General features: G+C 38.3%; 65 protein-coding genes and 1 pseudogene (1 of these 66 only partly in view). 14 read left to right on the top strand and 52 right to left on the bottom strand.

Annotation, left to right across the window (positions count from 1 at the left end; all coding sequences use genetic code 11):
• The 5 genes from SCI76_RS23260 to SCI76_RS23240 all read right to left on the bottom strand — a co-directional run.
• A protein-coding gene (locus SCI76_RS23260; RefSeq protein WP_048019484.1) for an FtsW/RodA/SpoVE family cell cycle protein crosses the window boundary here: on the bottom strand, positions 1–471 show its 5' end (the start). It extends 810 nt beyond the left edge of the window; 471 of the gene's 1281 nt are visible here — the first part of the coding sequence; its start codon is at positions 469–471; its stop codon lies off the left edge, out of view.
• A gap of 8 nt (positions 472–479) precedes the next feature.
• On the bottom strand, positions 480–887 hold the full coding sequence (locus SCI76_RS23255) for a PadR family transcriptional regulator (protein ID WP_048019483.1): 408 nt from the start codon (positions 885–887) through the stop codon (positions 480–482).
• A 3-nt stretch (positions 888–890) separates the two neighbouring features.
• Positions 891–1424 carry a sigma-70 family RNA polymerase sigma factor gene (locus SCI76_RS23250; RefSeq protein WP_048019482.1) on the bottom strand — a complete coding sequence of 178 codons (534 nt, stop codon included), beginning with the start codon at positions 1422–1424 and terminating at the stop codon, positions 891–893.
• 142 nt (positions 1425–1566) lie between these two features.
• A complete protein-coding gene (locus SCI76_RS23245; RefSeq protein WP_048019481.1) occupies positions 1567–1824 on the bottom strand; it encodes a hypothetical protein in 258 nt (85 codons plus the stop codon).
• Positions 1825–1880: 56 nt separating this feature from the next.
• On the bottom strand, positions 1881–2288 hold the full coding sequence (locus SCI76_RS23240) for a DUF1878 family protein (RefSeq protein WP_048019480.1): 408 nt from the start codon (positions 2286–2288) through the stop codon (positions 1881–1883).
• 168 nt (positions 2289–2456) lie between these two features.
• Here SCI76_RS23240 and SCI76_RS23235 point away from each other — a divergent pair, with 168 nt between their 5' ends.
• Positions 2457–2657 carry a hypothetical protein gene (locus SCI76_RS23235; protein ID WP_048019479.1) on the top strand — a complete coding sequence of 67 codons (201 nt, stop codon included), beginning with the start codon at positions 2457–2459 and terminating at the stop codon, positions 2655–2657.
• Positions 2658–2719: 62 nt separating this feature from the next.
• Here the strand turns inward: SCI76_RS23235 and SCI76_RS23230 are convergent, their stop codons facing one another.
• Positions 2720–3217: a hypothetical protein gene (locus SCI76_RS23230; RefSeq protein ID WP_048019478.1), complete on the bottom strand. Its 498-nt coding sequence runs from the start codon at positions 3215–3217 to the stop codon at positions 2720–2722.
• A gap of 114 nt (positions 3218–3331) precedes the next feature.
• Here SCI76_RS23230 and SCI76_RS23225 point away from each other — a divergent pair, with 114 nt between their 5' ends.
• Both SCI76_RS23225 and SCI76_RS23220 read left to right on the top strand, forming a co-directional pair.
• Complete coding sequence (locus SCI76_RS23225) at positions 3332–3502, top strand: hypothetical protein (RefSeq protein WP_176544808.1); 171 nt, start codon at positions 3332–3334, stop codon at positions 3500–3502.
• Between the two features lie 14 nt (positions 3503–3516).
• Positions 3517–4290, top strand: a complete 774-nt coding sequence (locus SCI76_RS23220; RefSeq protein ID WP_048019477.1) for a Cof-type HAD-IIB family hydrolase — start codon at positions 3517–3519, stop codon at positions 4288–4290.
• Positions 4291–4317: 27 nt separating this feature from the next.
• Here SCI76_RS23220 and SCI76_RS23215 read toward each other — a convergent pair whose 3' ends face one another.
• Entirely contained in the window at positions 4318–4683 is a 366-nt protein-coding gene (locus SCI76_RS23215) for a cupin domain-containing protein (protein ID WP_048019476.1), read from the bottom strand.
• A gap of 45 nt (positions 4684–4728) precedes the next feature.
• The gene (locus SCI76_RS23210; RefSeq protein ID WP_275210966.1) at positions 4729–5787 is read right to left on the bottom strand and encodes a beta-carotene 15,15'-monooxygenase; all 1059 of its coding nucleotides are present in this window, start codon (positions 5785–5787) and stop codon (positions 4729–4731) included.
• Between the two features lie 249 nt (positions 5788–6036).
• Between SCI76_RS23210 and SCI76_RS23205 the strand changes: the two genes are divergently transcribed.
• Positions 6037–6339, top strand: coding sequence for a hypothetical protein (locus SCI76_RS23205; RefSeq protein WP_028414656.1), 303 nt, complete (start codon positions 6037–6039; stop codon positions 6337–6339).
• Between the two features lie 420 nt (positions 6340–6759).
• Here the strand turns inward: SCI76_RS23205 and SCI76_RS23200 are convergent, their stop codons facing one another.
• A complete protein-coding gene (locus tag SCI76_RS23200; RefSeq protein WP_048019474.1) occupies positions 6760–7086 on the bottom strand; it encodes an antibiotic biosynthesis monooxygenase in 327 nt (108 codons plus the stop codon).
• A gap of 232 nt (positions 7087–7318) precedes the next feature.
• On the opposite strand from SCI76_RS23200, the gene SCI76_RS23195 reads away from it, so the two are divergent.
• The gene (locus tag SCI76_RS23195) at positions 7319–8143 is read left to right on the top strand and encodes a hypothetical protein (protein ID WP_394553924.1); all 825 of its coding nucleotides are present in this window, start codon (positions 7319–7321) and stop codon (positions 8141–8143) included.
• 92 nt (positions 8144–8235) lie between these two features.
• Here SCI76_RS23195 and SCI76_RS23190 read toward each other — a convergent pair whose 3' ends face one another.
• Positions 8236–9693 carry a S8 family serine peptidase gene (locus SCI76_RS23190; RefSeq protein WP_048019472.1) on the bottom strand — a complete coding sequence of 486 codons (1458 nt, stop codon included), beginning with the start codon at positions 9691–9693 and terminating at the stop codon, positions 8236–8238.
• 257 nt (positions 9694–9950) lie between these two features.
• Between SCI76_RS23190 and SCI76_RS23185 the strand changes: the two genes are divergently transcribed.
• On the top strand, positions 9951–10817 hold the full coding sequence (locus SCI76_RS23185) for an alpha/beta fold hydrolase (protein ID WP_407544472.1): 867 nt from the start codon (positions 9951–9953) through the stop codon (positions 10815–10817).
• A 233-nt stretch (positions 10818–11050) separates the two neighbouring features.
• On the opposite strand, the gene SCI76_RS23180 is transcribed toward SCI76_RS23185, so the two are convergent.
• The 13 genes from SCI76_RS23180 to SCI76_RS23120 form a co-directional block, all read right to left on the bottom strand.
• Positions 11051–12514, bottom strand: a complete 1464-nt coding sequence (locus tag SCI76_RS23180) for a HAMP domain-containing sensor histidine kinase (protein WP_221832394.1) — start codon at positions 12512–12514, stop codon at positions 11051–11053.
• Positions 12502–13179, bottom strand: a complete 678-nt coding sequence (locus tag SCI76_RS23175; protein ID WP_063247461.1) for a response regulator transcription factor — start codon at positions 13177–13179, stop codon at positions 12502–12504. Before SCI76_RS23175 ends, SCI76_RS23180 begins: the two co-directional genes overlap by 13 nt.
• A 7-nt stretch (positions 13180–13186) precedes the next feature.
• On the bottom strand, positions 13187–13960 hold the full coding sequence (locus tag SCI76_RS23170) for an ABC transporter permease (RefSeq protein ID WP_048019469.1): 774 nt from the start codon (positions 13958–13960) through the stop codon (positions 13187–13189).
• 13 nt (positions 13961–13973) lie between these two features.
• Complete coding sequence (locus SCI76_RS23165; protein ID WP_048019468.1) at positions 13974–14801, bottom strand: ABC transporter permease; 828 nt, start codon at positions 14799–14801, stop codon at positions 13974–13976.
• Entirely contained in the window at positions 14798–15523 is a 726-nt protein-coding gene (locus SCI76_RS23160; protein WP_407544469.1) for an ABC transporter ATP-binding protein, read from the bottom strand. The genes SCI76_RS23165 and SCI76_RS23160 overlap by 4 nt, the downstream gene beginning before the upstream one ends.
• A 63-nt stretch (positions 15524–15586) precedes the next feature.
• Positions 15587–15850 (bottom strand): YesK family protein, encoded by a 264-nt coding sequence (locus SCI76_RS23155; RefSeq protein ID WP_063247463.1) that lies wholly within the window; start codon positions 15848–15850, stop codon positions 15587–15589.
• A 53-nt stretch (positions 15851–15903) separates the two neighbouring features.
• The gene (locus SCI76_RS23150; protein ID WP_048019465.1) at positions 15904–16215 is read right to left on the bottom strand and encodes a hypothetical protein; all 312 of its coding nucleotides are present in this window, start codon (positions 16213–16215) and stop codon (positions 15904–15906) included.
• A 122-nt stretch (positions 16216–16337) separates the two neighbouring features.
• Positions 16338–16544: a helix-turn-helix transcriptional regulator gene (locus SCI76_RS23145; protein WP_048019464.1), complete on the bottom strand. Its 207-nt coding sequence runs from the start codon at positions 16542–16544 to the stop codon at positions 16338–16340.
• Between the two features lie 10 nt (positions 16545–16554).
• Entirely contained in the window at positions 16555–17112 is a 558-nt protein-coding gene (locus SCI76_RS23140; protein ID WP_048019463.1) for a DUF2975 domain-containing protein, read from the bottom strand.
• Between the two features lie 200 nt (positions 17113–17312).
• A complete protein-coding gene (locus SCI76_RS23135) occupies positions 17313–17732 on the bottom strand; it encodes a GNAT family N-acetyltransferase (RefSeq protein ID WP_048019462.1) in 420 nt (139 codons plus the stop codon).
• A 245-nt stretch (positions 17733–17977) separates the two neighbouring features.
• Positions 17978–18589, bottom strand: coding sequence for a DUF421 domain-containing protein (locus SCI76_RS23130; protein ID WP_048019461.1), 612 nt, complete (start codon positions 18587–18589; stop codon positions 17978–17980).
• Between the two features lie 166 nt (positions 18590–18755).
• A complete protein-coding gene (locus tag SCI76_RS23125; protein WP_028409477.1) occupies positions 18756–19139 on the bottom strand; it encodes a DUF302 domain-containing protein in 384 nt (127 codons plus the stop codon).
• Positions 19140–19259: 120 nt separating this feature from the next.
• Complete coding sequence (locus SCI76_RS23120) at positions 19260–19976, bottom strand: DUF4396 domain-containing protein (RefSeq protein WP_048019460.1); 717 nt, start codon at positions 19974–19976, stop codon at positions 19260–19262.
• 182 nt (positions 19977–20158) lie between these two features.
• Here SCI76_RS23120 and SCI76_RS23115 point away from each other — a divergent pair, with 182 nt between their 5' ends.
• The gene (locus SCI76_RS23115; RefSeq protein ID WP_045290877.1) at positions 20159–20488 is read left to right on the top strand and encodes a four-helix bundle copper-binding protein; all 330 of its coding nucleotides are present in this window, start codon (positions 20159–20161) and stop codon (positions 20486–20488) included.
• Positions 20489–20571: 83 nt separating this feature from the next.
• Here SCI76_RS23115 and SCI76_RS23110 read toward each other — a convergent pair whose 3' ends face one another.
• Positions 20572–21414 (bottom strand): LysR family transcriptional regulator, encoded by an 843-nt coding sequence (locus SCI76_RS23110; protein WP_407544464.1) that lies wholly within the window; start codon positions 21412–21414, stop codon positions 20572–20574.
• A 117-nt stretch (positions 21415–21531) separates the two neighbouring features.
• Between SCI76_RS23110 and SCI76_RS23105 the strand changes: the two genes are divergently transcribed.
• Complete coding sequence (locus tag SCI76_RS23105; protein WP_407544462.1) at positions 21532–22275, top strand: SDR family NAD(P)-dependent oxidoreductase; 744 nt, start codon at positions 21532–21534, stop codon at positions 22273–22275.
• Between the two features lie 68 nt (positions 22276–22343).
• On the opposite strand, the gene SCI76_RS23100 is transcribed toward SCI76_RS23105, so the two are convergent.
• The 17 genes from SCI76_RS23100 to iolE form a co-directional block, all read right to left on the bottom strand.
• Complete coding sequence (locus SCI76_RS23100) at positions 22344–23075, bottom strand: nucleotidyltransferase domain-containing protein (RefSeq protein ID WP_407544460.1); 732 nt, start codon at positions 23073–23075, stop codon at positions 22344–22346.
• A 62-nt stretch (positions 23076–23137) separates the two neighbouring features.
• Complete coding sequence (locus SCI76_RS23095; RefSeq protein ID WP_048019456.1) at positions 23138–24079, bottom strand: sugar phosphate isomerase/epimerase; 942 nt, start codon at positions 24077–24079, stop codon at positions 23138–23140.
• 244 nt (positions 24080–24323) lie between these two features.
• A complete protein-coding gene (locus SCI76_RS23090; RefSeq protein ID WP_048019455.1) occupies positions 24324–25226 on the bottom strand; it encodes an AraC family transcriptional regulator in 903 nt (300 codons plus the stop codon).
• A gap of 119 nt (positions 25227–25345) precedes the next feature.
• Positions 25346–25651, bottom strand: coding sequence for a hypothetical protein (locus SCI76_RS23085; protein WP_043981198.1), 306 nt, complete (start codon positions 25649–25651; stop codon positions 25346–25348).
• 122 nt (positions 25652–25773) lie between these two features.
• On the bottom strand, positions 25774–26823 hold the full coding sequence (locus SCI76_RS23080) for a LacI family DNA-binding transcriptional regulator (RefSeq protein WP_048019454.1): 1050 nt from the start codon (positions 26821–26823) through the stop codon (positions 25774–25776).
• Positions 26824–27075: 252 nt separating this feature from the next.
• Positions 27076–27957, bottom strand: a complete 882-nt coding sequence (locus tag SCI76_RS23075) for a sugar phosphate isomerase/epimerase family protein (protein ID WP_043981194.1) — start codon at positions 27955–27957, stop codon at positions 27076–27078.
• Positions 27958–28046: 89 nt separating this feature from the next.
• Entirely contained in the window at positions 28047–29084 is a 1038-nt protein-coding gene (locus SCI76_RS23070; RefSeq protein ID WP_048019452.1) for a Gfo/Idh/MocA family protein, read from the bottom strand.
• Positions 29085–29146: 62 nt separating this feature from the next.
• Positions 29147–30334, bottom strand: a complete 1188-nt coding sequence (locus SCI76_RS23065) for an MFS transporter (RefSeq protein ID WP_407544456.1) — start codon at positions 30332–30334, stop codon at positions 29147–29149.
• Positions 30335–30447: 113 nt separating this feature from the next.
• The gene (locus SCI76_RS23060; protein ID WP_048019450.1) at positions 30448–31905 is read right to left on the bottom strand and encodes a CoA-acylating methylmalonate-semialdehyde dehydrogenase; all 1458 of its coding nucleotides are present in this window, start codon (positions 31903–31905) and stop codon (positions 30448–30450) included.
• A 24-nt stretch (positions 31906–31929) separates the two neighbouring features.
• Positions 31930–32937 (bottom strand): 5-dehydro-2-deoxygluconokinase, encoded by a 1008-nt coding sequence (gene iolC / locus SCI76_RS23055; protein ID WP_048019449.1) that lies wholly within the window; start codon positions 32935–32937, stop codon positions 31930–31932.
• Between the two features lie 15 nt (positions 32938–32952).
• A complete protein-coding gene (gene iolB, locus SCI76_RS23050) occupies positions 32953–33771 on the bottom strand; it encodes a 5-deoxy-glucuronate isomerase (protein ID WP_048019448.1) in 819 nt (272 codons plus the stop codon).
• A gap of 95 nt (positions 33772–33866) precedes the next feature.
• On the bottom strand, positions 33867–35789 hold the full coding sequence (gene iolD, locus SCI76_RS23045) for a 3D-(3,5/4)-trihydroxycyclohexane-1,2-dione acylhydrolase (decyclizing) (RefSeq protein WP_048019447.1): 1923 nt from the start codon (positions 35787–35789) through the stop codon (positions 33867–33869).
• Positions 35790–36385: 596 nt separating this feature from the next.
• The gene (locus SCI76_RS23040; RefSeq protein WP_048019446.1) at positions 36386–37141 is read right to left on the bottom strand and encodes a DeoR/GlpR family DNA-binding transcription regulator; all 756 of its coding nucleotides are present in this window, start codon (positions 37139–37141) and stop codon (positions 36386–36388) included.
• Between the two features lie 380 nt (positions 37142–37521).
• The gene (gene fba, locus SCI76_RS23035) at positions 37522–38361 is read right to left on the bottom strand and encodes a class II fructose-1,6-bisphosphate aldolase (RefSeq protein WP_048019647.1); all 840 of its coding nucleotides are present in this window, start codon (positions 38359–38361) and stop codon (positions 37522–37524) included.
• A gap of 46 nt (positions 38362–38407) precedes the next feature.
• The gene (gene iolI / locus SCI76_RS23030; protein WP_048019445.1) at positions 38408–39265 is read right to left on the bottom strand and encodes a 2-keto-myo-inositol isomerase; all 858 of its coding nucleotides are present in this window, start codon (positions 39263–39265) and stop codon (positions 38408–38410) included.
• Positions 39266–39287: 22 nt separating this feature from the next.
• Positions 39288–40706: a sugar porter family MFS transporter gene (locus SCI76_RS23025; RefSeq protein WP_045290907.1), complete on the bottom strand. Its 1419-nt coding sequence runs from the start codon at positions 40704–40706 to the stop codon at positions 39288–39290.
• A gap of 20 nt (positions 40707–40726) precedes the next feature.
• Positions 40727–41620, bottom strand: a complete 894-nt coding sequence (gene iolE, locus SCI76_RS23020) for a myo-inosose-2 dehydratase (protein WP_048019444.1) — start codon at positions 41618–41620, stop codon at positions 40727–40729.
• Positions 41621–42557: 937 nt separating this feature from the next.
• Here iolE and SCI76_RS23015 point away from each other — a divergent pair.
• The gene (locus SCI76_RS23015; RefSeq protein WP_048019443.1) at positions 42558–42812 is read left to right on the top strand and encodes an HPr family phosphocarrier protein; all 255 of its coding nucleotides are present in this window, start codon (positions 42558–42560) and stop codon (positions 42810–42812) included.
• 161 nt (positions 42813–42973) lie between these two features.
• Positions 42974–44029: an NAD(P)-dependent alcohol dehydrogenase gene (locus SCI76_RS23010; RefSeq protein WP_048019442.1), complete on the top strand. Its 1056-nt coding sequence runs from the start codon at positions 42974–42976 to the stop codon at positions 44027–44029.
• Between the two features lie 77 nt (positions 44030–44106).
• On the opposite strand, the gene SCI76_RS23005 is transcribed toward SCI76_RS23010, so the two are convergent.
• From SCI76_RS23005 to SCI76_RS22995, 3 genes are all read right to left on the bottom strand, one after another.
• Entirely contained in the window at positions 44107–44496 is a 390-nt protein-coding gene (locus SCI76_RS23005; RefSeq protein ID WP_033580184.1) for a MerR family transcriptional regulator, read from the bottom strand.
• A gap of 248 nt (positions 44497–44744) precedes the next feature.
• Entirely contained in the window at positions 44745–44921 is a 177-nt protein-coding gene (locus SCI76_RS23000; protein WP_230683488.1) for an aspartyl-phosphate phosphatase Spo0E family protein, read from the bottom strand.
• A gap of 242 nt (positions 44922–45163) precedes the next feature.
• Positions 45164–45352 carry a hypothetical protein gene (locus SCI76_RS22995; RefSeq protein WP_028414680.1) on the bottom strand — a complete coding sequence of 63 codons (189 nt, stop codon included), beginning with the start codon at positions 45350–45352 and terminating at the stop codon, positions 45164–45166.
• 275 nt (positions 45353–45627) lie between these two features.
• On the opposite strand from SCI76_RS22995, the gene SCI76_RS22990 reads away from it, so the two are divergent.
• Entirely contained in the window at positions 45628–46155 is a 528-nt protein-coding gene (locus SCI76_RS22990) for a cupin domain-containing protein (protein WP_033580183.1), read from the top strand.
• Between the two features lie 223 nt (positions 46156–46378).
• Entirely contained in the window at positions 46379–46690 is a 312-nt protein-coding gene (locus SCI76_RS22985; protein WP_048019441.1) for a hypothetical protein, read from the top strand.
• 1 nt (position 46691) lies between these two features.
• Here SCI76_RS22985 and SCI76_RS22980 read toward each other — a convergent pair whose 3' ends face one another.
• From SCI76_RS22980 to SCI76_RS22960, 5 genes are all read right to left on the bottom strand, one after another.
• Positions 46692–46847, bottom strand: coding sequence for a hypothetical protein (locus SCI76_RS22980; protein WP_165636103.1), 156 nt, complete (start codon positions 46845–46847; stop codon positions 46692–46694).
• 185 nt (positions 46848–47032) lie between these two features.
• Complete coding sequence (locus SCI76_RS22975) at positions 47033–47737, bottom strand: hypothetical protein (RefSeq protein ID WP_407544449.1); 705 nt, start codon at positions 47735–47737, stop codon at positions 47033–47035.
• Positions 47738–47752: 15 nt separating this feature from the next.
• Positions 47753–48910 carry a hypothetical protein gene (locus tag SCI76_RS22970; RefSeq protein WP_407544447.1) on the bottom strand — a complete coding sequence of 386 codons (1158 nt, stop codon included), beginning with the start codon at positions 48908–48910 and terminating at the stop codon, positions 47753–47755.
• A 338-nt stretch (positions 48911–49248) separates the two neighbouring features.
• The gene (locus tag SCI76_RS22965) at positions 49249–49383 is read right to left on the bottom strand and encodes a hypothetical protein (RefSeq protein WP_407544445.1); all 135 of its coding nucleotides are present in this window, start codon (positions 49381–49383) and stop codon (positions 49249–49251) included.
• 144 nt (positions 49384–49527) lie between these two features.
• Positions 49528–50400 carry an STAS domain-containing protein gene (locus SCI76_RS22960; RefSeq protein WP_407544443.1) on the bottom strand — a complete coding sequence of 291 codons (873 nt, stop codon included), beginning with the start codon at positions 50398–50400 and terminating at the stop codon, positions 49528–49530.
• 231 nt (positions 50401–50631) lie between these two features.
• Here SCI76_RS22960 and SCI76_RS22955 point away from each other — a divergent pair, with 231 nt between their 5' ends.
• Positions 50632–50844: a cold-shock protein gene (locus SCI76_RS22955; RefSeq protein ID WP_048019439.1), complete on the top strand. Its 213-nt coding sequence runs from the start codon at positions 50632–50634 to the stop codon at positions 50842–50844.
• Between the two features lie 142 nt (positions 50845–50986).
• On the opposite strand, the pseudogene SCI76_RS22950 reads toward SCI76_RS22955, so the two are convergent.
• The 3 genes and pseudogenes from SCI76_RS22950 to SCI76_RS22940 form a co-directional block, all read right to left on the bottom strand.
• Positions 50987–52141 (bottom strand): annotated as a pseudogene (locus tag SCI76_RS22950) (methyl-accepting chemotaxis protein).
• A gap of 374 nt (positions 52142–52515) precedes the next feature.
• Positions 52516–54159, bottom strand: coding sequence for a sensor domain-containing diguanylate cyclase (locus SCI76_RS22945; protein WP_063247477.1), 1644 nt, complete (start codon positions 54157–54159; stop codon positions 52516–52518).
• A 338-nt stretch (positions 54160–54497) separates the two neighbouring features.
• Positions 54498–55826, bottom strand: a complete 1329-nt coding sequence (locus SCI76_RS22940; protein ID WP_407544440.1) for an SH3 domain-containing protein — start codon at positions 55824–55826, stop codon at positions 54498–54500.
• A gap of 347 nt (positions 55827–56173) precedes the next feature.
• Between SCI76_RS22940 and SCI76_RS22935 the strand changes: the two genes are divergently transcribed.
• Positions 56174–57385 (top strand): AGE family epimerase/isomerase, encoded by a 1212-nt coding sequence (locus SCI76_RS22935; RefSeq protein WP_168761076.1) that lies wholly within the window; start codon positions 56174–56176, stop codon positions 57383–57385.
• Positions 57386–57500: the final 115 nt, after the last annotated feature.

The raw sequence follows: 57500 nt of genomic DNA, 5'->3' as shown, positions 1-57500 counted from the left end.
AAATGTGTTAAAATTTGTTGTCAGAAATAATAAAAGTAAGGTACCTAATAAATAGAATAACCACCCTTTAGTGGCTAACTTTCTATAGTCTATAAACATCATAACTAAAGCTAGCATCGCTCCCAAGATAACAAAGACAACCTTATAGGTAGAGAAATGATTGTCGACCATACCATCTTGAGACAGCAGTGGCAAAAACCCTAGAAGCAGAGCGGCAGCAAATAAACTTAGTGTAACCCAGTCTATTTTTGGACGATGAATACGGTTAAGGTTCCGACCAATACTGACAGGGTTTCCCATTTGATGAACGGCCTTTTCTTCTGCTTGATCGTCGCTTATCCCTTTTTGCAGCCAATAGCTTTTTACTTCGTTTAAATGATGATGCAATTCCGCAGAAACAAATGCCTTGGCTTCTTTTGATTTTATTTGTGCCTTCACTTGTTCCAAGAATGAATTTCTTTGTTCACTCATATCCTTCTTCACCCCTCTAGTATTTCTTTAAAACTTATGTGGTTAGATAACGGCTGCTCTTCCACTTTTTTGAGCAGTTTGCGCCCCTTTTGATTTAATTGATAAAATTTTGCTCCGTCTTCTTGCCAGCTGCTCGTCAATACACCTTTTAGCTCTAGTCGATGCAGGATGATATATAAAGACCCTTCGTTTTCTTTAAAATTTAAAATTCCTCGGCTTTGCAGTAAGCTGACTAACTCATAGCCCGTTTTCTCCTGCACAAGCAGCTGCATCATAGCAAGCAGAATTCCTTCTTCGTTATGAGTCTCTTGCTTTATTTTTTCTCGAATACTTTTCTTATGTTTTTCTGTAAATGTTAGCTGAGCAAATACTTCACGATTCATTGTTTTTCTAAGATTTTTAAGACGTTTATCCATGACTCATTCCTCCAGCATTTCTTTTAAAAGTGATTTTGCACGCCTCAGTCTCGTTTTTACTGTATTCGTTCCGGTTTTGGTTAAGAGCGCAATGTCTTTAATTAACAATTCTTCATAGTAAAAGAGGTAAATCACTTCTTTATATTTGGTAGGCAGCTTCATAACGGCTGACATCAGCTCGTGATCTTCTTCGTGTTGAATAACAGCTTCCTCTATGTTTTCTTTTTCACTGATATGATTTGGAAAATAGTCTGTCGCCGGTATGATGTTTTTGTTGTACCAGCTTTTTAAAAAGTCTTTACAGTGGTTAATTGCGATTTGCCATAACCACGTCCGAAACTTGGATCTACCGCTGTACTTGTAAAGATTTTTGTAGCATTTAATAAAAATCTCCTGCGTCAAATCCTCCGCAACTGCTACGCTGTTTACATATGAGTAAGCTAGCTGCAAGATTTCCTGTCCATATCGATCCATAATTTCATCTATCACTAGTTCTTTGTCTTGTACGTGTATCCATTCTACGGTTAGTTCTTTCACTTCTGCCTCTCCTTTCTTGTTCTTAGACGAAGCGTTTTATAAAAAGGTTTTTATATTTTCATTTTTATTTTCTAGATAATTGCATGTACATAAAAAAAGATTCTCTACACGAGAACCTTTTGTTGTACCTCTTATGTATGTGCTATGAAAAAAGATTGCCGATGAAGATAATTAATCCTGTTACTAGGATTAATCCACCGCTAATTATTACTGTCAAAATACTTCTCAGAGCCGATACCCAATTGTTTATTCCAAAGAACCCTGCGATACCAATACAAAATAGAATAATTGCTAAACAAAGATTGATATTCAATAACGCTGGATAATAAAAAGCGATGAAAAAGAAACCAACGCATAGTAGCGTAAAGATAAATGACCAGAAATTAATAATTCGCGCCATCTCACTACCCTCCTCTACCTTTAAAAGTTCCACGTTTAAACACATTCGGAATTGAGTTATTTCAAATCTGTTTTTAAACGCTGCAAGAAAAAATCACACACTTCCATTTGAATACACTGCTTCTTTAAACTGTACAATAAATATTCTAGTTCAAATTCCTGATAAAAGATTTTAGCAACAACCGATTTTAATTCCTCTAAATTTGGTTGTTCTGACGCATATAGTTTATCGAACGGAAGATTAAATTGAGAGAACAGCTGATCATTTTGATACCATTCGAAAATTTCTTCACCTTTTATTCGGCAGCTAAACACACCTAGTATCTTCAAGAATGCCTTCACTTGATTTTCTTCAAATTCATGATCAATCACAAACATAAAAAAAGGATGTTCCTCTGCGTTAATCATGTGCTTCATGAGACTCATTTGATATTTTAATAGCTTCACTTCTTTTACGACATCCAACTTCTTCCCATCTTTCTTTAAAAAATGATCCTACTATACTCTGTGAATTTTACCATAATCTAGTAGTGTCGATAAACCGTTTATAGAAAATTACTTTGTAATGAATGGAATAATAAGGTATATTGTTATAAATGGTAATAATTTCATAAACCGAAAGCGAGGATACATATGGGCCTGTTACTAATTGCGGTTATTATCACGCTATCCATCATTTTAGATTACTTTATTTTTGACTATGACGATAAGCACTGGGGCTGGTTGAAGAAAGCTTCTACACCCGTTAGAAGAAGTGTTATTGGCTGTTACTTGCTTATGTCGTTTGTTATTTATTTTGGTTTGAGCCTTCCGTATATTAAGCCTTTTTTATAAATATTAGTCTGCCTAAACTGGTTAGCCTATAACTCTTATCTAAAGGTTACAGGCTAATCCCCTCATTTCACCACCACTACAAATTGTTTGTCTTCAAATTTGAACATTTCCCCTAATTCATAGATATACTTCTTTTTGTCTAATTTATAATACTTTCCAAAATACAGCGTTTTTAAGTTAATACTCCTATCTAGACTTAAATCTTTTTCATCCGCTTCATCACCGTCTAAGCATGAATATAATTCCATGTGACAGCCCTCTATCAGCTGTTCTTCAATATAAGTAAACAGCTCTCTTATTGATTTAGAATGTGCATCACAAGATAATTCGTAGATATATGGCAAGGTGAATACGTGCTTGATGTCGCTATACCCGTCGGTTAAACGATTAACACTAATACCGTACGCATCTTCTTCTTTTTCATAGATTGTAATTAGCTTCTCCCTCTTTTGATTTCTATTAAAAAGAGAAACTTCAGGTAAAGGCACCAGCGTTTCTTTTGTGCCAAAACTTCCTGTAGGCAATTCATAAGGAGATCCTATATAGTGATGTATCGTCATATTCGTCACTTCTCTTTCTCTTTGCTTATGTAAAATACTATTATTCTATCAATCTTATTAAGATCGGATACAAATAAAAGGAAAATATGTATAATAAAACCAGGAGGTGACAGCATGAAGAAACTACTGCCTTTTCTATTTTTAGCCGCTCTCTATTTGTATGACTCTTCATACAATCATACTGCTTTTTTACATAAACCGTTTGTTTCAGCGTTTTTATATGCAGCAGCTATTTTAGTCTGTGCGCTATTATTTGTAAATGTAAAAAAAGATCGAGCTGTTTAAGCAAGGAGATTACTATGAGCTATAAAATTGTATTTTTTGACGTGGACGGAACTCTTACTCATCACGAAAACGGGACTATTTCCTCCAAAACTCGAGAGATTGTAAAAAGTTTAAAGCACAAAGGATTAAAAATCGTAGCCGCTACCGGAAGGCCTTTATCTCTCTGTGAAGAAATTAGAGAATTAGGTATAGATACGCTCATTACCGCAAACGGAGCGTTTACTGTACACGATGAAAAAGTTATTCATAAGCTGTCCATGGATAAGGACGTTGCGCGCGAAGTCTTTGAATACGCAGCCTCCCAAAATCACGGTCTTTCATTTTACACAAAAGAGCTCAGCGTGAACGGTGTCAAAGATGACAACATTTTAAAAGCACTAAAGGAAACATTATCGCTCAGTGGTTATCCTCAAATGAATGAGCGTATTTATGATGAAGATATTTATTTAATGTGCTTGTATGCCAATGAGGAAACCGCCGAGCACTATGCACAGCGATTTCCTCAGTTACTATTTAAAAGATGGCACCCTTTTGTCGTAAGTGTGCTTCAAGAAGAAATCACAAAATCGGTAGCTATCCTGAAGGTCTTAGACTATTTTAACATCCATCAATCTGAGGCCATCGCATTTGGAGACGGAGAAAATGATATTGATATGCTAGAATTAGCCGGCCTTGGAATTGCGATGGGCAACGGATCTGATAAGTTAAAAAGCGCCGCTGATTTTGTAACGAAGAAATCGGGTGAAGACGGTATTGAATTTGCTCTTAAAAAGTTTAAAGTTCTATAAAAAATCAGCATGCTTGGATAACTCTATCTAAGCATGCTCTTTTACCTCCATAAATTCTTCGGGGTGTAAAGCCTCGGATTGAATGACAATGGCCGCCATGCCTTCTTCACTTCCCGACATATGCCATTCTCCTTTTTCCCACAGTGCCGCTTCTCCGCTTTTAATTGAAATTCGTTTTTGGTCCTCTCCTGTTACCCACCCTTCACCTTCGACGACGATAAAGAGCTGAGTTATAGGCGCTTCGTGATATCCTACCGTTCCTTCTCCTTCTATATACATATAACCAATCGTAGCTGCTTTATTTGTTTGTGTTATTTTTACATAAGTAGCTAAATGCGACTGATATTTTTCTACTTTTTTGCCATGTTCTTTACTGAATTTGTAGATTTTCAATGTGCGTGACCTCTTTATTCGTTAATTTCGAATTCAACCCACCGATTACATATTTTGTTTATTTTTCTCCAAACGTTCTTCGACTATTTTCTTAAACGCATGTGGATCATCTACACGAATGGCGACCTGCTGGTATTTCTTTTTAATTCCCATAAAAAGCGTCGCCTCTACTGGAGATTTTAATGTTAGTAAAAGATCAGGATGAACGGTTTCAAAATCGCGTGCGATAAATTCAATCGTGGTGCTGGGTATTTTTTGTTTCAGGATGTGAGTGTCTTCTATTATTTCTTCAATATCTTTAAAAGAGATTTCCATACGCTTAGCTAAACCAAACGAAATGTATATGCGATCCTCTTCCACTCGTAAAGGGTTAAGCCTTAATGCTTGAATATCTCCTATAAAGAAAATAATGCTATAAATATTAAGGATCAGTAAAACGATTGAAAGAATTATAGACGTATTGTGCAGCAGCCAGTGAAGTCCTAATGTTTCAATAACAATCGCGTGAATAATCATAATTTGAAATGTGATAAAACTTGAGCGTTTATACAGAGTAAACGTATTCTCTTCAGTACTCGGCTGCTTCTTCCACGTTCCAAACGCATAGTAAAACATCAGCATTTCTGAACACAGTACGTGTATAAACGGTTGTTTGGAGAACTTTTCGTTTACAGCCCGCGAAAAGGAAAATAACAGCGGTAAAGAGCTTGATTTGATCCTTCTTAAAATAGGCGGTACGTTTTTGACTAGCATAAATAGCAGTGAAAGTTCAAACAAAATAAGTAGTCCTTCTATGCCAGCTCCTAGCCACATAACCGACTGAAAAGAAGCCAAGTATTCACTCGGAATGATAAAACGCGCAGCAATAAGGCCTGTAGCCATTAATACAATAAAGTATTTTAGACTGAACTTACGCTGCCAAGCTAGAAATAAGAGCGGAGCCACAAGGCTTAAGTCTAAAATAGAACCTACTACTACTCCGTTGAAATTACCAGGCAACGACTGAAGTCCAAAAGAAGAATGATATAACACGTAATTTGAACTTATTACTAACAGCAGTAAAAAAAGAGCGACCAGAGACACCGTTTTTTTATGAAGAACCAAATAACCCACCTCACTTTTAGTTGGTGAAACACAAAGATTCCTGTTACTTCCATTTTACCAATGGAGTTGATTTAAGTCACTTTGTAGCGTGACATTGTGTTATAAAATCCATTTAAAGATATCCACTCTTCTATAGCGATTCTTCTATACAAATAATTTACAATGTAAAAAGAGTTTGACATTTATGGAACTGATGCTACAATAATAAATGTAAAATACTTTTTACATTTATTATAAGGAGGAGTAAGAATGGATTGGGTTAAAATTGTGTATTCATTCATCCTGTTAGTTTGCGGAATTTTGATTTTTGTTTCATCATCTTCTCGAAAAGGTGATGAAAGAAAAAAGTTTATCAGTACGAAGGCTCAATCATACGCATTTGTGGTAGTTATAGGTATGCTGATTTTAGAAGTTATAGAGTCCATTTACCGGACTTTTCAAGGAAAAAGTTCTTATGATGGCATTGGCATTTCGCCGCTAATATTTCTAACGATGATTTCAGTTATATATTTGATAACCTTTCTTACCTACAGAAAAAAATACGGTGATTAAATGAAAGCTCACAAGTAAGAAATAAAGAAATTGAGCTCATATTTTCTGGTGAAACGATAAATATAACCTCACTTTATAATTAGCCTCTAGATGACACCGGACAGTAAATGAGCTTGTTATAAGTGCTTTTTTAAAAAGTAATAACTAGACCTCCTACTGAGGTTTTTTTTATGCACTCTTAAAATAAAACATCTCCCTTAACTAAACTCAGGAGATGATATTATAAACGGTGAGTTCATTAGCGTTTTCTCACTCTCTATTCTGTTTCTCAAGTAAATCAATGATTCTATCATTTTGCTTAACGATTGTTTTTAGCTTTGCTTCTAATGAACACAAAGTAATAAAAACGGCTATAAATCCTATAACGCCATAAAACATAACGGCTTCTCCCTTGTTGCAAAATAATCAGCCATATACGTCTTACATCTCAAAAAAGCTATGTCTTTCCACTTTACACACTCTAAGCGAAAACGTTTGATACCATTCTGTTTTTCCTTTGTGCTGGGCTGCGCGGTGAGCTGAATGTTCTTTCCACATTTTGATTGATTCTAAAGAGTCCCAGTACGAAACGGTAATGCCTAAATCTTGATCTCTGGCACTTTCTATTCCTAAAAAGCCTTTTTGTTTAGATGCAAGCTCCACCATTTTATCTGCCATTATTCCATAACCCTTCTCGCCTTCTGTTCTTTCAGAAGCAAAAATAACGGCATAATAAGGCGGTTCGGGGGTTTTAGCAATTCCACTCATATTGATTTCCTCCTTTAGACGTCATATTAATAGTAAAAAAGTATAAATGCATAATTAATTTTTCTATTACCTTTATCTTCTTTTAGTACTATTTTTATAAATTCCATTATAATACTTTTTTAAGTTTACCTATACAAAATGTAACATTTAATAGTATATAAACATAAATATTCCATTTATATGATATAGTCTTTATAAGTAAGTAATAAACAAAGAGAAATGGAGTTTCAACATGAGGAACATAAGTAAGATAACAACTGGGACCATTACGATAGCTTTGGCGCTTGGATTAATGGGGTGCAGTCACACAACTTCAAACAATGAGAGCATAGATGAAACCGAAGCAAAAAAAGAGCTGGCCATAGAGCTGAAATTTCTGCAAAACGAGTCCGAACGCTTAATTAATAATGACGGAAAGATAGAAGATAAAACGTTTCAAAGCTACAAAAATGATTTTAACCTGCTGTCTGCGTCTATTAATAGTACGTCAAAAGTAGAAACACAAAGTGATAGCGAGCTAAAAAAAAGCATAGCCCACTTAGCAAAAGACGTAGATACTTTAACAGAAAAAGAGTATGTAACATCCTATAAAAAATTCAATTCAAGCAAGACGATCTATGAAGTTACGCTCATGAACAATATGCATGACGTTATAGATGCAACAAAAACTTCGGAAGAAAGCAGTAACGTGTTAGACTCATTTGATGATAAACACTTTCATTCTTCCGAAGCACAAATAAAAAAAGATATGGGGCCTGCGATTAATCATATCAACACCGCATCTAAATATAAAATAGAGCTCATGCAAGACGAAATCCAAAAGCACCGCGATAGTTTCACCAAGCTCCAGCTCGAGCAATTAAAAAAAGCCACTCATAATTTTGATTTGTCTCTTAACGATCAAATTAAATCAATTCAATCCTATAAACCTATAAGTGGAGATTATAATATAAGCAGAAACTTTCGCTATAATTCCTATGATAAATATACAAATGCCTGTGTGTACATTACTGACTTTGAATCTAATTTAGGAATTGCCAAGGCCGGTGATTTTTAAGAAAGCACTAATGCTCAAGATGATAATTTTTCAAAAAAGTCTCCCTAAAAGCAATGTTTTAGGGAGACTTTTTACTGTATCCATTACAAGTACTAATTCTTTATATCTTCTAACGCTCTATAAGCATTTGCTTCTCCTGAACCAAATAAAGCGTCGTGTCCTTTTTTTCCGTAGTCAACAGCTGTTTGCTTAATACGTGCTGTTACTTGAGCGGGTTTATACTCAGGATGAGCTGCTTTAAGAACTCCTGCAATTCCAGCTACTTGAGGAGTTGCCATGGAAGTACCGGCGTTTAACTCATAGGAAGTCCCTAAATAAGTCGGCCATGTACTTAGGATTAAATTGTTTGGATCAGCTGTTGCAGGATCATTAGTTTTTGCATATTTCTCTCCGAAATCTCCTCCTGGAGCCGCCACGTCAATGGCGCTGTTTCCATAATTAGAGTAGAAAGCAAGCTGCTGAGTCGACCATTTTGTGGAAGCCGAAACATTAATTACTCCTGGCATTTGCGCCGGTACGACAGTTGCTGGCCCTTTGACACTTATACCATATGGTTCATACAAGGTATTTAAAAAGTCGTTTACTTCCTTTTTATTATCTAAATTTAAACTTTCGTTTCCACTACCGGCTACGACCGTTACGCCATTTTTCACGGCATACTGAATGGCTCTTTTCCAAAGCAGTGTTTCCGCAATTGATTTATAGCTTTCTCCTTCAATAGTCATCTTGTTATTATTATAGAAACGAAGAGACATATTAATCACATCGACTTTATCATTGGTTGCGGCAATAATTCCGTCTATAATCCAAGCAGGCATTCCAAGAGCTTGCTCTGAATACAGTACGCGATAAGAACGTATTCCAAGTTCTGGTCCTACTCCTTTTACTTTTCCATTCGCTCCAATGATCCCAGCAACATGCGTACCGTGTCCATTGCGATCTTTTATATCTGCGGGATCTCCAGTTTCAGATTCGTCCATTCCAGCCGGAACAAGATTACGTCCACCTAGTATATTATTTTTTAAATCAGGATGAGATGCATCAATACCCGTATCAATTACTCCCACCACTGCTTTATGAGTTGTACTACCGTCTTTATTTTTATATCCGCCTGTTTCTACATCATAAGATTTTCCGCCATTTGTCACTCGTTGAATATCCCACTGAGAGTCCCAATAATTATCTACATTCTGTGAACTGATAATATTAGACTGATAGTTATAAGGACTACCTGATGTTTTGTCCAAGCTTAGAGGAATTTCTCTATTAGCAGCTTCGATCGAAGAATTCCCTTTTAAATTATTAAGAAAAGAAGCCTGTTCAGATTGAGCTTCTATCCCTCCTACTTCAGGAAGCGCTTTAGTCACTTTGCCACCAGCTTTTTGAATAATCTCTTGATAGTTGTCTGGCAATCCATTTTTAAAAGCGATTGTGTATGTGTTACTTACCTTTTGATCTTGACTCTTAGCTTGAGTAGGAACTCCGCCAACAGCAAATATTCCTGCTCCTACTGCCAGTGAAAGCACCGTATGTAGAATTTTCTTTTGCATATGTCTCCTCCTATATATGGAAATATTTATCATATACTATCTTATTACATACTCTTTTAAATTCCAAGTTTTTCTAATAGATTAAGATTATTCAAAATAAAACTGTGGTTATATTTCACAAATAATAACCAAAATAAGGGTTTTAAGAGAGCTTTATAGCTTATTTATAGCGTAAGGAAACCTTATTGTTTGATACATCAACTAATAAAGAGTAAAGTTTTTCTATAATAAAGGTTAAAAGCGAAAGGATGAGTAACATGTTTAAAGACGGTTATGTAAAAGTAAATGATGTAAATCTTCATTATGTAACAAAAGGTGAAGGCGAGCTTATGCTGTTTTTACACGGATTCCCTTACTTTTGGTACACGTGGCACCATCAGTTGGAAGAGTTTTCCAAAGATTATCGCGTGGTAGCTGTAGATATGCGAGGCTATAACTTATCAGATAAGCCAGAAGAAATTTCTTCTTACAGCATGCCTCTTCTCATGGAAGATGTAAAACAGTTAATTGAAGCATTTGGTGAAAAAGAGTGTGTGTTAGTAGCACACGATTGGGGCGGCGCTGTAGCATGGGCATTTGCTTATACGTATCCGCAGTATGTCAAAAAGTTAGTGATGTTCGATGCACCGCATCCTTATACATTTATAAGAGAGCTTGCTGAAAACCCTGCTCAACGAGAAGCAAGCAGCTATATGAGCTTTTTCCAACAGCCAAATTCTCAAGATGAGCTACTCGCAAATAATAGTGAAAAGCTAAGAAACATGCTGACGGAGCCTGGCATCAAAAAAGGCTATTTAACAAAAGAAGAAGAAGCTAAATACGTAGAGGCGTGGAATCAGCCGAATGCGATGAAATCCATGCTTAACTACTACCGTGCGTCTTCTCTTTATCCGTTTGAAGAGCGCGTTCATAAACCTGTTGCCCTTCCGCATAAAGTATTTCACTCTCCGACTTTAATTGTATGGGGAAATGCAGATGAAGCGTTTGAAAACAGTAATTTAGATGGAATTGAAGAGTACGTTCCAAACGTAACGATTCACCGCTTAGACGGTGTAGGGCATGCTCCTCAGCATGAGCAGCCAGAAAAAGTGAATAAATTTATGAGAGAGTTTTTAAGCAAATAAACGAGAGAAAGACTGCAGAATACGGTATACCGCCGTTTTGCAGTCTTTTTTTAAATGCTAAAAGCTGATTTCATCTATTTTTTACATGATTGGTTTATTTTTCAACGTTTTAACAAGTGCATACCGGGTATAAATTTTACTGTACAGATGCAGTCCCCCCAAAGGAACATGTACATTTCTTTCTTACTTACCCTTTTTGGAACTCTCTTTTTTGAGGGTTCTTCTTTATGCGTTTACTTCTTTCCCATCGGAAGAACAATCTTAAATAATGCCCCTCCCGTCTCTTTATTATCGGCTGTGATGCTTCCTCCGTGATTTTTCACAATAGAATGAGCAATATAAAGACCTAGCCCCAAGTTTCCGTGGCCGCTTGTTCTCGACGCATCTTCTCTGTAAAACTTTTTAAACACCTGCTCTTTGTTCGATAACGCAAAGCCGGGACCCGTATCATGTATTTCAAAGATTACTTCGTTATGATGAATGACGGTATTCCACCCTATCTCCCCTCGTTCAGGCGTGTAGCGAATACAGTTTGTAATGATATTATCTAGCACTTGAGAAATACGCTGAGGATCTCCGTAAAATTGACTTAATGCTTCTGCTTCACTAACCGAAGGTAAAAAGGCAATCTCTTTTTTTTGACATAAAAGCTGAAACTCGTCTGCTTTCTCGTGAACAAATGAGATTATATCGATTAGCTCTCTCTTTACGGTAAAGCCCGGATTTTCTATGACAGATACTTCTTGCAGCTGATTTAACAGTTGAATCGAACGCTGTGTATTTGTGTAAATCGTATGTAAATATCGATTAAGCCTCTCCGGGTCTCTTTTGCTTCCTTCTACTAAAATTTCCGTATGTCCATGAATAATCGTAAGAGGCGTTCGTAAATCATGCGCAATCGCAGCCGTCATATCTTTGCGGTCTTCTTCTAGCTGCCACTGCTTAGCTAACGATTGCTTTAATTCTTTTCGCATTTCTTCAAAGGCATGAAGCAGCTGACTTAATTCTTTGGCGTCTTGAGTGACGGACAGCGAAAAATCTAAATTATTATGCTGAATATTTTTAGCTGCGGTCATCAGCTCATTAAAAGGCCGTTCAATTTTTTTGCTAAATCGTCTTCCAAACAAATAAGCAAACAAATAAAAGTAAAGAAACGGGCTGGCTAGCGATACAAATGTGACAAGCGCAACGATCCATTTAATATTCGGATTAGCAGAGGCCATATTTAATTGATACCGTAGCGCAATCGCCCCGTTTACTTCGTCTTTTGAATTAAAAAGCGGATAAACTTTTATAATGTATTTACCTGAGCGGATATTGGTATTGACCTGAGAGTAAAAATCCCGTTTATTTTTTATGTATGAAGTGGACATGGATCCATATACGATTTGCCCTTTTTTATTTATAATTTGATAATCCATTCCTTCTAGCGGAATAACCGATTCTACTTGATTTTTAGCATCTCTTGAAAGGAGCGCATCTTCTTTTTCTTTTACGAACTGAAGAATATCAGGAATTTGTTTTTCATAATAATTTGCGGGATTCAGTGCTCCAGGCATAAGAAACCAGTTTACTGCAATCACAATGCCCCACGTTAAAAGCGTCGCAAGGAGGCTGTACAGTAAGATTAAATGAAACGATAACACAAACTGCGCTTTTAATGTTGCTCGGTTCATCCATTTTTTTATTTTACCCATTTGTAGCCAATTCCCCAAACGGTTGAGATGTAAGGCGTTTCGTCATATTTTAATAGTTTTGCTCTAATTTTCTTTACGTGTTCCGTAATCGTAGACGAATCTCCTTCCGCGTCGTAGCCCCAAACTTTTTCATAAAGCTGCTCGCGTGTAAAAACCTGACCTGGATGAAGAGCCAGAAAATGAATAATCTCAAATTCTCTTGAAGTAAACGGAATTGCTTCATTGCTATGTAAAATTTGATAGCCGTTTAAATCAATGGTTAACTCTCCAAAATGAAGCCTGTTATAGGAGTTACTGTTAATTCTCTGCTCTCGGCGCAGATGGGCATAAATGCGGGCTTTTAGTTCCTTCATGCTAAAAGGCTTAACTAAATAATCATCTCCACCCACTAATAGTCCTTTTACCCGGTCCTGCTCCGTTTGTTTCGCGCTTAAAAAGATAATGGGGCACGATATGCTTTTTCGGATCATTTCACAAAGTGCAAAGCCGTCCATGCCTGGCATCATCACATCCAGCACAATTAAGTCTGGATTTATTTTTAACTTTGTTAACGCTTCTTGCCCTTCGTAAGCAAACACCACCTCATATCCTTCATCTTGGAGCGCATCTTTCATAAATGAAATAATGTCTTTTTCGTCGTCCACTAGTAAAATTGTTTGCTTCATCTCCATCTCACCCTACCCATTCCTTCTTTTTCCATACGAATAGGTTTATTATAAGGCTAATAAGCAAAATTGGAAATAATAGGTTCACTAAAAATTCAGAGTTTGGCCTGCTTAATTCATGAAAAACAGAATCGGTTACGGAGAAAAAGAAGCTTAGTTTATCTGACACATACACACTTCCAATTAAAGCACCAATGGTTGCGACGTAAGATAAAATGGAATTAGGCATAAGAACACTCAGGATACTCCCGATACTAATAACCGCTATAAAGATGCAAAAACAAATGCCGTAAAATTTCAACGAATATAGTAACGCCCCTAAAGTCCCTAGCGTATGTCCGCCTAAAAACGTCGTTTCATTTACATGAGGCATAACCATTCTTCCAAGACATGTCCCCACTACCCACGTAATACAAAGAATAATAAAAACTAGTAAACATTGAACTGCCCACTTTACAAAAAACAGCTTCAAACGATGATGCGGCCGAATTAATACCATACGTAGCGCTCCGGACGTGTACTCGCCGTTAAAACTATCTGCCACAAACATAGGAATAACAATAAACGTAATCACAAACGATAGGTCTCGAAGAAGCAGTGGTGCTGAATTTAAAGAATCAATTTTTACGTCATGAGCCGCATCAAAAAATGAAATGCCTCCCCTTTGAAAGAAAAAGAACCAAATAAAAGCAAGTAATCCTATGTACACACCTAGTACCACTGCTGTCTTTTTCCGTTTAAACGTTCGCTCTAATTCACTGATAAAAAGTCCTGTCATCATGTCTTCTCTCCTTTTATAGAAACGATTCTTTTTTTCGAATAGCTACATATGTTAAACCGCCAAAAAATAAAATATAAAAACCTAAAACGCCGAAATTCCAGCCTACAAACTGCGGTTTCTCTGCCATCATGACTGTGATCCCCTGCCATTGAATCATCGGTATGGAAGTGAAAAACAGCTGTCCAAAAAACTCTTCACTCATCCACTGCCTAAATCCTCTTAGTAAAGTCGGATACGAAAACGAGATTAGTATAAAAGCAACCCCAATTCCAACAGCTGTAGTGGTCGTTTTACTAATAACAGAGATAAAAAACAGCACACAGCATATTGCAATCGTCGTTAAATAGGCATATCCATAGAATGCAAGATTATATACTAGCGCTTCTTTTATGTTAAAAGTATGACTGTGATAAAATACAAAGTAGCTTTGCGGGTGTTCAAACATTAGAAAGCCTATCGCATAGCTCACACAGAAATACGTGATAAAAAACAGTAAATTAAACAGCAAAATCACTGCGGCCTTTGCGATGATAATTTCTTTAAACGAATACGAGCGGATCATGACCATTCGCAGCTGTCCTGACCGGTACTCTTCAGTAACCACGAGCGTAATAAAAACTAAGAACATGGCATTAAAAACTGTAAATAACATTTCGGCTAAGCTCAGCACAGGAAAGTTTCCCGCAAACGTATACTGTGGTAAATCGACTGTGAGTGCTCCATTTTGTTTTTGGAGATAAGAAGAAGCAACTAACAGCACCACCGGCACTAACAAAAAGGTCAGCCAGGCCACTTTTCGTTTCCAAAGTCTTTCCCACTCCGCTACTAACAGCTCCTTCATTGCGACACCAGCTCTACAAACGCATCTTCAAGATTTTTACCGGATGCTAACTGATCTAAAGCGCCGTCCCACATTAGCTCTCCTTCTCTCATCACCACAATTTGATCACATACTCGCTGTAATTCATCCAGTAAATGACTAGAGATTAGAATCGTTTTGTTATAGTCACGTTTTAAGGTAAAAAGCAGCTCGCGCAGTTCACGTACGCCCATTGGATCTAAGCCGTTGGCTGGCTCATCTAGTATTAATAAGTCCGGGTCGCCTAGGAGTGCTTGAGCAATACCGAGCCTTTGCTTCATCCCAAGAGAATACGTTCGAACTTTATCATTTTCTCTGCCGGTTAATCCCACAATATCAAACACTTCTTTCACTCTTTGCTGCCTTTCTTGCTTTGTTGAAAATGGATGCAATCGAGCTAAATTTGTCAGGTTTTCTTTTCCCGTCATATAAGGAAAAAAGATGGGCGACTCCACAATTGCACCAACGCTTTGCAGCGCTTCTTTTCTTTGTGAAACAATAGGTTTATTAGTAATAAAAACTTCTCCCCCAGTTGGCTTAATCAACCCCGTCAATAAACGAATTAACGTCGTTTTACCAGCTCCGTTTGGCCCTAACAGTCCGCATATTTCTCCTTCCCCAATTTGAAACGATACTTCTTTAACTAAGTGACGACGTCTCACTTTTTTTGAAACGCTCTTTACCTCTAAAATAATATTTTTCATCTTAAATCCCCCCTACACGTAGTATAGGAGGGATTTATAAAGAATTTATAAAGTTTATAAAAATTATCCTACAGGTTTTTTGGCAATGATAAATGCAACAGTCGCAAACAACAGTAAACATACGGATAAAAACAAATAGCCAGCGCCTTCAAACCCTCTTACTTCTACATAGCCAATATAAACAAACACAGCGGCAGCCATAACGGTTAGCATTGAAGGAAGCATTCTAATGACCTTGTTCCATTTCATTTTTCTGAACAGCCAAGTTAACATGAGTATAAGTACACCTGGCAGCAGGGCAATCAGTAAAGGACCGCCTATCATCATACCTATCAACCTCTCTAAATCCTAATCATTCACCTATAATAAAAATAATAAACTTACGGCTCAGAAATTCCATTTGCAATCGCTAATAAAAAAATCAAGCTAGAAAGCAACACAAAAAAGATGCTGTTTGTGATAATGCTAAACCACACGACGCTCGGCTTATTTGTTCGAACTCCTAAAACTAACGCCACAATAAAGCCAATATCTATCGCAAAAAACAGCCACAGCAGAGTGGTCAAATCACCGGTTTCACTTGGAAAAATTGAATTTTGGGGAAGCAGCCGATTTGCAAAAAATACAACAAACGCAGCTGCCAGCAAAATAACGGTTAATAAAATCGGCTTATTTTCTTTGGAAACACTCATTTCAAATACCCTCCTAACTAAAGAAAATAATACCATATAGTACTAAATTGAAATATACAAATTATAAATTCTCAACACCAGAAAGAAAAAGAGGACATAGATTTTATCTACGTCCTCTTTTTTTATTCATCTGGTACATATTCTAAAATGTCACCTGGCTGACAATCTAGCACTGCACAAATGGCTTCCAACGTAGTAAAACGTATGGCCTTCGCTTTTTCAGTTTTTAAGATAGAGAGGTTGCTTTTAGTAATCCCTACTCGATCTGCTAGTTCATTTAAAGATATTTTTCTTTTGGCCATCATGACATCTAAATTGACTCTAATCATCTCTGACCTCCTATATAGTAAGTTCATTTTCTTGGGCAATTGCAACTGCTTTTTTAAAGAAGGCCCCTAAAAGAAGAATAAAAACAGCTGCTATAAACAGAATACCATCTATTGAGTATGAAATAGTAATAGTTCCATGTTTGACATTTAATAAAGGAGCTAACTTAGCTGCTATAAAAAACTTGGGAACTCCAGCTGCAAACGATCCTATTAAAAAGATAATACCTGTTGCAAAAATGGCTTTTGTGTTACTTGAAACAAAGATAATTCCCTTAGCTGCATTTTTAAATAATACTTTAAAATTCCAAAGCATTGCAATCGATAGAAAACAAGAAATCAATAAGGCCAGAACCCAAATTTGGACTAATTTTGTATCGGGACTTTCATTCAGCTTAATATCAAACAATCCTTTTCCTAATGATAAATTAAAAGATGAGTTCTGTAAGATTGAGTCGTCAAAATGAAGATAAATAACCAGCATGCCCATAATACCTGCTACAAAAATATTAAACCAAAATAACGTGTTGACCAGATAAAAAAGAATTCGATAACCATTTGTTCGTTTCATGTAAACATCCTCCATAACTGTTGTTAGGATTAATTTACCATGTATATATAAGGAAATCAACAATTATTTATCGAAAAACAATAATTTTTATATCTTTTTTAATAAATAATAGTCGTTTTAGATAAAAAATAAGAAGTTCTATTGTAATTATATATGGATATATAAAGCTAATTTATATAAGCGATGATCTTAGACATCGCTCATTCTAAATACTCTTCCGCTAAAGAAGGATTTAAATAACGAGCCATTCCGGTTTTCATTTTCCGAAATCCTGCTTTTCTATAAAACTCTTCATTACCTGCTGTAGAAACAAGATGAACGCAGGAAATATCGTCAAGCTGAGCAAGCAAATTTTTTATAACTTTCTGTCCAATTCCTTTGTTTTGATAATGCTCATCAACCACAACATCATAAATCGCAGCATTAAACACACCGTCTGAAAGAGCTCTGCCAAACCCTGCTATGTTATCTTCATCATAAGCAATCGTTACTACGTTGCTTGATTGAAATACTTTTTTAATTTTTTCTTCATTATGGTTCGTCCATCCTACCGAGTGATAAATTTCTTTCATTCTCGACCACTCAACATTTTCTATAGAATTTGAAAAAGAAACCTTCATAGAATCTACTCCTTTTGTTTTTTTATAAACTATTTCTTTTTTCAAAAGCAAAAGTCCTTGGCAGATCATTACGAGTATGTGTATACGATAAAAAATATCATACATGTCAGTAATGATGTATAAACGTTAACTTCTATATTTAATCGCAAAAAAGGTACAAATCATCTGCGATTTGAACCTAAAACAACTATGCTCATTTACTTAATAATTATTATATGAAAAAGCCGTCTTTTTTAGTGACTGTATCACTGAAGGTATTTAGGGTTTGGTTTAGAACCGTGATTAATTTCTTCAAATATATCTGAAGAAGGGTTAGACGATACCTCGTTATGTAAATCTTGCGAAGGTCCATTTGTTTGAGAAAAGGATGACATATATACATTCATTAACTGTTTAAAGTCACCTACAGTCAAAGACTTTGCATCTTCTTGAAGTTCGTACCCTAGCTGTCCATTTGGTTCAATTGTTGCGGTTTTAACATCTTTTATAGTTGATATGCCTGCATTTCGTAATCTCATTTCTAATTGATCGGCGGTTAAACGTAATTTTTTAAGCTGCTTAGTATCTAATTGACCATCATTTACAACGATTTTAGACTTACCTGTCAGAAATTTTTCAAACCCATTAAATTTTAATTGTAAATACTCTAAAACTAAAATAGCAAGAACAAAGATAGCTGCGCCGCCAATCGCTTTTAACATACTTTTTTCAACAATGGGCTGCACGATGATGGTACCTAGAGAAAGCATAACGACCGTTTGAGCGAGCGTCATTTGAGCAATCGATTTTCTCCCCGCTATTCTTAGTAATAATATTCCCGATAAAATCAAGATTACAGATTGCCAGATAAAATTCATACTATCATCCTTTTTATTACCGTTTGCTTTTAGAGTAGGCAACTGAAAGTAAATTATTCATGTATCAAAAATTCCGTTTGCACTTCTCATATCTTAATAAGATTAAAAAACAAAAAGATACCCCTCAGGTATCTTTTTGTTTTGATATTTTTTCTCTGAGTAACACTTACACCGATTGATCAATACAGCGGATTAACCTTGTTTCAATATCTTCTGCCAGTCGTTGAAGCTCTTCATTATGAAGCATATTAATCATTGCCGTAGGTCTAGGCATGCCAATCTTTGTTTCACTTCCATCTTGATATACAACCATTTTACAAGGCAGAAAGTATCCTACTAAAAGGTTTTGCGAAAGAACACGCTGAGCTTCTTTCGGATTGCACACTTCTAATACTGTAAACGGTGTATGAAAGTCCTGCCCTTTTTCCTGTAGCTTTGCAGTTAAATCAAAATTCCACAACACACCGAACCCTTCGCTTTTTAAGTTTTCTTCTAGAGAACTAATCGCTTCTTCTAAGCTTTTCGATGTTTTTACCGTGTAATCAAACATCAAATCTCCTCCTGTTAAATTAAAATGATTTCCTTTTTTAGACGAAACTCGGAGTCGATACTATTCTGCCCCATCCTGTAGCTTTAAACCTGATATCAACGGCAGCAGCCCCAAGTAAAATTACATTGCATGTTTTACACCTTTTTTAACAAGTACCCAGTTCGCTGGATAGCTTGTACAAAAGCCAATAATCATGGCGATTTGCATCATGAACCAAAAGACCGCGCTGTCTGGTTTGGGTGCCTGTGTAAAAAAGACATAATGTGATAAAGCCATCCAGCCAAACATGCCGATTTCAAAGGCAATAAGGGACCACGTATCCGCTTTTAACGCGTTTTTCAACTCTTCTTTTGAGCTATTATCTTTCATACTCATGCCGTAGTATTGAAAAGCAATTCCCGCTATATAAGCGAGAATAAATTCCGCTACGTAATCCGCAAAAAGTACGCTTCCGGCAATCGTCCAGCCTGTTAAAAATACAATCGGTGCACCAATTAAATCTCCAATCGAGCACCCGCTGCTGCAGTGCGTAGTCGATACAAAAACACTTTGCCAAAAAGGCTTTTCACTATGATGGTGCTCGTGATGATCACCCTCATGAGCATCATGGGTATGATCAGAGGAATGATGAGCATGATCGTGTTTTTTTCGATCTTTACGCCCTAATTTAAAGTAAAACCATATCCCGGCGACAGGAAAATATAGCCCCGTAATAGGCCACACAATATTCATCACAAACATCATCTGCGGATGCCTGATCACGTCGATTGTAATAACTAAAAATTGAATAATTCCGATTGCAATAGCGATATAAGAAAGTATTTCTAGCCAGCTCATGTGCTACACTCCTTTAAGATTTATCTATCAACCACATACCCTCCACCCCTATATTTAAACGTAAAAAGAGAGACTGCTCATTACTTAATAAGTTTTACAGTACTCTTATGTTTATTATGTTTACTAAACTAAACTATAGTCTAATGTAATAGAGAGAAGAAAAAATAAGGAGGAATTTTACAATGTCTAACGAAAATTATCAAACTGTTATTCAAACGCTGCATGAATGTATGAGTGCCTGCAACCAATGTTTTGATGCTTGCCTAAAGGAAGAAAATGTAGGGATGATGGTGGACTGTATCCGTTTTGACCGAGAATGTGCAGATATTTGCGGATATTTGGAACAAGCTTTAGAAAGAGGAACGCCTTTCGTTGCCGAACTAGCAGGAGTTTGCGCTGAAATTTGCGAAAAATGCGGTAACGAGTGTAAGAAACACGATCATGACCACTGTCAAAAATGTGCAGAGGCTTGCTTGAAATGCGCGGATGAATGTAGAAAATTAGCTGCATAATCTTTGGAACATAAGAAAGCTAGAACCCTTGAAGCGCATTTCAGGCATTAAGGGTTCTTTTTAGTGATGCGGGAAGAGAGAATCTATAGGCTTTCTAAAAAACGAATAAACTTTTTAAGACTTTGCGAGCGCTGCTTCCCTTTCTTTACTATAAAATCAATTTGAACGTCTTCTGCAAGCTCTTGGTATTCAATTCTTTTCATATCACCACGAGAATTTACTACGCTGGCCGGGACTACACTCATCCCAAGTCCATCGCGGACACCTTGTAAAATCGCTTCTAATGAATCAAATTCCATCATGTTAGCTTTATGTGTATGATGTTCTTTTGAAAACGCTAATAGTCTGTTTCTATAGATGCAGTTTACATCACTATTGATGAGCAGCATTGGTGGGGTTTTTTCTTCTATATCTTCAGACGTATGTGAGATGAGTACCACCTTTTCTGCATAGCGATAAACTCTTTCAAACTGAGCCTCATTATAGATACCGCTAAGAAAAAGTCCGTCAATTTCTCCGTACGAGAGCATTTCTTGTAAGGCTTGTTTTCTATCTGTTTTTATTTTAACTTCAATATTTTGTTGTTCTTTCAGAAAAGATGAGAATAAAGAAGGAATTTTAATAGCGGAAATCGTCTGCGAGGCACCAATAATCAAGGATCTTTTAAACTTATTCGGATTAACTTCTGCTTTAACTTCCTCCATTAAACGTAAAATACGCTGTGCGTAGTCAAACAAAGCTTCCCCTTCGTTTGTTAACGTAACTCCTCGATTCGTACGTATCAATAATTTGGTGTCTAATTCTTCCTCTAGATTTTTAATCCGCTGGCTGATATGCGGCTGCACATACCCTAATACCCCCGCAGCTTTTGATAGTGACTTTGCTTCTGCCACGCATTTGAATATTCGTAAGTCTTGGCTTTCCAATTCTAATTCCTCCGTTGCTATCATTTTAAATGATACCTCTCTTAGTATTACCTATTATATCCTTTTTTTCATCGAAGATATAATAAAAGATGTTAAGAGAAAGGAAGGTTTATAGAAATGATCGACTTTAAAAATAAAGTATTTATTATTACGGGCGGCGGCACTGGCGTAGGTAAAGCAACGGCTTTAAAGCTAGCTGACATGGGTGCGAAACTTGTTATCAACTACAGCAGCTCAGAAACAGAAGCGAAAAAAGTTGTGGAGGAGATTACTGAAAGAGGAGGCATCGCGTTTGCTTTTAAAGCGAACGTAGCCAACGAGCACGAAGTGAATAAAATGATTCATCAAACGATTACACGATTCGGACGGTTAGATGGATTAGTGAATAATGCTAGTATTACAGCTCAAATCCCGATGAATGACTTAGAGTCTGCAACGGATGATGTATGGGACTCTTTATATGATGTAAACGTAAAAGGCATGTTTCACTGTGTAAAAGCAGCCGTTCCACATATAAAAAAACAAAAGTCAGGGGCGATTGTTAATGTAGGAAGCGTTGCGGGTACAACTGGAATCGGCTCATCTATTCCCTATGCCGCAACAAAAGCAGCAATTCATACGATGACAAAATCGTTAGCCATTGCACTGGCACCCCATATTCGAGTAAACTGCATCTCTCCTGGTGCAGTCGACACAAGGTGGTGGGCTGGCAACGAAGATAAAATGTATCAGCTTGCAGGCAATCTACCCCTTCAGCGCATTTCTTCTCCTGAAGATATCGCAGATGCTATTTTTTTTCAGTTAAAGCAAGAGTCTGTGACGGGCCAAGTGTTTACGATTGATAACGGGCAAACTCTTTAAACATACGTGAATATTCCTAAAAAATAACCCCACTACTAGTAAGAAATAGTAGCGGGGTTCTAACAAGGCTACTGATTCAACCTCTCTTTCCCCAGTGAGAACCCTTCAAACAGCCGGCCTCCATGTGGTTCTAACACTTTATCCACCAGTTGAATTACTTTATCTTTATTTCCTGTTTTATAAAAGGTATCAAATGCCTCTACAAACTCTTTACTAAAGCGTTCACTATAGAGATTTAAAGACCGGACAATCCATTTAGAATCCCCGATCCAATGACCATTCGTTCTTAAAACAAATTCATGCGTTATGTAAGCGAGCGTATTGGCTATAAAAAGTGATTCACCTGTATTTGAAGAACCAATTAAATCATCTAAGGCATCGCTTATAAAATACCTTTTTAATCTAATCGTCTCTTCCGACCATTTTTCAGGGCCTTTTTCAAGCAATTGTGCAGCTTCTTTTTTTATAGCCTGCATCACTCCTTTATCCTCTAAAATAATTCCCTCGGAAATCATTCTTGGCAGTGACGGTCTAGCCCTCTTACAGTCGCTTTTAAAAAAGGCTTGATATGAAGTCAGATTATGAGCAAAAACTTCAATTGCCCATCCAAATTCAATGAGGGACTCCCTAAAAGAAGAAGTAAAACTCTCATCAAAAATAACAAGGTCAAGGTCGGACGTGCGCGTAGTTTCTCCTCTCACCACGCTTCCAGCGAGTAATGCGCCTTGACAGTTAGGGTAATGTTCAAGAATGAATTGTGTAGCTGCTTGCAGCGGTTCTAACCTTTTTAGCTCTTTCATCGTATTCCTCCAAAAAACAATATATATGGTTTTTCTGGTTAGAACGTGTAAATTCCTTTAAATTAAAAGCTAAGCGTTTGTTTTAATGCCTCAATAGAAGTTCGAACCCCCGCTTCAACCGACATTGTTAAATCTTCCATTTCTAAAGAAACTTCTTCATCATAGCCCATCATCTTAACAACAGAGAAAAACTCTTTCCACCACTGTAAATCTTGACCACAGCCTACGGCCACGTAATTCCAGGCTCTATTTGCTACATCCGTCACTTCTTTTGTTTCCATCACTCCGTTCACTGCTGATAGATGTCTCTCAAGGCGCACGTCTTTTCCATGAACATGGTGAATGGCCGCTCCTAATTCTCTAGCTGACAAAATAGGATCTGCGCCCATCCAGATTAAGTGGCTTGGATCTAAATTTAATCCTACGATAGGTCCTACCGCATTACGAAGTTTAAATAACGTTTCAGGGTTATAGACTAGTTGAGAGCTGAAGTTTTCAAGAGCGATTTTTTCAATATCGCAGGCTTCAGCTTTCTTAACGAGCTCTTTCCAGTAGGGGATGGCTACTTCATTCCACTGGTAATCTAAAATCTCTTTTAACACTGGAGGCCAGCTTACTGTATACGTAATCCAGTTTGGAATCTTGTCTTCAGGACTTCCGGCTGGTAATCCGCTCATCATGATCACTTTCTTTACACCTAATAACTTTGCCAGTTCAAACGTTTTATCCGTTACTTCCCGATGTTCTCTTCCCAGTTCACCTGGATCTAAAGGATTTCCAGAACAGTTTAACGCACAAAGCTTGATGTTACGCTTTTCTAATGCATGTAAAAATTCACTTCTCTTATCATCACTTTCTACTAATTCATTTAGTTTTAAATGGGGTGCCGGAGACCAACCCCCTGTGGTCATTTCGATTGTATTGATTCCCATCTCTGTGATTACATCTAACATTTCTTCAAAAGGTAAATGTCCCAAACTGTCTGTTACATAAGATAATTTCATTGTCTTCTCCTCCTAAAAATTTCGTCTACAGCTTTTAATCTCAATAAGCTAAAAACACTGATTGTAAACGTTTTTATTTAATTTTAATAAAGTATAGCTATTATTATATAATTCCGAATCTTAATCGTCTTTGCTTTAAGAAGACTACTTTTTATCTTTTCAGGACATTTTTGAACCTTATTAGTTTTATTCCATAAAAATAACTCTCCTCTGCTTGGGACACATGTAAGCAAAGAAGAGTTGGCTAATCTTTATATGCAGTTGTTTTTAATTTTGTATATAGATTACGAAAACGTCCTGGTGAACTGCGCATTGAAGCTGTAAAAACCCGCGTAAAGTAGTGAACATCTGGAAATCCTGTTTCTTGAGCAATATCTCTAATCGATAAATCAGTTGTTTTGAGCAGTATCACAGCTCTTTTAATTCTTTCATTTTGTACATATTCCGAGTAGCTGACACCTAATTCAGTTTTAAAGAGACGAGACAGATGCCGGCTAGATAGGTGTAAATGAGTCGCTGTCTCCGTAAGTTTAATAGAATTGGCTAGATTATCTTTAATGTATAATTTTGCTAGATTAAGGGTTAAAGAAGATGTCTTTTGAACAGCTTTCTGATAATGGTAATTTAAAGGCAAAACAAAAGTATTTATGAGCGAAAGAATAAGAGAATGAGCTAAATTTGTCAGTATTTCTTCAAAAAAGACATCTTCTCCTTTTGCGGCATGGTTCAAAAGAAACTTCCAAATGAATGGAGCCGTTCCATCTTCTTTTACATCTATTACTACTTTAGAACATCGTTTAGCTTCTTCTATTAGCTTGATGCACTTTTCAGTTGATTCTGATTCAACCAGTTCAAAGCCTACATACAAGAGAAAAAGCCCCCTATCGCTTTTTATGTGGTGTAATACGCCGGGCTTTGAAAGAAATAGTGTATTTTCTTTTACCGGATAGGGATGCCCGTCGTCTATATAAATTCCTTTCCCTTCAAGCACGTAACACACCTCAAAGAAAGAATGTTTATGAGAGACATTATCATAGTGCTTGGGCATAACTCCCCAATAATGAACGTGAAAAGACGCTCCGTTTCCTTGTGTACGATGAACACGTTCATTTAAAGAAATTTTCCCCGCGATAAGATTAGCTGTCATATGCTTCACCCCCTTCTTATCTGAAGGAATCTGTAATTTATAAGAAATTTCAGAATTTAAATTCCGTTAAAATGTGAACATGATTGATGACGATGATTAGCCGTTTTATGTCTGACAGCTTAACTAGTTACAGAAGATGGTTTTATTTCTTTAATTGTCTTGACGATAAACACCGGAACAGGCAGCAAGCTGAGTTTTCCTAATGAAGTAATGATGCGAATATACTTCATTTCACCTTCCACATCAATTTCATCTCCGATACTCCAGCATTCCATTGATTTTTGGCTAAGAACAGGAAGAATTTTCAGTGCATCGCCATCAAAGGAGATGTTATCTTTCACCTCTAAAAAAGAAAGATGATCCATTCTTTTATAGTGATGCTTTGGATATGTTCTTTTTTTGAATACTGTTCCCTTAATCCTCACTAAAGTCACCTTCTCTTTTTTATCAGAGTATTCCTTCCGCTTTGCTGTAAACAAGAGAAGACAAAGGTGATGGTCTCTCTTGTTTACTTCTCAGCAAAAAACATCATAGCATGTAAACAGCACTAGTTAATTTTCTTAGCTGAGCCTTCAAGCTGGATAAAATTTTTCACTGTAGCTTTACTTCCGCAAGACTCGCGTACGATTAGTTCATCTTTTAATACAAACTTTTTTTGTTCTAAGGCTTTTCCGCTCATCAATCCAAGCAGTAATTCCATCGCTTTTTTTCCAATTTCATATTTAGGCTGCTCAATTGTTGTAATATGCGGTTCAATGATATCCGACATTTTTGAGTTATCAAATCCGACTACAGCTATATCTTCAGGCACTTTTAACCCGCTGTCTTTTGCGGCTTTTATCGCTCCGATCGCCATTTCATCGTTAAAAACAAATACGGAAGTTGGCCGTTGTTCTAACGATAATAAGCGAATCATTTGATGATAACCGGACTCTAGGCTAAAATCTCCTTCTTGAATAAAAGCGGAATCCACGGGTAAATCGTGGCTAATCATCGCTTGGCGGTATCCTTTTAATCGATCACGGCTTAAGATAACATTCATAGGACCAGTGATATGCGCAATTTTGGTATGCCCAAGGCTTATTAAATGCTCCGTTATTTTTCGCGCCCCGCTAATATTATCAATAGATACGGTAGAAATATCTAAGCCATCAATGTACTCACACGCAAGAACCGTAGGGAACTGTCTGGAGACTTGTTCAATTCTGTCTTTATCCATACGGGCTGTTAGAAGGATCATGCCGTCCGCTTGCTTTTGGAATAATAAATCAACAAACTCTCCTTCTCGCTCAATGTCATTTTCTGTATCTCCTAAAATTACTCGGTAACCGCTGTTAATCGCCGTATGCTGAATTCCTTTAAGAACTTCAGAAAAAAACGGATGAGTAATATCAGGAACAACTACTAAAATGGTTTTTGTTTCTTTTTTTCTAAACTGTCTTGCGATGATATGGGGCTGATAATTTAATTCTTCAATGGCTTTTAAAACTTTTTCCTGCGTTTCTTTGCTTACTAGGTGGGGCTGACTAAGAACTCGCGAGACAGTAGCTGGAGCTACATTAGCTAGTTTGGCCACATCACTCATTTTAACTGACATATGTTCACTCACCTTTATCTGTAGTAATTAACATTTTATAATAAAAAGTTCTATCCGTTTTGCATCTATCTTTATTATACATTACTAGCATAATAAAGCCTCTCTTTATCATCATGATGGAGTCCGGATAGAACAATTAAGGCTATTTTAAACTAGCTATGCCCACAAGTTCTGATCTTCTTTCAAGCATAAACCATGAAAAGTGATGCAAAACATATCTCGTTATGCTTTGCATCACTTCAGTCAATCACGTTAAATGTTTAGGCCTTCTTTAATATTTAATCCTTCTCTAATTGACTTTAACGTTACTTCGTTTGACCATTCCGGTCGATCAGGGTAAGCAAATACAGAGTTTGTTACGATGCCGTCAAATTTAATTTCTCTTAATTTGCGATACAGTGCGTCAAAATCAATTTCTCCTTCACCAGGATTTAAATGCTGGTGAATCGTTACTTTCGCATCAGGTGGATTTACAATATAGCGCAGTCCAAACGCTGCTTTATGGTTAAGAGTATCGGCAATCAGAACGTGTGCAAGCAAATCACCTGCTTCATCAATATGCTTTGCTACATCGCCAATGCCATCGTCATAAAAGAAAGCATGAGGGACAGAATAAACTAATTTAATCCAGTCTTTGTCCAGCGCACGAATCATTGCAATTGCTTCTGTGTTTAACTCAATAAAATCATTTGGATGCGATTGAAGGTTAAGCTTAATTCCTTCTTTTTCAAAAATCGGCATCAGCTCTTCCATCGATTTAACAAAAGCCGCTTCGCTTTCAACAGGGCGGCTCTTGTCGCCGCTGAACTCACTGTTCATTAAATCTACTTCCAGCTCAGAAGTAATTTCGATTGTACGCTTCCAGTTCCTTACTGCCGCTTCACGTTCCTGCTCATTTGGTGAAGACCACTGCTGTACCGGAAGCACAGACGAAATCTTTACCCCCGCATCGGCACAGTATCTTTTTAAGTCTTTTATACGCTGTCTATCAACTTTTGGATATTCATAAAACCAAATAAAATCTTTGCGCGGAGATAACTCTACGTATTCATAGCCTAATCTTGCAACTGTATCAATCGTATCTTTTAAACTTGTATTGTCACGGTAATGTGACGGATCATATGCTAAACGCAATGTAAGGCTCCCCTTTCTTTTATGCACACCAGACGTGTCCATCCCCTAAGTTTTAGTTAAGCTGTTTTGTAAGCAAACCGTTTTTACAATTACAGTTTGCCTGCTGCAGTTAACGTTTTATGGTAGAAATCAGGACGTTCACCTAACGAAATAGGAACAATGTTTCCTGATTTTTTTGCTTCTAAGCAAGCATCTGAAGTAACGGCCGCAACGTAACCGTCCCAAGCAGTAGGTCCATTCACTTCGCCTTTAAGCGTTGAGTTAATCCAGTCTTGCAGCTCTGTATCATAAGAGTCAATGAATCGATCTTTCCAATCTACTAAAATTTCAGTAGATTTTTTTGCTTCACTGCGCAACACGACGCTTGAAGGCTCAGGTAAATTAGCGATTCCTGTTTCTCCTACTACTTGACATTGAATATCATAGCCGTACTGGCAGTTTACAAAAACCTCAGCATCAATTCGAACGCCTTGCTTTGTTTCAAGCAGCACCATAATTGGATCTTGCAGATGTTCAAGTGCCTTGCTCGTTTTTCGCGGTGCCACGATTTGAACAGATACATAATCGTCATTTAATAACCAGCGCAAAACGTCAATTTCATGGATGAACGTATCAACAATTGACATATCGCCCGTGTATGTATCAGGTACCGTAGGATTTCTGTGTGCGCAGTGAACCATTAATGCTTCACCAATTTGCCCGCTTTCAATCACTTTCTTTAAAGCACGATACCCTGTATCGTAGCGGCGCATATAACCAACTTGCACCAACGGCTTGCCGTGTGTAATTTCAGCGTCAACGATTCTTTTACAGCCTTCTGCCGTTGTAGCAAGCGGCTTTTCGCAAAATACAGGTTTTCCGGCTTGAATCGCTGCCAGCACAAACTCCTCGTGCGTCGGCCCCCAAGAAGTCACAACAACTGCATCTACTTCTTCTGATTTAATTAACTCATGTCCATCATCGTAAATAACGGCATCCAAGCTTTGATTTTTTACCACAGCTTTTGCTTGTTCTTGGTTTACATCCGTAACCGCAACGATTTTTCCGCCTGATAACGTGTTTGTAATTCTTCTAATATGATCTTGTCCGATTGCTCCTGTTCCAATAACACCAATTTTCAACACCATAATCTATGGCCTCCTTTAATATGTGAGCTTTAAAAATAGAAATAAATGCTTGGTTCCACGTTTTATTTTGCTTTAAAAACTTTATTTGACGCTTCTTTCTTATCCCATGCCGCTGCAAAAACAGTAGCGGTTAACCCTAAGGCTGCTGCAAAAAAGAAGCCTGCTTTAAGTCCCGTCCAAGAATTTAATATTCCTGCAGCAAAAGGACCTCCGAATATCCCTAACGCATACAGAGCTTGATAGCCTCCCATCGCCGTAGCTCTTTTTTCTGCAGCTATTCTTTCAATAGACATTCCTAGCATAAGAGGAAACACTAATCCTAATGAAAACCCGTTCACGCTTTGAATGATACAAAGCAAAAGTTTATTTTCCGTCATAGGAATCATACAGGTAAAGAATGCAGCCAGAAAAAAAGCGGCCTTCAAGATGCTCCATTTTCCAAAGCGCCAAACAAATAGCTTTTCCATAATAAGAGGAGCAGCCGCATGAGAGATCATAAAGGAAAAGACAATCAAACTCAGCTCGCTCTCTTTAAATCCTGCGCTTAATGCGTACGCAGGAGTAAAACCAAACATGGTCGTGAAAATAAAGCTGTGTGCTAGAATAGACAGCAGCGAAATTTTTAATAGCGACGGCTCTTTTATTACGCTCATTAATTCTTTAAGCTTTATAGGCGATCTCTTTACGTTCTCTTTGGGCTCGTAAATGAAAAGAGAAAGAATAGTGCCTATTACACTCAAGATTGTTCCTATCCAAAACGGAGCATGCCATCCCCACTCACTTACAATGTAACCGCTTAAACTCATACCCAAAAGCTGAGCCAAAACCACTATAAACGAAATGATATTCATAGCACGAGTCGTTTTTTCACGTTCAAAGTAGCTTGAATATAAAATCGTAAAGGCAACCCACGTTGCAGCTGCCAATCCAGCCAAGCAGCGTGATATAAACACGCCTATTAAGCTATCGGTCAACGAAAATAGCAGGCAGCTTGACATGCTGGCTATCATGCCGAAGATAACAAACGGTTTTCTCACTTTCACAAAGTCTGAAAAGATCCCGAGCGGCAAGCGACATAATAGCTGCATGAGTCCATAGCTGCTTAACACTACACCAATAAAGGCATACTTGCCTCCCAGCCCTTCCATATAAGGAGACAAAATAGGTACGTAAATAAACTGTGAGAACCAAAAGATAAATGAAACGGCTGCAAAAAGATACTTACCTTTGACGGTACTTATAGCACTCAACTAATCACTTCCATTTTGTTGCGACGCAAAAACCGACTTTTATTTTTTTATACGATTGTACTACAGGGTACTAGCAAATGTCGCTAGTATCCCATCGTACGATAAGTAAATTCTTAGTAGCGTGCCGTAACCATTTTCTTTCTTGTATAAAACTCTACGCCGTCCGTACCGTTGGCATGAAGATCGCCATAGAAAGAGTCTTTCCAGCCTGAGAATGGGAAGAACGCCATAGGTGCCGGCACCCCTACGTTCACTCCTAGCATGCCTGAATCAATATTTTCACGGAACTCACGTACGCTTGCGCCGCTGTCTGTATAGATACAAGCTCCGTTTGCGAATCGAGAATTATTAGCAATGTCAATTGCTTCTCCTAATGTTTTTACACGCACGATAGAAAGCACCGGTGCAAAGATTTCGTCTTGCCAGATTTTCATTTCTTGTGTAACGTTATCAAAAATAGTGGGTCCAACAAAATAGCCGTTCTCTTTTACCGCGTGATCTTCTCGGCCGTCACGAACTAAGCGAGCTCCTTCTTCTACGCCAGCTTCAATATAGCTAAGCGTACGTTCTTTATGGTTTTCACGAATAACCGGCCCTAAGAAAACATCTTTTTCTAATCCGTTTCCAATGACAATATTGTTTGATTCTTGAACAAGTCGTGAGATTAATTCATCTGCCACGTCTTCTTGCACCGTCACGACAGATGCTGCCATGCAGCGTTCACCTGCTGAACCGAAAGCAGCTCCGATAATTTGTTTTGTTGCTACGTTTAAATCTGCATCGTGTAATACGATTGAGTGGTTTTTAGCACCCGCTAATGCTTGAACACGCTTTAAGTTTTCTGTACCTTTTTTATACACATATTCAGCTACTGGCTGTGAACCTACAAACGAAATTGCTTTCACTAATTTATGTTCAAGAAGGCCGTTTACCACATCATGCGCGCCGTTGACAATGTTTAATACGCCTTTTGGCAATCCAGCTTCTTCAAATAATTCTACTAATCTTGCTGCTAAAAGCGGCGTGCGCTCAGACGGCTTTAATACAAATGTATTACCGCAAGCAATTGCAAGAGGGAACATCCAGCAAGGAACCATCATCGGGAAGTTGAACGGCGTGATCCCGCCAATAACACCGATTGGATAGCGATACATGCCAGACTCAATGCCCGTTGCAATATCAGGAAGCTGTTTTCCCATCATTAACGTAGGAGCACCCGCTGCGAATTCTACACATTCAATTCCGCGCTGTACTTCTCCGCGCGCTTCATTAAAGCTCTTTCCGTTTTCAAGCGTCACAAGCTTCGCTAACTCGTCCCAGTTATCTACTAATAGCTGCTGATATTTAAATAGAATACGTGCACGTTTTGGCACCGCAGTTTTTGCCCATCCTTTGAAGGCTTCATTTGCAGCCTGTACCGCTTGATCTACATCTGCTTTTGTGGAAAGAGGTACCTCTGCAATGACTCCACCCGTTGCAGGATTATAAACTGGTTCTGTCAGACTTGTAGATGAATCCACCCATTCGCCGCCAATATAGTTTTTTACTGTTTTTACTGTTGTTTGTGTCATGTTCATTCTCCTCTCAATTTTTGATTACGCTTGTTGCAGAACTTCTTCGGCTGTATCCATAAACTGCTTAATTTCTTCTACAGTTGGCATTGCATCTGAAGAACTGTGTTTTGAAATAACGATGGAAGCAGAAGCACCGCCAAATCTCATCGCTTCAGGAATTGTAAACCCTTGCATTAACCCGTAGATAAAAGCAGATGCGTAAGAGTCGCCAGCTCCAAATGTTTTAAGCACTTTCGTTTTAAAGATGCCGCCTCGATGAGACTGGCCGTCTTTTGTATAAGCAATCGACCCTTCTCCTCCATGCTTGATTACGACAATCTTAGCATGATGGGAAAACCATCGTTCAGCTGTAACTTGATCATTTGATTCTTCATAATTTAAAAGCTTTTCCATCATATCGAATTCTTCTCGCGTACCGATTATTACGTCTGATTTTTCTGCCGCTAAATTATAGTAGACGGCAGTCTCAGCTTCTGATTCCCACGTATACGGACGGTAGTCCACATCAAAGAATACAACTACGCTATGTTTTCTCGCATATTCAAGAGCAAGAAACACGGCTTCTCTTGAAGGACTTTTAGCAAGAGCAGTTCCAGAGATAAGCAGCGCTTTTGATTGCTTAATATACTCTTCAGAAACTTCTGTTGGATGGAGCTTTAAGTCTGCCACGTTATCACGGTACATCAGGATGCTGCACTCTTCAGGACTTTTAATTTCAGTAAAGGCAAGTCCCGTTACGGCTCCTGTTTGATCAATTACAATGCCTTCAGTGTTAATGTTATTTTGATTTAAATATCTAGTGCTGAACCGCCCCATTTGATCATCTGACACTTTTCCAATAAAGCCTGTCTTCATTCCAAGCCTTGAAAGACCAATGGCGATGTTAGCAGGAGATCCTCCTACGTATTTTGTAAACGTCATCGTTTCTTCCATTGGGCGATTAAATTCATTTGCATTTAAGTCGATGCAAAGCCTTCCTACTGCAAGAAGGTCAAATCGCTTTTGTGAATCAAATGTTAAATAACTCATACTCGCGTCGTCTCCTTACTTTAATGCTAATTTTTCTTCCATAACCCATTCATGATCTTTGCTATTATTAAATTTCCATGTTCGCACAGGACCAGCCATGACGTTTAAATAATAAACTTCATAACCTGGAGGCGCAGATACCGGGTGATACCCTTTAGGAACCAAGACTGCATCTCCATCTTTAATGACCATTGTTTCATCTAGAGATTGATCGTCCGTATATACTCGTTGAATTGCAAATCCATGTCCTGGGTTGACTTTATGGTAATATGTTTCTTCTAAATACGATTCATGCGGCAAGTTGTCTTGATCGTGCTTATGAGGAGGATAGCTTGACCAGTTTCCTTCCGGCGTAAACACTTCCACTACTAGCAGACTATCGGCCGGCTTTTGTTCTGGAAGAATGTTATGGACTTGTCTCGCGATATTTCCTGCTCCGCGATGCTCTACACCTACATCCTGCGGCGTAATTAAACGAGCAGGGTATGTACCTTTTCCAGGTGCTGCGCAAACTGCAATTTCTAAGTCGGTTACAGCTTCTACTTCATAGTGATCATCATTCGATACATATACGGAGTACGGAGGGATTTTTTCAAAGATATTCATTCGCTGTCCGATGTTTTCCCATTTCTCTTCTTTTGTAGAAATGTTGGACTTACCGGTTAAAATCACAATACAAATCTCTTGATTTTCCGTATTTTTTTTTAGCTTTTGGCCTTTTTTTAATGAGTAAACGTCAAAGCCAATGTACTCCCATCCTGCAGATTGTGGGGTGATGCTTAGTACGTTTCCATCACTGTCAGCTGTTTGTGTTGGTACGATTAAATCAGCCATTCCTTTCCACACCTTTCTATTTCTTATTTTTTAACGTGTTTATGCTAGGGACACTCTTTAATCAAGCAAACTGGATATTCTAGCTTTTTAAAAGATTAATATTTTCTTGCCTTTTGTAACTGGCTTTCTTTGCCTTCAAACGCCGTTTGAACGTTTGAGCTTTCAGATACAGCTGCTACTCCTACATGCCACCAAGAATCGTAGCCGTCCGTCATTGTTTTTGGAAGAACTTTAATGTCAATCAGTGTACTAACACTTTGTTTTTTTGAATCTTCAATGGCATATTCAAGTTCTTCCATCGTATACACTTCGTATGTTTTGGCTCCGTACGCAGCTCCAGATTGAGCAAAGTTGATGCGCATAATATCTCCATCAAGCTGCCCCGTCCGCGGGTTACGAACGCGGAACTCTGTGCCGAAGCTTTCAATTCCATTATCCATCTGCAAGTTGTTGATGCAGCCAAAGCCGGAATTATCAAAAAGAACAATATTTATTTTAATTCCTTCTTGAATGCTCGTTACCAGCTCACTATGAAGCATTAAGTAGCTTCCGTCTCCTACCATTGCATACACTTCTTTATCCGGCTCAGCCATCTTAGCGCCTAAGGCAGAAGCAATTTCATAGCCCATACATGAATATCCGTATTCAAGGTGATACGTATTACGTTCATTTGAGATCCACATGCGCTGAAGGTCACCCGGGAGGCTTCCCGCTGCACATGTAATAATAGAATCAGGTGCAATGAGTTCGTTTACTTTACCAAGCACAGTGGTTTGGACAAGTTCGGTGCTTAGGCTATCTTTATACTCCGACAGGCTTTGATCAAAATGCCCTTTAATTTCCGGAATAAATTCTTCGCCTGTGTATGCAATATTTTTTAGTCGAGCCAGCTCTTGATTCCACTCTGATTTGGCTTCTTCAATTTCAGTTTCATAGTCTGATTTATAGCCTTCTAATGCAGACGAAAGAGCTTCAAGACCCACTTTGGCATCCGCGACAATTTTAGTAGCCTCCAATTTTGATGCGTGAAATTCAGAAATGTTAATGGTTAACACATCCGTCTCAGCGTAAAACAGCTTTGAAGAAGTTGTGAAATCTGTAAAACGTGTACCCACGCCAATAATTAAATCCGCTGATTGCGCTATTTTATTAGCAGCGCTATTCCCCGTTACGCCAACTCCTCCTAGATTTAAAGGATGATTGCTTTCAAGACCGCTTTTTCCAGCTTGCGTTTCGCTAAATGGAATATGAAACTTTTCAGCAAATGCAGCAAATGTATCCGCAGCCTCTGAATAACGAACGCCGCCGCCTAAAATAAGAAGAGGCTTTTTCTTTGATTTAATCAGCTCTACTGCATTTCTGATACTTTCTTGCGAAGGCTCGCGGCGTTCAATAAGGTGGGTACGCTCACGGAAGAAACTTTCTGGAAAATCCCACGCTTCCCCTTGTACATCCTGCGGCAGCGCAATTGTAACGGCTCCTGTATCTGCCGGATCTGTTAATACACGCATCGCATTGATCATAGCCGACATCAGCTGTTCCGGACGGCTGACTCGATCCCAGTACTTGCTGACGGACCGGAAAGCATCATTTGTAGAAAGAGATAAATCATGCGTCTGTTCAATTTGTTGAAGAACCGGGTCCGGCTGGCGAGTGGCAAACACATCGCTTGGCAAAAGCAGCACCGGAATATTGTTTGCAGTAGCTGTCGCAGCCGATGTAACCATATTCGCTGAGCCTGGACCAACGGAAGAAGAGCAGGCCATGATTTGCTTTCGATGTTTTTGTTTGGCAAAGGCTACTGCAGCATGAGCCATCCCCTGCTCGTTTCTACCTTGATACACTTCAAGCTCGCCTGGGTTTTCTTGCAGCGCTTGCCCGATCCCCACCACATTTCCATGTCCAAAAATGGTGAATACTCCTTTAATGAAACGCTCTTTTTTCCCATCAAACTCTACATATTGCTGATTTAGAAATTTTACTAAAGCTTGACTAGTTGTTAACCTTATCGTTTTCATATACCTTCCTACCTTATCTTCTGAAATTAATCACCATCAGATTGATTTTTCTACCCTTTTTCACATTTTTAAATGAAATCGATTTCATTTAGTGTAATAAATGAGGTTCTATCCTTTTACTTCCTAGCTCTTTCCTTTGTTTCAGCTGCTATTTAGCGATGAGACAAATACTTTCAGCCCCTGCACTTTTTAACGCTTAAAGATGAAAAAAAGCTCGAAAATTCATCATAAATTCCACTTTCAAATGAAATCGATTTCATTTGGTGTTAAAAAAATATTTTTCAAACTCCATCTTTAACTTCCCCATCATTTTTCCATACTCTGTCTTACCTGTAAAACCAGTTTTATTATACATGTAGCTTCGTTTGATGAAATCGATTTCATCTAATTTTAAAAGCGCTTTCTTATCTATGAACCTAGTTTATAATATTCAGTTTACTTTGTAAACACTTTTTTAAAAATTTTGTTAGTTTATCTTTTTATCTACTGTAATCGCTTTCTAGATAAGCCCGATGTGAAGAAAAAAGAAAAGGCATACTTCTTTTGTATGCCTACTAGCTCTTAGTCTAAGCGTATGTATAATCACTCAAAAACATTTATTCTTCCGCAAGGACAAACGTAATCTCATTTTCTTTTGCATAGTGCTGATAGCTGACGTCCACTTTATCTGTAATTAAATAATCAATTTCATGCAACTGACAATACGTAACCATTGCATACTTGTCAAATTTTGTATGATCTGCTAATAAAAACACTTTCGTACTTCTTTTTATGACAGTTTCTTTAATTTCACTTTCAACGGGCGATGAATTGGTAACTCCATTTGATATGGAAATACCCGTAGAAGCCATAAATACTTTATCAAAGTTGTAGTTTTTTACAGGGTTGGCATGGTTAAAACTTGAAAATGATTGAGTTTCACGTTCAAGGTAGCCGCCTGTAGAAATTACTTTTAACGCATCAAAAGGCAAGGCTTTTACTATAACATCTAAACTATTAGTAACAATCGTGATCGATTTGTCTTTTAGAAATTCAATCATTTCTAACGTAGTGGTTCCTGAATCAATAAAGATCACGTCTCCGTCTTCTACATACTGAGCTGCCGTTTTGGCAATCAAACGCTTTTGAAACTGATTTCTTGTTTGTCTTTCATTAAATGATTCAAGCTTCACATGGTTAACAGCTACGCCGCCATATACTTTTTTTATATGCCCTTCATCCACTAACTTTTGAACGTCGCGTCGAATCGTGTTTTTGGAGACTTCAAACACTGAAACCAAATCATCTAATGAGACAGATTCATGTTCAAAAACATACTCTTGAATTTGTTGAATTCGCTTCGTTTTTAACATTTCTACCTCCCCCGTTTACCTTTCTTTTCGCTTTTTTGTTACTTACTATTATAACCTTTACAAAAGGCATTTTCTAGAAGTGTAACCGCTAAAACAAAGAGAGATTGAGACATGACTACATCAATTCCAGCTAAAGGCAAACAAGTTAGATACATAAGCTAGTAGGGATCGTTTGTTACACCGCTGTTGATTTCCATGCAAGGCTTCGCATTCCGCAGGAGTCTTCGCCTTGCCCTCCAATCATCAGCTAGAAGCAACTCATTGGATTAAAACCCTACCAAAGAAAAAAATCCGAACGAGCTGGATTTTCTATCAAGAATCTCCATTCATCGTTCGGATCTTGCTTCAACTGTAATGTTTTTATTCCAGCCTCTTTTTTATTAAGCTTTATGACTTGTATGAAACTCTCTCATTTTCTCTTTTACAGTCGCCATTACCGCTTGTTTTCCCGGTGTAAGAATGGTTCGGGGATCATACACGTCACTGTCCCTTTCCAACGTGTGACGAACCGCACGCGTCCAGGCCTGAAGGCACTCGGTGTTCACATTAATTTTCGCGTGTCCAAGAGCTATTGCTTTTTGAATTTGATAGTTTGGTATACCGGAACCGCCGTGTAAAACCAGCGGTACATCTGTTAAGTCAGCTATTTCCTTCATTTCATCAAAGCCCAGCTGCGGTTCACCTTGATACTGTCCGTGAACTGATCCTAAAGCGGCCGCCAAAGCATCGACTCCCGTTTCTTTTACAAGACGCAGACATTCACTGGGATCAGCGTACACGATGTTGCCAACAAGTCCGTCTTCCATCCCTCCGACTGTTCCAACTTCGGCTTCAACGGAGACATACTGAGCAGCAGCATAGTCTACTACTTGCTTAGTCATGGCAATATTTTCATCAATTGGGTAATGAGAACCGTCAAACATGACCGAGCTAAATCCAGCGTCGATAGCTTTTTTACATCTTTCTACACTCATACCATGATCTAAGTGAAGCGCAACAGGAACTGTAATATTCATTTCCTCTAACAAGCCTTCCATCATGCCTACAATGGTTTTAAATCCGCCTAAATAGTCCACAAGCCTGTCTGAAACGGCCGCAATGACAGGGGCTTTTTCCTCTTCGGCAGCTTGTAAAATAGCCTGTGCCCACTGCAGGCTGTTAATATTATACTGACCAACCGCATAGTTTCCTTTTTTAGCTGCTTGAAGCATATCTTTCATTGATACTAGTTTTGAAGATACTAACGTCACTGACTGACACTCCTTATCATGAATATGATTTTGTTGTTTGAAAGCTGTAGTATTCCGAGATAGCCTTAATGGTTGTCTCTTTAGCCGTCTTAATTGCTTCTTCCGCGTTTAATTGATAATATTCAGGTCGGAATAGCTCTACAGATACCGCGTCATCATAGCCTTTTTCTTTTAATGTTGAGAAAATAGCATCTAAATTAATTGCTCCTAGACCTGGCCATACTCGGTCTTCGTCTGTTAAGAAGCCAATAGGAAAATCTTCTGTGTCATCAATATGAACAATAAATATTTTAGAAATATCCGCTTGTTTTAAGTCTTCTAGTTTTGATCCCATCGCATGGAAGTGGAAGCAGTCAAGTACTAATCCTACGTTATCTCGGTTCACAGTTTGCACAATGTCATACGCTTGACCAAACGTATTAACCGTACACTGGGGATGACCTACAAACTCAACGGCGATTTTAACTCCGTAAGGTTCAGCCAATTCCGATAATTCATTCAACACTTGTACGCAGCTATTTTTAATCTCTGCTTTTACGATTTTTTGTTCTGTTACTAAAGGAACGGCTACGATATACTGAGCGCCTATCTTTTGAGCGGTTTCTAGCATACTCTTAAACTCTTCTATCACTTCCTGGTACTCTTTTTCACCGCGGTTATTAAAGAAAACTAAAGCGTTCAGCGCTAGCGGCTTAATATGATTTGTATTAAAAAACTGCGCTAAATCATCCATTGAGTGACTTTCTAAATACTCAGGGAGTTTATCCATTGTGCGAATTTCGATATAATCATATCCGTGCTTGTTGCAATACTCAAGGTCCTTTACAAGATTTGAATTTTCTAATGTTGTTGCTTCGTTAAAACATAGTTTCATAATGATTCTCTCCATTCTTTACTTAAATAATTTTATTGTCATTCATGACGTCAGCGTCTTCATTATCATAGCTACGGAACCTTTGTTCCAGTTCTTCAAGTGTAAGCCCTTTTGTTTCCGGCAAAAACTTTTTAACAAATAAAATCGCTCCGATGCCGAGTACAACAAAGACAAAAAACGTAGTGGATAAGCCAATGCTGGCCAATAAAACAGGAAACGTTAAACCTACAAGGAAGTTAATTCCCCACAGACAAAATACGGTAACACCCATCCCTAAGCCTCTTAATCGTAAAGGGAAAATTTCTGAAAGCATTAGCCACGTTACCGGAGATATAGCTCCTTGTTGAAACGCGAGAAACGTAATCGTTAGTGCTAATACGATATATGGAAGTGCCGCAGACCCTTCAAATACAAGAGAAAATATACCAATCAGCAGCAGGGCAGTAGTCGTCCCTACCAATCCTGTTATAAGCATTGGTCTGCGCCCAACTTTACCTAGCAGCCAAATTCCTACAAACGTGGCTAAAACGGAGATGACTCCATTTCCGATATTTCCAATAAGAGCAGCTTCTGTTTGAAAACCTGCGTCTTTTAAAATTTCAGTGCCGTAATACATAATGGAGTTTACGCCGGTAATCTGCTGTACAACAGCAATTCCAATACCAAGGAAAACGACTCTTCGAACCCACGGAGTTGTTAAGTCTTTAAACGTTGCTTTTTCCATTTTTGCCTCTTGTTCGTAAGCGCTCTCAATCTCTTGCAGCTCTGATTTGGCTCTTTTACTTTCCCGTATCTTTTGAAGAACCGTTAGCGCTTCGTTATTTTTCCCTTTTGACACAAGCCAGCGTGGACTTTCTGGTACTCTAAGCATGCCAAAGAATAAAAAGACAGCTGGAATGGCAGCGATTGGCAGCATATATCGCCAAACGTGAGGGTTTTCTCCTAGCATATTTCCGATAATCGCGTTAAACGTAAAGGCAAGAAGTTGACCAGTAACAATCATAAGTTCATTTTGAGTTACCATTTTCCCCCGGCTTTCAGCTGGTGACATTTCTGCTAAATATGTCGGTACGGTAACAGATGCGCCCCCTACAGCAAGTCCTAATAGAAAACGGCAAAGAATCATAACGGCTGCGTTTGGCGAAATTGTACATCCAATTGTGGAAACAAAAAATAGAATGGCAAGATACAGAATCGTTTTACGACGCCCGTTATAATCTGCTAGCCTGCCGCCTACTACAGCACCAAACGCAGCACCAAATAACAGAGCGCTCGTTACAAGACCTTGAGTAAAAGAGTTGAGATTCAATTGATCAGATTCAGACATATAAGGCAGGGCCCCGTTAATAACTCCTGTATCATATCCAAAAAGCAGTCCACCAAACGTAGAAACTAAAATGATCGTACGTAAAAATGAATGTTGATTTCCCTGTTTACCCATGCTAATTCCCCCGTCTTATTTTAAGAATGAATAACTAACTTTTCGTTAATATACTTTCGGGCCATTAAAGCATATTCCAATGGATGTGCAATAGAAGGGTCCTGTTCCGCCTCCACTACAATCCATCCTTTGTAATTGTAATCAACTAACGCTTTATACACGTTTGTAAAATCTACACACCCATCACCCGGCACGGTAAACATACCGGCTAGAAACGACTGTAAAAATGACTTTCCTTCTTTTTTGCACTGCTCCAGCACATTTCTTCTTGCATCTTTAAAGTGAACGTGTTTAATACGATCTATATGTTTATGTAATAGCTCCATATAGTCTCCGTCAGAAACGTAAATATGTCCCGTATCATATAAAAGATGAACATGATTTGCATCCGTTCCTTCCAATAACCGATCAATTTCAGCTAATGTTTGTACACCTGTTCCCATATGGTGATGATAGACAAGACGTAAACCGTATTCTGCTGCGATTTTTCCCAGCTCATTTAATCCTGCACATAAAGCTTCCCATTCTTGATCACTGAAATAAGGTTTTTCAGCGAAAACATTTCTTTCAATCCCTTGAACACTGTAAGTTTGCTCAGATACGACCGCCACATCAGCATGTACTTCCTGCAGATACTGACAATGTTTGTGAAATAAATTTGACGTCTCCTCTATCCCATCACGAATGATAAAACTGCTAAACCATTGACCTGCAATTCTTAAATTTCGCAGCTCAAGCTCTTTGTTTAATATGCTTGGTTCAGGAAAAAAACCTCCCACTTCCGTTCCTTGAAAGCCCGCTACGACGATATCGCTTAACAGATGCTGCAATGTGTTTTCTGCACCAATTTCAGGAATATCATCATTTCTCCACCCGATTGGAGCAATTCCCCACAGAATATTTTCGTTTCCCATTTTGATTCCTCTTTTCCCCTTATTGTGTAATGCTGCCTCACTAGCAACAGATAGTGATAAAACTTACCAATCTTATAACTTTACAAATGAAATCGATTTCATTTGTAAATAAAAAAACTCGTTTGTTATGTGTTGGTTAAATATTGGTTAAGTTTGAATTAATATTAATATTAAAAACGCTTTCAGTCAATAATAAAATTTCAGAATTTTTTATACACTCCAACTGTCTAAAAGCTTGTTCCTTCTAAAAATGCTAGTTATAAAAGATATCATATCCACTTATGTAACCACACAAAAAGCTTTATCTACTGTTACTTCAACAATAGACAAAGCTTTTATGAGCAAAGATATATTTCTTATTTTAATAGTATGATTATTTAGTATGAATTTATGGAATAGATTTATAAAAAATAACCTGCATCTTTTTACAATCAGTTTCCTTTTACTTTTATAATTGCTTCTCCGTAGCTTGTCATTGACGTTTTAAATTCAGTTATGAACTTCTCTACTTTTGAAATAGATTTTTTCATTTTATCGTCCCCTTCGGCTCTTATCTAGCTCTATTATCAACAATTGTCTGCTGTTTGACAAAGTCAGTGGAAACGGAAACATTCCGCATGAAAACGTACACATATCTGTTAAAAGAGGCAAATCTTCTCATTTGCTTAGTATTTCATCATTTTTCTTTCTTTTTTAGGGTCTCTTCTTACGTGTTTTGCCCATCCAACAAAAAGATTTACGAGAACTCTCCTTTAAAATCGGCTTTACACTTCGTTCAAATTCCCTCGTACTAACAACAGGATCACTATGTGCATTAACGGTAGGCTTATCCTTTCTTCCCTTTCCACTTTTTATCCAAATTACCTCTTGCCTTAAAGTTAACTTTAACGTTTAAGCTAGTTTTATAGTTTTTAAAATACAAAAAAGGGGAAACACTATGCTAATTAAAAGAATAACGGTGCAGCTTTCCGGTGGACTTCTAGCTAGACATACAGCTTTGTTTGTAAGCGAAGCGTGTTCGTTTCAAAGTGATATTTTTCTTTCGAAAGATGGAAAATGTGTAAATGGAAAAAGCATCATGAAGGTCATGGCTTTGGCTGTTAAGAAAGGAGATGAAATAACACTGCTGACAAATGGAGTTGATGAACAAGCTGCCGCTCGCACCCTTGAAGAATTTCTTTTAACTAAATAGAGATAAAAAGCTGCTATGCTATCTCTTACTCTCCTTTTTTCATAAAATCATAGAAAACAAATTTTTTTTAAAAAAACTCTTGCTTTAAAGTCGACTTTAACGTTTAAGCTAGGGTTGTAGTTTTAAATACATCAAATGACGAAAGGATTGTGTTTTTACTTATGTGTAATCAACATACAACAACATCACGTGTTCTAAGTGCGCCGCATGCAAAGGCAAAATTCGAGAACACGACAATTGAACGCAGAGAACTGCGAGCAGACGACGTTTTAATTGATATTAAGTTTAGCGGTATCTGTCACTCTGATATTCATAGTGCATTTGATGAGTGGGGCGGCGGGATGTTCCCGATGGTTCCTGGTCACGAAATCGCAGGAGTGGTTGAAGCGGTTGGCGAAAACGTAACAAAATACAAGGTTGGCGATCGCGTAGGCGTTGGATGTTTCGTTGACTCTTGCGGAGAGTGCGAGTACTGTGTGAACGGTGACGAGCAATACTGTACAAAAGGCGTTGTTCAAACGTACAATTCATTGGATTACGACGGAAACCGTACATACGGCGGCTACAGCCAAAAAATCGTCGTAAAAGAAGGATTCGTTGTTCGTATTCCTGATAACTTAAGTATGGATGCAGCAAGTCCGCTTCTATGCGCAGGGATTACAACATTTTCTCCATTAAAGCACTGGAATGCTGGTCCTGGCAAAAAAGTGGCGATCGTGGGAATGGGCGGACTTGGACATGTAGCGATTCAATTTGCACATGCAATGGGTGCTGAAGTGACGGTATTAAGCCGTTCTAACAATAAAAAAGAAGAAGCGCTAAGCTTTGGTGCGGATCATTATTTTGCCACAAGTGATGAAGCGACATTTACTGAATTAGCTGGTCGTTTTGACCTTATCTTAAACACGGTATCGGCTAACTTGAACGTGGATCAATATTTATCTTTACTTCGCGTAGATGGAACGCTTGTTAACGTGGGCGCACCTGCTAACCCAGATCAATACAGCGTATTCTCTCTTATCATGGGACGTCGCAGCATTGCTGGTTCACTTGTAGGCGGCATTCGTGAAACACAAGAAATGCTTGATTTTGCGGCTGAACACGGCGTTGCTCCTATGATTGAAGTCATTGATGCAAATCAAGTAGACGAAGCGTACGAGCGCGTTCTTCGCAGCGACGTTCGCTATCGATTTGTTATTGACATTTCTACACTATAAGTTTTAAAAAAGCGGGCAGCTAATTGGATTAGCTGCCCGCTTTTTATTTCTTTATAAAATAAAAAACAAACGGTAAATTAGGCTTTAGATGAAAGCTCTTCCTGATACTTTTGCTCTAATTTATCATAGTAGTCGATTTTTGTTTCCACTTTTCTAAAAGCTGCGTCCAGCTCTCTTTGTTTTTCCATCATTTTCTCTCTATGCTTTTCAAATATCTGCTTGCGCAAACCGATTGTATCATCACCTTCTTGTGTTAATTCAACAATTTTACGTAATTCTAAAAGGGAAATATCTGTTTTTCGTAAGCAAATAATAAATTCCAGCCACTCGATATCAGACTCGCTAAAAATACGATTTCCGTTTTCGTCTCTTTTTATAAAAGGCAAAAGCCCTTGCTGTTCGTAGTATCGAAGCGTATGCGTAGGCAGCCCTACCTTTGCAGCGGCCTCTTTAATATGATATTCCATTCCACTATACCCTCCATCGCCATTCTTAGTACGGCGTTTGCTTTATGTATCCAAGCTTCCCTTTTTACGGGTGCTTTCAACTCATCTTCTAGGTTTCTACTATACGATATATATAGTAGATTCCGCTATTTTCTTTACTATGAGGTAACTGTATAAATAGTATTATAAACATTAAAGTAAACGTTAAGGCAACTTATAAAGAGCTGCCGTGAAGTCAGCAGCTCTTTTCATTTTTATATAAAATACGATTAATCTGCGGCCATCACTTTACTTAGTTCATTTAATAAATAATCAAGGGTTTGACTGATTCGAACTGTATTACGACTTGTAAGACCTTCTGTAAGTCCTAACATAACCATGTTCTCTCTTGCTGTTTCGATTTCTGTCATTAAGACTTGCATGACAACTCCTTTATACCACTTCACAGCTCATCACCCCTTTTTACTATACATATATCTCATATGCGGCAATCTTAAACCTATCATACAGGTTTTTGGGGGTGAATAGCGAGTTTTAGACCTTCAACAGCTGTATTTTTTATGAAGTAAATATACTAATATACTTATTGAAATAGAAAGTATCACTCCACTTACTACTAGAAGTGAAGAAAAGGCCCACTAAATGGAGGTCTTTTCTTATTTCTTATAAAGCAGTCTAATACAAAGCCTTAGCCTTTAAAATATTCTCGGTAATACGAACCTTTCTCACACTCTATCTCATAGCGCAGCCTCGTTTGCTTTCTGTAAAGCTCTTCGGACAGCTCATTAAATTCACCTTCTGTGATAGATCCATGAATTAAATTGTTGAATAAATTATTAAGATGTTCAGTTAATTCTTGAAGTTTTTTTTCTTTCAATGAACGTCACCCTTTAAAATAATTTTCATCTTCTAAAATTATATCAAATAAAACGTTTTCATACGATATATTTTTTACTGAATTATCGTATTAAAGTGATGAAAGTATTTTTTAACCACCGAAAAACAATCAAAGAGCTCAGAGAAATCATTAATTACATGATTTGGGCAAAAAATAAGTGGATAAAGACCGCGGACAAAAAGGCAAATGGTATCAACCGTTTTGACAAAAGCATAGGATGAAAAGAAAAATGAAACGAGAAAAGGAGAATGAGTATGCACTATGCACCTTATTATCATCAGTGGCAGACCCCAGTGTACTACGGCTGGCAGCCATATAGTTATTATGTGCCGAATCACTATCACACCAGCGAACAGTTTCAGCAAAGAAACGGTAAATTAAAGGACTACGGACCAAGGCCATTTGTGATTAACATTAATGAAGCGTCAAAGCAAAACAATACGTACCGCACTGCTTTATGGACGGGAACACATTTACAAGTGACGTTAATGAGTCTAAAGCCAGGTGAAGATATCGGCTTAGAAATCCACCCTAACGTTGATCAATTCCTGCGTATTGAACAAGGGCAAGGCGTTGTTCAAATGGGCAAAAGTAAAAACAATCTAACCTTTAAACGAAAAGTCTACGATGATGATGCGATATTTATCCCTGCCGGAACGTGGCATGATGTCACCAATATCGGTACCACTCCGCTAAAACTTTACTCCATCTACGCTCCTCCAAACCACCCATTCGGTACAGTTCATGTGACAAAAGCAAACGCTCTGGCTGAAGAACATTAAAAATAAGCAGAGCGTTATGCAGGATTGGAACGCTTTTTCAGGATCAATACTAAGTGAATAGACAGATGTTGACTAAAGAAGCCCGCTAGAAAATCGGTGTACGACCTTTTCTAGCGGGCTTTTTTTAACTTGCTATACATAAAGGATTTTATAGCCAAAGAAAGAATTATAGAATAAACGAACCTTTTTAAACAGCTTAAAATAACTGAAAGGCAAACGGGCGATGAAATTATTTTATAAAATTCCTAAATCAAACGTACATCCTTCCCTTAAACTAGCAAGAAAAGTTCTATATATATCGGTAGAAGCAGTCATTATGACCATGCTTGTGATTAAATCTTTTACTGTGGCTTATGAAAACGACATAAATTTAATTCTCAGACAGCTAAATGAACTAAAAGCTTCGATTGGCGGATTTGGCATAAACGAAGCTCTATTTTGGTTTATGATAAAATGCAGTATTTGTACCATCGTTACATTTGATATTTGCTTATATTTTCGAAAAAAGCTAAAAAGAAACAAAAGAGGTTTATGATTTATACGCTAAAGCTGTTACATCGGACCGCTGTTAATTTCCGTACAAGGCTTCGCTTTCCGCGGGCGGTCGATGAGCCTCCTCGTCGCTTGCGCTCCTGCGGGGTCTCACCTGTTCCGCTTTTCCCGCAGGAGTCTTCGCCTTGCCCTCCAATCAACAGCTAGAAGCATTTAAACACATGAAACCTACATTCAGCATATCAATAAAAAACCGAACAAGTTGGATTCACAATCAAGAATCAAACTCATTCGGACCTTCCTTCACCTAAAATACTTTTTCCCCGGCTTCATGTTTAATAGAAAAATAATAAAAGTAGAGGCATGTTACACCTCTACTTTCTGTTTAGAAATCTACATCGATATCTTCTTGAATAGTTCCGGTCACTTTTTCACTTTTAATTAATTGACCTTCTTTAAATGTTTCTTCTTCATCCGTAACGGGTTTCAGCTGTTTATAAGAAGGAGCTGATGCAGAGCCAAGCTCTTTTTTAAGCAAGTGAATTTCTCCTAACAGCTCGGTTCTCAATGAATGAACTAACGATTGAAAATCTTCTTCGAGGCTGTCTTTCTGCCCGTTTTGTTCCACAAGCTTCGCTACATAATCCTGAAGTTCATTTGACTGCTTAGACTCATACTCCTCACGATTTGCAGCAAAACGTGAATTCATTTCTTGTTTTAGCAAGTCAATTTCGCCCAACAGCTCTTTTCGAAGTGAATGAACGAGCGACTCGACTTCATCTTTTTTATTCATTTTTTGCAAGTCTTGCTGTATGAGTCTCACTATATAGTCCTGCAGCTCGTTTGCCTGCTGTTTTTCTTTTAGAAATGAAGACACTTCTGACGGAATGTCAGCAGTTTCAATTGTAAAACTTGCATGTTCATCTCTATTACTTACGGTCTTTCCCCTTGCTCCCATCATATCTGCTGATAGATTCCCAGCTGTCAGAAACGCATTTGATAATAAGTAAAATGGTGCAGCCACCTGGGAGCTTAGCTGACCGTACCAATCGTCTAGTGCTTCCTTAAGGCGAGTGTGTTGATGACTCATGTATGCTCCCCCTTTTTAAGCGTGAACCGCTGCGTTTGTTTCATGTCTGCTTAAAATTTCAAGACCGTATAAATTTAACTTTCGTGTCTCCGGCAAGAAAAGATGGTTTTCTTCTCTGATTTCTTCCCCGTACATGTTATCAATCTGCTCTGCAATAAACTGTTGAAGGATAGGAGCCAGTCCTCCAATATAAATATATTTATAGACTTTATCTTTTGGCGATGGAAATAGATTTTCAACTTTTGTTAATAAAATTTGCGTGTATTCTCTAAGCGAAGCGTGAATAGGCTCCGTGAGATCGACTTTTTTCCCGCTGTTGCCGTCTCTTTGCTCCATTTTTGCTTTATGGATATTGGCAATAATAAATTCTTCTAATGAACGAACATCATCAAAATACTCAAGCAGCTTTTCATTTCTTAGCTTTTCAATATGCTTCAAATATGAAATATCCGTAAGACACTTCAACGAATTTCTGCTTTTAGGAGCTTGAAGCCCTGCAGGAAGCAGTGCCAGGTCAACCGTACCTCCGCCCAAATCTACAATTAGTGTTTCAAAATGTTTGAATGCATTTGCTTCTTCTCTATCTTGTAATTCAAAATCTTTTTTGATCGCCCAGCGAGCCACTTCGCTTTCAATACGGCATTTGCTCGTTTCAATGTTCACAGTGACCGTTTTTTCTAACCCAGGAGTCAATACCGTTACTGTATGCTCTCCTTGAAAACGTTCGGCCATCTTCTGCTGCATTTCACTGAATTTATTTGTTTTCTTAAGCAGCCAAATCGGAAGCATAGTCGAGAAAAAATTAATCGTCACACGATTATCCTCTTTGTCTTTTCCTTTAAGTATGTTGTAATAAGCAACTGAAGCTAAAAACATCACATAAGGAATATCAGATTCAGTTTTATTATGTAACTTATTAATATGGATATTGCCTAGCACGTGTTTCTCTGCGGCGTCTCCTACTAAATAATACTTTTCAACCCCTTCAATTGTGGTAGAAATCAGTAAATTTTGAAGAAGTAATTCCGGTTCATTTACACTTGAAGGAAAATGACCCTCTGCCTGATCTTTTGTGATTTCTACTACGTTTGTAGGAATTTCATAGTAATAACCATCCACTAGCGTTTGAAAAATTGAGTTACCAAAATCAACGTTTTGACGTTTGATATCCATCCTTGTTTCTCCCCTTTATCTTTTCGTGACAACACTAATAAGTATATATTTTCCTCATTTGTTTGTCTAAGTATTTAAATAATTTATGTTATTCGAAATTGACAATTAATTAATTTTAGACGGCTACTGTAATTGAAAAGCGCTTGAAATGCTTCTTTTTACCAGTACCCCTTTTTACAAAGAATGTAACATGTGAAGCCGTGACTTCCTCTTAAATTTTTCGTAATATAAGCCTTTCTTTTATTTTTTAGAGACACGAGAAAACGAAGAGATGGAAACATAACTGAATCAACCCAATCGAAAGACGAACAAATGAGATAAATGAGTTGGACTGCTTTTTACACCGCTGATGATTTCCGTGCAGGACTTCGCTTTCCGCGGGCGGCCGGTGAGCCTCCTCGTCGCTTATGCTCCTGCGGGGTCTCACCTGTTCTGCTTTTCCCGCAGGAGTCTTCGTCTTGCTCTCCAATCACCAGCTAGAAGCAGTTACATACATGAAACCTACGTTCACCATAACAACAACCATAACAACAAAAAAACCCGAACCATCAATTAAATTAATGGTTCGGATTTAACTTCAACTAACATACTTTGTCTAAGCCTCTTACTTTTTTTATTTATTGAAAAGGCCATTTGTTTGGTTTTCTTTGCGGATTTTCTGGCAGTTTACTGAAGCCTATTTCTTCAAGACCTTTTTCTAACGTCGCTCTTGTTTTGATTGTTCCAAAATCGACGCCTAAATCAACAACGGTTTGCGCAATTTCCGGACGTATTCCGGTAATCATCGTTTTAGTGCCGATAAGCTGTAAAGCTTTTACAATTTGAAAAATATTGTCCGCTACCATCGTATCGACGATCAGAACACCTGAAATATCAAATATTAAATACCTCAGCTGCAGCTGAGCACTTTTTTCTAAGGCTGTTTCCATAATAAGCTGCGAACGATGCGTATCAATTTGTCCAACGATTGGCATCACAGCGATTCCTTCAGAAAGAGGAACGATGGGAACTGATAATTCTTCTAGCGCTGCATAAGCGCGTTTTATGGTTTCGGTATTATGTTCTTCGTAAATTTCGACAAATATATGATTAAGCTGATCAAGCATCGGATCAATTTTTTTACTTACATCAAGCATCGTAATAGGAGCAAACTGCTTCTGCTGCAGCTCTTCTGTAAAAACACCCCATATCACTGTTCGAAACAGCGCGAGTGATTTTAACGTTTGACTCAACGAAAGTCCGTTTTCCACAGCCACTTTTCCTATATCTGTACCCCACTGAATGATTTTCTTTAAAACGACCGAGTGCTCTTCGAATAACGACTCGCCTAAATACTCAATGAGTTCTGCTCTCCATTTTAAAACTTCGCTTTCTTCATGGTAAACAAGCTTCCGCTTATATTCAGAGTCCATCAGATCAGAAAATTGTATCGCTAATTCCTGTTTATTATCGATAATTTTCTTCCCAATATATAACAACTCATCCCTCATTTTTTTCTTTATCTCCTTTAGTTAGCAGAATTAACGATTACATTTTATAACAATAGTTATGTCACAGACAATATAAAAATATAACCGAAATGAAAAAATTGTTAAGCCCTCCCTATTTGCTCTTCCCTACTCTTCTAATCGGTATAACGACCATAAAAATGATTGAGATTTCAGCGTTTGGGTAAAAACCTATTAAGAAATTATTTCTATACTTATAAGGGGGATTTATCAATGAGCAAACATAAAGGAACCGTTAAATCGTTCAACGAATCAAAAAGATCTGGATTTATCACAACCGAGGACGGATCAAAAGAAGTGTTCGTTCACTCCAATGCGATCGACCGTGAGGAATATAAAAACCTGTCAGAAGGACAAAAAGTAGAGTTTGAAATCCAAGAAGGAGCTAAAGGACCCAGCGCTATAAAAGTACATCCAGTTGACTGATAAAGTGACAATTACATACAGGTTATGGGTAGACTGTCCAATGGAATACTCTTCGAATACAAAAACACCTCTTCGACTTTTGTGCGAAAGAGGTGTTTTTTATGTTGTTTACATAAATTTATATAAGCGGTATCTACCTCACTCACGCTTGCTTCGCTAACTTTTCCGTTACGCTGCCAAGCTCTTCAACTAACTCACTTAAAAATTCCGCCGTTTGGTCGATAGTCTGCAGTGATTGCAGCTGACGCACGGAAGCGGAAGAAATACTGCTGCTGCTTGCGGCTGATTGGTTCGCAAAAGAGGTCATCTCGCTGACGGCATGGAGCACCTGCGTAGATCCCGCTGCTATTTGCTGTGCGGAAGCAGCCGTTTGCTGAATTTGTTCATGAACATACGTAGATGCGTCGGCGATTCGATTAAAAACATTTTCCGCTTCGTTGGCTAGTAAAATACCGTTTTTTACATCAGCAGTTCCTGATTGAATAAATGCTACGGCTTGAGACGTTTCTTGCTGAATATGCTGAATGAGTCTTGCTACTTGTTAGGCTGACTGATTGGATTGTTCTGCAAGTTTGCGAACTTCCGCTGCTACGACCGCAAACCCTTTACCATTTTCGCCTGCGCGCGCTGCTTCAATTGCAGCATTTAGCGCCAGTAGATTTGTTTGTGCAGCAATGCCTGAAATCACACTCATAATATCGTTGATTTCTGCAGAACGTTCTTTTAACTGATGAATAACGCTAGCTGCATGCTGAACAGAAGAATCGATTGTATGAATTTGTTGAATGGCTTCTTGAATTTTTTCTTTTCCCTGCACGGCTTCATTTGCTGTTTGATCAGAAGCTTCGCTGACTGCCGCTGAAGCCTCGGCTATTTTGGTTACGCCTTGCGTCATCTCTTCTAGAAACTCACTGCTTTTTTGAGCCATTATTACCTGCTGGTCCGCTCCTGCGGCTAGTTCTTGCATTGAAGCCGTCGTATGATGACTCGCTGCTTGCGATTCTTCTAAGCTTTCCTTTAAGTCAGCAACCGTTTGTCTTACCTGACCATTCGTTTCATGCAGCTTTTTCATCATGTCATAAATAATATGCTGCTTTTGTTTATTTTGCTGCTGAAGCTGTTCTGTGTATTTTTTCTTTGAAGTAATTTGCCAAGCGGTTGCCCCTGATGTAAAAATCAGATAAGCGGCGTGAAGGCAAAGCATCGAAAAGGAATAAGAAGACGTTCCGAAAATAATCGGTGTAAAAAATGGCACGAAAAATCCCACTAGATGCTCGACGACAAAAATACCCGTCATTAACAATAATAGCTTTACATTTTCATAGTAGGAAAGAATGGCTATCACCATAAAAATTGAAAAGTGATACTCAACCATTCCTCCTCCGCCTATAACCGTGCTGATGCTTGAAAACGTGAGCGTTAGCGTCACAAACGCAGGTACTAGCTCATGCTTTTTAACATACAGTACAAGCAGCACACCAAGAAAAACAATAGGAAGCATCAAAAAGATCAATGACACTTCGCCTGGCGCTGAATTATGTTCCATCGACATGCCGGACATCTCCATCGGCCAAATACGATGAATGATATGTATGAGCAGAGAAAGTATCACTGCTCCGCTTGATAAAACAACCATTAACTTATGTTTATTCATATTTATCCCTTTCTATATTAGACAGTACTTTCTTTATCTATAGAATCGGCTACAGATTGGTTTTTTTTATAGAAATTTACGTTATTTTTCCCCTGTCGTTTTCCTTCGTACAGCGCTTGATCCGCCTGTTTTAACAGCTCTTGAAACGATTCTCCGTTTTCTGGATAATAAGCGGCTCCAATGGTCGATGTAGCTGTAAAGATGCAGGATTCAATACTCCATTCTTTTTGAAGCTCTCGGTGAATTCGTTCCATGATCTGCTGGATTTCCTCGCTCCTTTCAATGTGCCGAAGCAAAATAACAAATTCATCCCCTCCGAGGCGATACACTTCGTCACATGTACGAATGCAAGACGTTAAGCGATGTGCGTACTGGATTAAAAATGCATCGCCAATATCATGACCAAATTGATCGTTCACTTCTTTAAAATTATCACAGTCTAAAAACAGCAGGCCAAATCTTTCCTTTTGCTCGATCGCAGCCTGCACTTGTTTTTGCAGCATCATTCGATTCGGCACCCCCGTCAAACTGTCATGAAACGCCTTAAACTTCAGCTGATTTTCTAGTTTTTTTTGCGCAGTAATATCAGTTTGAATCAGCACGTAGCTTGAGATTCGGTGATGAATATCGGTCAGCGGAACAATGGTCTTATGGCTCCACACGATAACGCCTTCTTTTGTTATGCTTTTGACTTGCCCTCTCCAAACCTTTCCTTGGCCAATACTTTCAAGAACCCGAAGATCATAGCTTACATCAAATAACTTGTATGATTGTCCGATTAGCTCTTCTTTTTCATAGCCAAATATCGTACAGAACATATCATTGACATACCTAATCGTTCCATATGGATCCAGGACGCTTACGATTGCGGACTCATCAAGGGCATACTTCATGTTTGCTAAATCTTTCACCGTGTTTTCCAGCTTTATTTCAGCTGTCTTTTCCTTTGTAACGTCCTGAGCAATCAAGTAAATACCCATCCATTCATTTTCCACAATTATGGGCACGTTTGTAACATATAAATAAATCATTCCTTTTTCTTTGTGCCACGCTTGGATTTCTTTGCTGTAGCTTTGGTCGTATATGATGTGATGCAGAGGCAAAGCACGAACATCAATCTTCAGCTCTTCTAGAAGCTGCATGTAAGAACTATTGATGATCTCTTGCGTATCGTAGCCGAACATTTGCTCACAGGCAGGATTTGCTTGAACAATTTTACCGCTTAGATCCATCATACATATGGCGTTTTCATGGTTCATAAAAAGCGACTTATACCGCTCCATACTTTGGGCTAAATCTTTTTTTAACTTTTGGATATTTTTACTCATCACTAATAGGTGCGTACTATTGTCGGTATCATTAAAAATGGGGGTAAGCGTTGTTTCAAACGCTTCAGCTTCATCTGAGAAGGTATTTATGTCATGGTAGGTAACTGGCTTTTTTGTTTCCACCGCTTTTATATAGTAAGGGTAAAGAGAGTGATACGCCCGCTCAGAGAGTACGCTTTCTAGCCGCATGCCCACTTCTCCTTGGTACCGTACAAGCTTAGCAGCCGCTTTATTCATTTTTTTATAATAAAGATGTTGGTTCTTTACTTCCGCCAAAAAAACCAGCTCATTCATTTGATCAAAATAAAATTCAAACATATGATCTTTCAACATGATAGGATGCATCTCCTTCGTTTTTTCACAGATGAACGCCCCCTGTACTTTACACTTCTGTATGAAATACACACTAGATCTTTTCACACACAAACTCAACTTTAAATGTACAAACAGTAGTTCTTTTGTATCATTACCTACCCTCCTTCACAAGAAGGGTAAACATGATGAACAAAAATAAAAGAAATTGAGGCATAACAAACCACTAGAAGCACCTACATACATGAAAGCTATCTTTACCACAACAATAAAAAGATCCGAACGCGTTTGATTCTAAATCAAACGCGTTCGGATCTTCCGTCAACTAAGCTACTTTTATTCCAGCCTCTTTTTTAAACCTATTTAATTCCGTAATATTCTTCAAGAGTAATGCCTTTACTCTTAATCGCCTGCGCCACTGGTTTGCCTACATAGCGCAAATGCCACGGCTCATATTTATAGCCCGTTACCGCGTCTTTCCCTTTTGGATAGCGAATAATAAATCCGTATTCTGCTGCGTGGGCATCGAGCCAACCTGCTTCTTTTGTTCCGCCAAAGCAGTCTTGAGCAGCACATGTGCCGTCTCCTTTTGTTACATCAATTCCAAGACCTGTTTCATGTTCACTCGTGCCTGGCAGTGCGCTATAAGTTGCCGCTTTATCATAACCGTCTCGTTGAACATACGAACTAAAAAGCGCGCTTTGCGTTGCATGTGAACGGTAAGCTGATACGCCAAGAAGCGTAACGCCTTGTTTTTTCGCACCCGCAAATAACTGTGCAATAGCAGCGGCTGCTTCACTGCGCATTTTTTTCTTTTCCGTTTGTTCTTTGAATGTAAACGGAATCGTTGTATATACTAAATCTTTCGGAACGTAGTTTTCCGGAAGCTTGTTTTGTTTATTCACAACAACTTGTATACTTTCAGGGTTCGAAACCACTTTCATCCCAGCTAATGCTCGTACGTATTGACCGCTTACATAGCCAACCTTCCCTTGATACGTAATTTTTAGCCAGCCGTTTGCTGCTTTAGCCGTTACGTCGAGCTGTGTGCCGGCTTTCAGTGTTGCCATAACCGCACCAGAAGTTGAAGCAGCTGTTCGAACATTTAAATTCGCCGTTGCCACATAGACAGAAGCCTCTGGAGCTGGAGCCGGTTCAGAAGAACCCGTTGATTCTTTTACGTACTGCGTGCTCACGTAACCCGTTTTGCCTTGATAGCTTACTTTTAGCCAGCCGTTCGCTGCTTGTGCTGTCGACGTTAGCTGCGTGCCTTGTTTGACCATTACAACAATCGTGCTTGACGTCGATGGAGCGCTTCGAATATTTAAATTTGCCGTTGTTACATAAGTTTTAGTCGTTGAACTCCCTGACTTTTTAACATACTCACTGCTTACGTAGCCCGTTTTGCCTTGATAGCTTACTTTCAGCCAGCCGCTTGCTGCTTGTCCAACTACCGTTAGCTGTGTGCCTTGTTTAACTGTCGCAATAATCGCGTTGGAAGTCGATGGACCGCTTCGAATATTTAAATTCGCCGTGGTTGTATAGGTTTCCGCTGCTGCGCTTGCGACAGTTGGCTCACCCGTAAAATGTAAGGAATGAAGACCTAGAGTTCCAGCTCCTACAAGTGTAAAAGCAAGACCTGTTACCGCTAATTTTTTGTAAAATCTTTGTTTGTTCACTTCTGTCATTTTTTATACCTCATTTGCAAAATATAATAGAAATACATGTTGCCAGTTTAATAGATTAAGTGAAAACAGGATCCGATGTTTAAGCTCAATCTTAAACTAGCCACACTAAATAAAATCATTTGACGTCTAGAGGCTCTGTACATTTGTTCGTTCCAGCTAGCACGTACTTTTAGAATACCGGATAATCGTGTCAAAAGTATATCAAAATATTTCAAACTTGTTTCCAAACTGATACATTTTCAACAAAAATAGAATAATAGAGCAAAAACAGCAAAAAAACCCTTACGTTTACTACCAATGGCTTAGGGTAAAAAACAATTAAAAACAAAGATTGAGATGGTGATAAAATGAACCCGGCAACGGATTTTTCCTCAACTGCGTTTCGAAAACCTCACACATTAAAACAGCATATTTTTGATACGCTTCATTTCTACTACCCCGCTTGTATTGACCAAAAAAACGGCGGGTATATCCATGAATACTACGACGACGGCACCGTCAACAACACGCATTCAAAGCACTTAGTAAGTACGGCGCGCTTTATTTATATCTTCAGTGTAGGGGCTCTTTTAGACGGACCGGATTGGTGCAAAGAAGCAGCTCAGCACGGCATTCGTTTTCTACAAAACAACCATTATGATAGAGAGAACGGCGGGTATTTTTTTGAAATAGCCGATGACGGAGAAGTCAAAGATGATTCTAAACAAGCATATGGCCACGCTTTTGCTCTTTTAGCTTCTTCCATCGCGTGCCAAGCCGGCATTTTAGAAGCAAAAGAAACAATTGAACAGGTCTATGACGTGATGGAAAAGTACTTTTGGGAAGATGCGCACGGCTTTTACCGAGACGAATGGGACGCATCGTGGTCAGCTTCTTCTTTATATCGCGGCCAAAATGCAAACATGCATATGTGTGAAGCGATGCTTTCTGCCTTTGAAGCAACAAGAGATAAAAAATACGTAGACCGGGCATACGCGCTTGCAAAAGGCGTTACTCAGCAGCTTGCTGAACGATCTGGCGGCATGATTTGGGAGCATTATGATACAGACTGGCAGCCGGATTGGGACTACAATAAAAACAATACAAAAGATGAATTTCGTCCGTACGGCTTTATACCAGGACATCAGTTTGAATGGAGCAAGCTGCTTTTATGGCTTGATCGGCACCGTTCGGAAAACTGGATGACAGAACGTGCAAAGTATTTGTTTGATAAGGGATGGAACAGAGGCTGGGATGCTAAGTACGGAGGTCTTTACTTTGCGCTGTCTCCTCAAGAAGAGGTCATTGACCCCGATAAAAACTACTGGGTGATGGCCGAAGCCATTTCTGCGGCTTCACTGCTCGGGGTAAAAACCGGAGACAGCGGATATTGGAAAGCATACGACGCCCTGTTCTCTTACTGTCAGAAACACTTTATCGATCACACATATGGAGGCTGGTATCAGCTGTTAAATCAACAAAACGAACGCTATAACTCGAAAAAAAGCCCGGCTCCTAAAGCCGATTATCACCCTGTGGCTGCTTGCTATCAAACGCTGATAGCACTGAATTCTCTCTAAGATCATAATCATAAAGAAACCGTTTTCTTCCAGATGCGTTTATTTTGTTTATTTAAGGGAATTTACTTACTAACAATCAATGTTTCTACATTTCAGCAAAAGCACGACTATATAT

The sequence above is a fragment of the Priestia sp. HNGD-A6 genome, from assembly GCF_045784335.1.
Classification (GTDB): domain Bacteria; phylum Bacillota; class Bacilli; order Bacillales; family Bacillaceae_H; genus Priestia; species Priestia zanthoxyli.
Note: the sequence above shows the minus strand (reverse complement) of the source record. Positions and strands in the feature narration are given on the sequence as shown.

Coding starts and splice junctions, on each gene's coding strand:
- fba (WP_048019647.1), bottom strand. CDS start 38,361: ATGAAAGATATGCTTCAAGCAGCTAAAAAAGGAAACTATGCGGTTGGT.
- iolB (WP_048019448.1), bottom strand. CDS start 33,771: ATGGCTGATTTAATCGTACCAACACAAACAGCTGACAGTGATGGAAAC.
- SCI76_RS22945 (WP_063247477.1), bottom strand. CDS start 54,159: ATGTTGAAAGATCATATGTTTGAATTTTATTTTGATCAAATGAATGAG.
- SCI76_RS23070 (WP_048019452.1), bottom strand. CDS start 29,084: ATGGTGTTGAAAATTGGTGTTATTGGAACAGGAGCAATCGGACAAGAT.
- SCI76_RS23080 (WP_048019454.1), bottom strand. CDS start 26,823: ATGTCAGTTAAAATGAGTGATGTGGCCAAACTAGCTAATGTAGCTCCA.
- SCI76_RS23225 (WP_176544808.1), top strand. CDS start 3,332: ATGAAGAAACTACTGCCTTTTCTATTTTTAGCCGCTCTCTATTTGTAT.
- SCI76_RS23205 (WP_028414656.1), top strand. CDS start 6,037: ATGGATTGGGTTAAAATTGTGTATTCATTCATCCTGTTAGTTTGCGGA.
- SCI76_RS23125 (WP_028409477.1), bottom strand. CDS start 19,139: ATGTTTGATTACACGGTAAAAACATCGAAAAGCTTAGAAGAAGCGATT.
- SCI76_RS23235 (WP_048019479.1), top strand. CDS start 2,457: ATGGGCCTGTTACTAATTGCGGTTATTATCACGCTATCCATCATTTTA.
- SCI76_RS22935 (WP_168761076.1), top strand. CDS start 56,174: ATGAACCCGGCAACGGATTTTTCCTCAACTGCGTTTCGAAAACCTCAC.
- SCI76_RS23010 (WP_048019442.1), top strand. CDS start 42,974: ATGTGTAATCAACATACAACAACATCACGTGTTCTAAGTGCGCCGCAT.
- SCI76_RS23095 (WP_048019456.1), bottom strand. CDS start 24,079: ATGAAATTATCTTATGTAACAGACAGTTTGGGACATTTACCTTTTGAA.
- SCI76_RS22960 (WP_407544443.1), bottom strand. CDS start 50,400: ATGAGGGATGAGTTGTTATATATTGGGAAGAAAATTATCGATAATAAA.
- SCI76_RS23145 (WP_048019464.1), bottom strand. CDS start 16,544: ATGATTAGAGTCAATTTAGATGTCATGATGGCCAAAAGAAAAATATCT.
- SCI76_RS23015 (WP_048019443.1), top strand. CDS start 42,558: ATGCTAATTAAAAGAATAACGGTGCAGCTTTCCGGTGGACTTCTAGCT.
- SCI76_RS23105 (WP_407544462.1), top strand. CDS start 21,532: ATGATCGACTTTAAAAATAAAGTATTTATTATTACGGGCGGCGGCACT.
- SCI76_RS22985 (WP_048019441.1), top strand. CDS start 46,379: ATGAAATTATTTTATAAAATTCCTAAATCAAACGTACATCCTTCCCTT.
- iolC (WP_048019449.1), bottom strand. CDS start 32,937: ATGAGTTATTTAACATTTGATTCACAAAAGCGATTTGACCTTCTTGCA.
- SCI76_RS23160 (WP_407544469.1), bottom strand. CDS start 15,523: ATGAAAAATATTATTTTAGAGGTAAAGAGCGTTTCAAAAAAAGTGAGA.
- iolI (WP_048019445.1), bottom strand. CDS start 39,265: ATGAAACTATGTTTTAACGAAGCAACAACATTAGAAAATTCAAATCTT.
- SCI76_RS23135 (WP_048019462.1), bottom strand. CDS start 17,732: ATGAAGGTTTCTTTTTCAAATTCTATAGAAAATGTTGAGTGGTCGAGA.
- SCI76_RS23195 (WP_394553924.1), top strand. CDS start 7,319: ATGAGGAACATAAGTAAGATAACAACTGGGACCATTACGATAGCTTTG.
- SCI76_RS22970 (WP_407544447.1), bottom strand. CDS start 48,910: ATGGATATCAAACGTCAAAACGTTGATTTTGGTAACTCAATTTTTCAA.
- SCI76_RS23185 (WP_407544472.1), top strand. CDS start 9,951: ATGTTTAAAGACGGTTATGTAAAAGTAAATGATGTAAATCTTCATTAT.
- SCI76_RS23115 (WP_045290877.1), top strand. CDS start 20,159: ATGTCTAACGAAAATTATCAAACTGTTATTCAAACGCTGCATGAATGT.
- iolE (WP_048019444.1), bottom strand. CDS start 41,620: ATGGGAAACGAAAATATTCTGTGGGGAATTGCTCCAATCGGGTGGAGA.
- SCI76_RS23190 (WP_048019472.1), bottom strand. CDS start 9,693: ATGCAAAAGAAAATTCTACATACGGTGCTTTCACTGGCAGTAGGAGCA.
- SCI76_RS23150 (WP_048019465.1), bottom strand. CDS start 16,215: ATGAGTGTTTCCAAAGAAAATAAGCCGATTTTATTAACCGTTATTTTG.
- SCI76_RS23165 (WP_048019468.1), bottom strand. CDS start 14,801: ATGAAGGAGCTGTTAGTAGCGGAGTGGGAAAGACTTTGGAAACGAAAA.
- iolD (WP_048019447.1), bottom strand. CDS start 35,789: ATGAAAACGATAAGGTTAACAACTAGTCAAGCTTTAGTAAAATTTCTA.
- SCI76_RS23040 (WP_048019446.1), bottom strand. CDS start 37,141: ATGTTAAAAACGAAGCGAATTCAACAAATTCAAGAGTATGTTTTTGAA.
- SCI76_RS23245 (WP_048019481.1), bottom strand. CDS start 1,824: ATGGCGCGAATTATTAATTTCTGGTCATTTATCTTTACGCTACTATGC.
- SCI76_RS23155 (WP_063247463.1), bottom strand. CDS start 15,850: ATGATGATAGGCGGTCCTTTACTGATTGCCCTGCTGCCAGGTGTACTT.
- SCI76_RS23140 (WP_048019463.1), bottom strand. CDS start 17,112: ATGAAACGAACAAATGGTTATCGAATTCTTTTTTATCTGGTCAACACG.
- SCI76_RS23220 (WP_048019477.1), top strand. CDS start 3,517: ATGAGCTATAAAATTGTATTTTTTGACGTGGACGGAACTCTTACTCAT.
- SCI76_RS23060 (WP_048019450.1), bottom strand. CDS start 31,905: ATGACACAAACAACAGTAAAAACAGTAAAAAACTATATTGGCGGCGAA.
- SCI76_RS23100 (WP_407544460.1), bottom strand. CDS start 23,075: ATGAAAGAGCTAAAAAGGTTAGAACCGCTGCAAGCAGCTACACAATTC.
- SCI76_RS23120 (WP_048019460.1), bottom strand. CDS start 19,976: ATGAGCTGGCTAGAAATACTTTCTTATATCGCTATTGCAATCGGAATT.
- SCI76_RS22975 (WP_407544449.1), bottom strand. CDS start 47,737: ATGAGTCATCAACACACTCGCCTTAAGGAAGCACTAGACGATTGGTAC.
- SCI76_RS23180 (WP_221832394.1), bottom strand. CDS start 12,514: ATGGGTAAAATAAAAAAATGGATGAACCGAGCAACATTAAAAGCGCAG.
- SCI76_RS23170 (WP_048019469.1), bottom strand. CDS start 13,960: ATGATGACAGGACTTTTTATCAGTGAATTAGAGCGAACGTTTAAACGG.
- SCI76_RS23005 (WP_033580184.1), bottom strand. CDS start 44,496: ATGGAATATCATATTAAAGAGGCCGCTGCAAAGGTAGGGCTGCCTACG.
- SCI76_RS23175 (WP_063247461.1), bottom strand. CDS start 13,179: ATGAAGCAAACAATTTTACTAGTGGACGACGAAAAAGACATTATTTCA.
- SCI76_RS23090 (WP_048019455.1), bottom strand. CDS start 25,226: ATGACAGCTAATCTTATCGCGGGGAAAATTTCTTTAAATGAACGTGTT.
- SCI76_RS23255 (WP_048019483.1), bottom strand. CDS start 887: ATGGATAAACGTCTTAAAAATCTTAGAAAAACAATGAATCGTGAAGTA.
- SCI76_RS23200 (WP_048019474.1), bottom strand. CDS start 7,086: ATGAGTGGAATTGCTAAAACCCCCGAACCGCCTTATTATGCCGTTATT.
- SCI76_RS23230 (WP_048019478.1), bottom strand. CDS start 3,217: ATGACGATACATCACTATATAGGATCTCCTTATGAATTGCCTACAGGA.
- SCI76_RS22990 (WP_033580183.1), top strand. CDS start 45,628: ATGCACTATGCACCTTATTATCATCAGTGGCAGACCCCAGTGTACTAC.
- SCI76_RS22940 (WP_407544440.1), bottom strand. CDS start 55,826: ATGACAGAAGTGAACAAACAAAGATTTTACAAAAAATTAGCGGTAACA.
- SCI76_RS22955 (WP_048019439.1), top strand. CDS start 50,632: ATGAGCAAACATAAAGGAACCGTTAAATCGTTCAACGAATCAAAAAGA.
- SCI76_RS23025 (WP_045290907.1), bottom strand. CDS start 40,706: ATGGGTAAACAGGGAAATCAACATTCATTTTTACGTACGATCATTTTA.
- SCI76_RS23130 (WP_048019461.1), bottom strand. CDS start 18,589: ATGAATTTTATCTGGCAATCTGTAATCTTGATTTTATCGGGAATATTA.